General features: G+C 66.9%; 41 protein-coding genes (1 of these 41 running past the window's edge). 27 read left to right on the top strand and 14 right to left on the bottom strand.

Features of this window, described 5'->3' with window-relative positions; translation table 11 throughout:
• A protein-coding gene (locus BZF59_RS08725; protein WP_245806086.1) for a TonB-dependent receptor domain-containing protein crosses the window boundary here: on the bottom strand, positions 1-1,294 show its 5' portion. Its footprint begins 2,276 nt before the window's first position; 1,294 of the gene's 3,570 nt are visible here — the first part of the coding sequence; its start codon is at positions 1,292-1,294; its stop codon lies off the left edge, out of view.
• A gap of 306 nt (positions 1,295-1,600) precedes the next feature.
• Positions 1,601-4,180 (bottom strand): ATP-dependent chaperone ClpB, encoded by a 2,580-nt coding sequence (clpB, locus tag BZF59_RS08720; RefSeq protein WP_086607882.1) that lies wholly within the window; start codon positions 4,178-4,180, stop codon positions 1,601-1,603.
• A gap of 221 nt (positions 4,181-4,401) precedes the next feature.
• Between clpB and BZF59_RS08715 the strand changes: the two genes are divergently transcribed.
• The 6 genes from BZF59_RS08715 to BZF59_RS08690 all read left to right on the top strand — a co-directional run bounded on the left by BZF59_RS08715 (position 4,402) and on the right by BZF59_RS08690 (position 15,916).
• The gene (locus tag BZF59_RS08715) at positions 4,402-6,621 is read left to right on the top strand and encodes an acylase (protein WP_086607881.1); all 2,220 of its coding nucleotides are present in this window, start codon (positions 4,402-4,404) and stop codon (positions 6,619-6,621) included.
• A 47-nt stretch (positions 6,622-6,668) separates the two neighbouring features.
• Positions 6,669-9,524 (top strand): M16 family metallopeptidase, encoded by a 2,856-nt coding sequence (locus tag BZF59_RS08710; RefSeq protein ID WP_086607880.1) that lies wholly within the window; start codon positions 6,669-6,671, stop codon positions 9,522-9,524.
• A gap of 235 nt (positions 9,525-9,759) precedes the next feature.
• Positions 9,760-10,059: a lipocalin/fatty acid-binding family protein gene (locus BZF59_RS08705; protein WP_086607879.1), complete on the top strand. Its 300-nt coding sequence runs from the start codon at positions 9,760-9,762 to the stop codon at positions 10,057-10,059.
• 139 nt (positions 10,060-10,198) lie between these two features.
• The gene (locus BZF59_RS08700) at positions 10,199-10,633 is read left to right on the top strand and encodes an META domain-containing protein (protein WP_158094294.1); all 435 of its coding nucleotides are present in this window, start codon (positions 10,199-10,201) and stop codon (positions 10,631-10,633) included.
• A gap of 125 nt (positions 10,634-10,758) precedes the next feature.
• Positions 10,759-12,429, top strand: a complete 1,671-nt coding sequence (locus tag BZF59_RS08695; protein WP_086607877.1) for an MFS transporter — start codon at positions 10,759-10,761, stop codon at positions 12,427-12,429.
• Positions 12,430-12,538: 109 nt separating this feature from the next.
• Positions 12,539-15,916: a sensor histidine kinase gene (locus tag BZF59_RS08690; RefSeq protein ID WP_086607876.1), complete on the top strand. Its 3,378-nt coding sequence runs from the start codon at positions 12,539-12,541 to the stop codon at positions 15,914-15,916.
• On the opposite strand, the gene BZF59_RS08685 is transcribed toward BZF59_RS08690, so the two are convergent.
• Together BZF59_RS08685 and acs are read right to left on the bottom strand one after the other, a co-directional pair.
• Positions 15,886-16,524 carry a LuxR family transcriptional regulator gene (locus BZF59_RS08685; protein ID WP_086607875.1) on the bottom strand — a complete coding sequence of 213 codons (639 nt, stop codon included), beginning with the start codon at positions 16,522-16,524 and terminating at the stop codon, positions 15,886-15,888. The two genes, BZF59_RS08690 and BZF59_RS08685, sit on opposite strands and share 31 nt — an antisense overlap.
• A gap of 4 nt (positions 16,525-16,528) precedes the next feature.
• On the bottom strand, positions 16,529-18,460 hold the full coding sequence (gene acs, locus BZF59_RS08680) for an acetate--CoA ligase (RefSeq protein WP_086607874.1): 1,932 nt from the start codon (positions 18,458-18,460) through the stop codon (positions 16,529-16,531).
• 145 nt (positions 18,461-18,605) lie between these two features.
• Between acs and BZF59_RS08675 the strand changes: the two genes are divergently transcribed.
• Positions 18,606-20,024, top strand: a complete 1,419-nt coding sequence (locus BZF59_RS08675) for a DcaP family trimeric outer membrane transporter (protein ID WP_245806085.1) — start codon at positions 18,606-18,608, stop codon at positions 20,022-20,024.
• Positions 20,025-20,099: 75 nt separating this feature from the next.
• On the opposite strand, the gene BZF59_RS08670 is transcribed toward BZF59_RS08675, so the two are convergent.
• Entirely contained in the window at positions 20,100-20,777 is a 678-nt protein-coding gene (locus tag BZF59_RS08670) for an OmpW/AlkL family protein (protein ID WP_245806084.1), read from the bottom strand.
• A 148-nt stretch (positions 20,778-20,925) separates the two neighbouring features.
• Between BZF59_RS08670 and BZF59_RS08665 the strand changes: the two genes are divergently transcribed.
• From BZF59_RS08665 to BZF59_RS08605, 13 genes are all read left to right on the top strand, one after another.
• Entirely contained in the window at positions 20,926-21,663 is a 738-nt protein-coding gene (locus BZF59_RS08665; RefSeq protein WP_086607873.1) for a Crp/Fnr family transcriptional regulator, read from the top strand.
• A 75-nt stretch (positions 21,664-21,738) separates the two neighbouring features.
• The gene (gene ccoN, locus BZF59_RS08660; protein ID WP_086607872.1) at positions 21,739-23,406 is read left to right on the top strand and encodes a cytochrome-c oxidase, cbb3-type subunit I; all 1,668 of its coding nucleotides are present in this window, start codon (positions 21,739-21,741) and stop codon (positions 23,404-23,406) included.
• 23 nt (positions 23,407-23,429) lie between these two features.
• Positions 23,430-24,212, top strand: coding sequence for a cytochrome-c oxidase, cbb3-type subunit II (gene ccoO, locus BZF59_RS08655; RefSeq protein WP_245806083.1), 783 nt, complete (start codon positions 23,430-23,432; stop codon positions 24,210-24,212).
• The gene (locus BZF59_RS08650; protein WP_086607870.1) at positions 24,209-24,373 is read left to right on the top strand and encodes a cbb3-type cytochrome c oxidase subunit 3; all 165 of its coding nucleotides are present in this window, start codon (positions 24,209-24,211) and stop codon (positions 24,371-24,373) included. The genes ccoO and BZF59_RS08650 overlap by 4 nt, the downstream gene beginning before the upstream one ends.
• Entirely contained in the window at positions 24,363-25,289 is a 927-nt protein-coding gene (gene ccoP / locus BZF59_RS08645) for a cytochrome-c oxidase, cbb3-type subunit III (RefSeq protein WP_086607869.1), read from the top strand. Before BZF59_RS08650 ends, ccoP begins: the two co-directional genes overlap by 11 nt.
• 121 nt (positions 25,290-25,410) lie before the next feature.
• Positions 25,411-26,838, top strand: coding sequence for a cytochrome c oxidase accessory protein CcoG (gene ccoG, locus BZF59_RS08640; protein WP_086608390.1), 1,428 nt, complete (start codon positions 25,411-25,413; stop codon positions 26,836-26,838).
• Positions 26,835-27,293: a FixH family protein gene (locus BZF59_RS08635; RefSeq protein WP_245806082.1), complete on the top strand. Its 459-nt coding sequence runs from the start codon at positions 26,835-26,837 to the stop codon at positions 27,291-27,293. The genes ccoG and BZF59_RS08635 overlap by 4 nt, the downstream gene beginning before the upstream one ends.
• The gene (locus tag BZF59_RS08630; protein WP_086607868.1) at positions 27,266-29,410 is read left to right on the top strand and encodes a heavy metal translocating P-type ATPase; all 2,145 of its coding nucleotides are present in this window, start codon (positions 27,266-27,268) and stop codon (positions 29,408-29,410) included. Before BZF59_RS08635 ends, BZF59_RS08630 begins: the two co-directional genes overlap by 28 nt.
• Entirely contained in the window at positions 29,407-29,556 is a 150-nt protein-coding gene (gene ccoS, locus BZF59_RS08625) for a cbb3-type cytochrome oxidase assembly protein CcoS (protein WP_086607867.1), read from the top strand. Before BZF59_RS08630 ends, ccoS begins: the two co-directional genes overlap by 4 nt.
• Positions 29,553-29,780, top strand: a complete 228-nt coding sequence (locus BZF59_RS08620; RefSeq protein WP_086607866.1) for a hypothetical protein — start codon at positions 29,553-29,555, stop codon at positions 29,778-29,780. Before ccoS ends, BZF59_RS08620 begins: the two co-directional genes overlap by 4 nt.
• A 44-nt stretch (positions 29,781-29,824) precedes the next feature.
• Complete coding sequence (gene hemN / locus BZF59_RS08615) at positions 29,825-31,135, top strand: oxygen-independent coproporphyrinogen III oxidase (RefSeq protein ID WP_086607865.1); 1,311 nt, start codon at positions 29,825-29,827, stop codon at positions 31,133-31,135.
• 110 nt (positions 31,136-31,245) lie between these two features.
• The gene (gene gdhA / locus BZF59_RS08610; RefSeq protein WP_086607864.1) at positions 31,246-32,601 is read left to right on the top strand and encodes an NADP-specific glutamate dehydrogenase; all 1,356 of its coding nucleotides are present in this window, start codon (positions 31,246-31,248) and stop codon (positions 32,599-32,601) included.
• A 210-nt stretch (positions 32,602-32,811) separates the two neighbouring features.
• Complete coding sequence (locus BZF59_RS08605; protein WP_086607863.1) at positions 32,812-33,864, top strand: BLUF domain-containing protein; 1,053 nt, start codon at positions 32,812-32,814, stop codon at positions 33,862-33,864.
• A gap of 40 nt (positions 33,865-33,904) precedes the next feature.
• Here BZF59_RS08605 and BZF59_RS16485 read toward each other — a convergent pair whose 3' ends face one another.
• A complete protein-coding gene (locus BZF59_RS16485) occupies positions 33,905-34,036 on the bottom strand; it encodes a hypothetical protein (protein WP_281251646.1) in 132 nt (43 codons plus the stop codon).
• 53 nt (positions 34,037-34,089) lie between these two features.
• Here BZF59_RS16485 and BZF59_RS16235 point away from each other — a divergent pair, with 53 nt between their 5' ends.
• The 3 genes from BZF59_RS16235 to BZF59_RS08595 are packed head-to-tail and all read left to right on the top strand — an operon-like array spanning position 34,090 to position 34,900.
• Complete coding sequence (locus BZF59_RS16235) at positions 34,090-34,242, top strand: hypothetical protein (RefSeq protein ID WP_158094293.1); 153 nt, start codon at positions 34,090-34,092, stop codon at positions 34,240-34,242.
• A 53-nt stretch (positions 34,243-34,295) separates the two neighbouring features.
• Positions 34,296-34,496 (top strand): hypothetical protein, encoded by a 201-nt coding sequence (locus BZF59_RS08600; RefSeq protein WP_086607862.1) that lies wholly within the window; start codon positions 34,296-34,298, stop codon positions 34,494-34,496.
• Positions 34,457-34,900: a DUF6481 family protein gene (locus BZF59_RS08595; protein ID WP_245806080.1), complete on the top strand. Its 444-nt coding sequence runs from the start codon at positions 34,457-34,459 to the stop codon at positions 34,898-34,900. The genes BZF59_RS08600 and BZF59_RS08595 overlap by 40 nt, the downstream gene beginning before the upstream one ends.
• Before the next feature lie 20 nt (positions 34,901-34,920).
• Here the strand turns inward: BZF59_RS08595 and BZF59_RS08590 are convergent, their stop codons facing one another.
• Positions 34,921-35,871, bottom strand: a complete 951-nt coding sequence (locus BZF59_RS08590; protein ID WP_086607860.1) for a tetratricopeptide repeat protein — start codon at positions 35,869-35,871, stop codon at positions 34,921-34,923.
• 112 nt (positions 35,872-35,983) lie between these two features.
• Between BZF59_RS08590 and BZF59_RS08585 the strand changes: the two genes are divergently transcribed.
• The 4 genes from BZF59_RS08585 to BZF59_RS08570 are packed head-to-tail and all read left to right on the top strand — an operon-like array spanning position 35,984 to position 42,080.
• Complete coding sequence (locus tag BZF59_RS08585) at positions 35,984-38,521, top strand: cyclic nucleotide-binding domain-containing protein (protein ID WP_086607859.1); 2,538 nt, start codon at positions 35,984-35,986, stop codon at positions 38,519-38,521.
• A complete protein-coding gene (locus tag BZF59_RS08580; RefSeq protein ID WP_086607858.1) occupies positions 38,521-39,390 on the top strand; it encodes a hypothetical protein in 870 nt (289 codons plus the stop codon). Before BZF59_RS08585 ends, BZF59_RS08580 begins: the two co-directional genes overlap by 1 nt.
• 6 nt (positions 39,391-39,396) lie before the next feature.
• Positions 39,397-41,202: a cytochrome c3 family protein gene (locus tag BZF59_RS08575; protein ID WP_086607857.1), complete on the top strand. Its 1,806-nt coding sequence runs from the start codon at positions 39,397-39,399 to the stop codon at positions 41,200-41,202.
• Positions 41,199-42,080, top strand: coding sequence for a phosphodiesterase (locus BZF59_RS08570; protein ID WP_086607856.1), 882 nt, complete (start codon positions 41,199-41,201; stop codon positions 42,078-42,080). The genes BZF59_RS08575 and BZF59_RS08570 overlap by 4 nt, the downstream gene beginning before the upstream one ends.
• A gap of 177 nt (positions 42,081-42,257) precedes the next feature.
• Here the strand turns inward: BZF59_RS08570 and BZF59_RS08565 are convergent, their stop codons facing one another.
• The 7 genes from BZF59_RS08565 to BZF59_RS08535 all read right to left on the bottom strand — a co-directional run bounded on the left by BZF59_RS08565 (position 42,258) and on the right by BZF59_RS08535 (position 57,585).
• On the bottom strand, positions 42,258-46,340 hold the full coding sequence (locus BZF59_RS08565; protein WP_086607855.1) for a hypothetical protein: 4,083 nt from the start codon (positions 46,338-46,340) through the stop codon (positions 42,258-42,260).
• The gene (locus BZF59_RS08560; protein ID WP_086607854.1) at positions 46,340-48,202 is read right to left on the bottom strand and encodes a hypothetical protein; all 1,863 of its coding nucleotides are present in this window, start codon (positions 48,200-48,202) and stop codon (positions 46,340-46,342) included. Before BZF59_RS08560 ends, BZF59_RS08565 begins: the two co-directional genes overlap by 1 nt.
• Positions 48,203-50,161 carry a heme-binding protein gene (locus BZF59_RS08555; protein WP_086607853.1) on the bottom strand — a complete coding sequence of 653 codons (1,959 nt, stop codon included), beginning with the start codon at positions 50,159-50,161 and terminating at the stop codon, positions 48,203-48,205. It lies immediately after the preceding gene.
• A 2-nt stretch (positions 50,162-50,163) separates the two neighbouring features.
• Positions 50,164-51,549, bottom strand: coding sequence for a multiheme c-type cytochrome (locus tag BZF59_RS08550; protein ID WP_086607852.1), 1,386 nt, complete (start codon positions 51,547-51,549; stop codon positions 50,164-50,166).
• 181 nt (positions 51,550-51,730) lie between these two features.
• On the bottom strand, positions 51,731-52,471 hold the full coding sequence (locus tag BZF59_RS08545) for a hypothetical protein (protein WP_143738130.1): 741 nt from the start codon (positions 52,469-52,471) through the stop codon (positions 51,731-51,733).
• Positions 52,464-54,521 (bottom strand): adenylate/guanylate cyclase domain-containing protein, encoded by a 2,058-nt coding sequence (locus BZF59_RS08540; protein WP_086608388.1) that lies wholly within the window; start codon positions 54,519-54,521, stop codon positions 52,464-52,466. Before BZF59_RS08540 ends, BZF59_RS08545 begins: the two co-directional genes overlap by 8 nt.
• A 16-nt stretch (positions 54,522-54,537) precedes the next feature.
• Positions 54,538-57,585, bottom strand: coding sequence for a CHAT domain-containing protein (locus BZF59_RS08535; RefSeq protein ID WP_086607850.1), 3,048 nt, complete (start codon positions 57,583-57,585; stop codon positions 54,538-54,540).
• Positions 57,586-57,671 lie beyond the last annotated feature (86 nt).

Genomic DNA, 57,671 nt, shown 5'->3' with positions numbered 1-57,671 from the left:
CGGTTTCAAAGCGGCTGTAGCCGGCTTCGAAATAGGGCGTGATGTTCGCTGCGCCCGGCATGGTGTACTCACCATAGGCGAAGACGTTGTAGGAATCCTGCTGCGGAATGAAGGTCTGGGTCGTGTCGACCTGACCATAGTCCACGAGGAAGATGTCATTGATGCCGTCGCCATTGGCGTCGATCGGCACGTTGAACGCGTTGAAGTTGTCCGAGAAGCCGGGAACGCCGGTGTTGCCGGTGATCGGCTGACCGTTGCGGGTCCGGCCATAGGAGGCCGGATCGAAGAACACGTCACCGAAGCGGGTGCCGGGAGCGCCCGAAAGCTGGATGCGACCACCGACAGCCTGCGGCTTGCACTCCTGAATCGGCAGGCCAATGGTCCCGTTGCTGCGGTTGCGCACGTTCGCATTCGACAGCACGTCGAGCGTGAGGATGTTACCGTTCTGGTCGATTTCGATGTGGCGGTCACAGCCCGCGAGGAACGGACGGCTGTCGAGCCGGATCTCGTCCACCCGGCGCCATTCGGCCCCGATCCCGAAAACGGCGCGGTCGGTGTTGAAACCCCAGGCAGCGCTGACGGTGAAATCGTTGCCGTCGCCATATTCGTTGAGGTTGCCGTTCATCTGCACTTCGAGACCGTCAAAGTCCTTGCGCAGAATCACGTTGACCACGCCCGCAACCGCGTCCGAACCGTAGACCGACGACGCACCGTCGAGCAGGAAGTCGTAGCGATCGACCAGCGAGGCCGGGATCAGGTTCAGCGACGGGTTCGACGGCGCACCTTCCACGCCCGCGGGCGAGAGGCGGCGGCCGTTGACTAGCAGCAGGTTACGGTCGGCCCCGAGGCCACGCAGGTTCAGCGTCTGCGAACCCGGGCCGTTGTCGAGCACGAAGCCCTGGAAGGTCGCGTCGATCTGCTGACCGGCAGCAGCTTCCGAGCGCTGGAGGATCTGCGAAGGGTCGAAGGCGCCGACAGCCTGCTGGTTCTCGGTGGTGAGCACCTGCAGCGGCGAAATCGACGAATAGGTGTCGCGCACGATGCGCGAACCGGTGACGGTGATGCTGCCCGACCGGGTCGAACCCTGAGCGTCAGTCGAAACGTCGACCTGCTCCTCTTCTTCATCGTCCGGCTGGTCATCCGCATCCTGCGCCATGACCGGCCCGGCGATCACGAAAGCGATGGCCGAAGCCGAGTAGGCCAGAGCCTTCATCGAGGTGTTGTGAAATTTCTTCATGGTCACTCCAGTTGCCCAAACCGGAGAACGCCAGACAACCACCACCGCCCGCCACATAATTGCCCCATGTGGAAGGCCAGCGCTTCAATGGTTGTCCAAGTCAGTCCCCGCAGTGACTGTTTTGTGCAATGGCGAAGGTTTGATGTCAAAGCGCCCTGTCGCAACCCCGCACTTTTCCGGGGGGTGTTGCGTTAATCCCACATTCAGGGGCGTTACGGGGGGTCAGCCGCAACATTGTTAGTTTGTGGCTTTGCGAATGTTAAAAGATAGGGCGGTCTGCACGCAACAAACCGCCCTGCTTATCGGATTGAACGACGCAAGCTTACAATCTTGCGCAGCTGCGGAAGCGCCTCTCGCGCCCGTTTATTCGCGAATCGTCATCGCCAACTGCCCGTCGCCCTCGTCGATCACCAGCGTGCTGCCATCGGGCAATTTGCCCTCGAGCAGCATCTCGGCGAGCGGATCCTGCACATAGCGCTGCACCGCCCGCTTGAGCGGACGCGCACCATAGACCGGATCATAGCCCACCCGCCCGAGCCAGCGCAGCGCCGCATCGGTGAGGTCGAGCGTGATCTTGCGATCCGCCAGCAGCTTCTGCACCCGGCCCACCTGAATCTCAACAATCGGCGCCATGTGTTCCTGCGCGAGGCGGTGGAACAGGATGATCTCGTCCAGCCGGTTGAGGAATTCGGGCCGGAAATGCCCGCGCACCACGTCCATCACGTCCTTCTCGACGCAGGCGACATCGGCCCCGTCGGGCAGATTGGCGAGATACTGGCTGCCGAGGTTGCTGGTGAGGATGATCAACGTGTTGGCAAAGTCCACCACCCGGCCCTGCCCGTCGGTCAGTCGCCCGTCGTCGAGCACTTGCAGCAGCACGTTGAAGACGTCCGAGTGTGCCTTCTCGACCTCGTCGAACAGCACCACCTGATAGGGGCGGCGGCGCACGGCTTCGGTCAGCACCCCGCCTTCTTCATATCCGACATAGCCCGGAGGCGCGCCGATCAGGCGGGCGACGGCGTGCTTCTCCATGAACTCGCTCATGTCGATGCGCACCATCGCAGAGTCATCATCGAACAGGAACCCGGCGAGCGCCTTGGTCAACTCGGTCTTGCCGACGCCGGTGGGGCCGAGGAAGAGGAAGCTGCCGAGCGGACGGCCGGGGTCTTGCAAGCCGGCCCGCGCACGGCGGACCGCCTTGGACACGGCCTCGATCGCTTGGCTCTGGCCGATCACCCGCTTGCCGAGGATATCTTCCATCGCCAGCAGCTTTTCGCGCTCGCCCGCCATCATCTTGTCGACCGGCACACCCGTCCAGCGGCTGACGACGCCGGCGATGTCCTCTTCGGTCACCTCCTCGCGCAGCATGGCGTTGGCGGCCTGACCTTGCGCTTCGGCGAGCTGCTTTTCGAGCTGCGGGATGCGCCCGTATGAGAGCTCCCCCGCTTTCGCCAGATCGCCTTCGCGCTGGGCCTGTTCGAGCTCCAGCCGCGCGGCATCGAGCTGCTCCTTGAGCTTGCCCTCGGCCTCGATCTTGTCGCGCTCGTTCTGCCAGCGGGTGGTGAGTTCGGCCGATTGCTGTTCGAGGTTCGCCAGCTCCTCGCGCAGCGCGACGAGCCGGTCCTTGGAATTGGCGTCGGTTTCTTTCTGAAGCGCCTGTTCCTCGATCTTCAGCTGGATGATACGCCGGTCGAGCGCTTCGATCTCCTCGGGCTTGCTTTCCACCTCCATGCGGATGCGGCTGGCGGCCTCGTCCATCAGGTCGATCGCCTTGTCGGGCAGGAAGCGGTTCTGGATGTAACGGTCGGACAGCTTCGCCGCGGCGACGATCGCACCGTCGGTGATGCGCACGCCGTGGTGCAGTTCATACTTGTCCTTGATGCCGCGCAGGATCGAGATCGTGTCCTCGACCGTCGGCTCGGCGATGAACACCGGCTGGAACCGCCGCTGCAGCGCGGGGTCTTTCTCGACATACTTCTGATATTCATCGAGCGTGGTCGCACCGATGCAGTGGAGTTCGCCGCGCGAGAGGGCGGGCTTCAACAGGTTTGAAGCATCCATCGAACCTTCGGACGCGCCCGCGCCGATCAGCGTGTGCATCTCGTCGATGAACAGGATGATCTGGCCCTCGGCGGCCTTCACCTCGTCAAGCACGGACTTGAGCCGTTCTTCGAACTCGCCGCGATACTTCGCGCCCGCGATCAGCGCGCCCATGTCGAGGCTCATGAGCGTGCGGCCTTTGAGGCTGTCGGGCACGTCGCCATTGGCGATGCGCAGCGCAAGGCCCTCGGCAATCGCGGTCTTGCCGGTGCCGGGCTCGCCGATCAGCGCGGGGTTGTTCTTGGTGCGCCGGGCGAGGATCTGGATCGTGCGGCGGATCTCCTCGTCGCGGCCGATCACCGGATCGAGCTTGCCGTCGTGTGCAGCCTGCGTCAGATCGCGCGCGAACTTCTTCATCGCGTCGTAGGTGCTCTCGGCCCCTGCAGAATCGGCGCGCTTGCCGCCCCGCAGCGCTTCGATTGCAGCATTGAGCGCCTGGGGCGAGACGCCAGCCGCCTTGATCGCCTCACCCGCCGGGGTTGGCGACAGCGCGAGCGCGGTCAGCATCCGTTCGACCGTGACATAGGAGTCGCCCGCCTTCTCGGCCAGCTGTTCCGCGGTATCGAGCAGGCGCACGGCATCATTGTCGAGGCCGGGGGTTGCCTGCGCGCCGCTGCCGGTGACGGCGGGGATCTTCGACAGGCCCGCGTCGACCGCAGTTGCGGCCAGCGCAGGCTGACCGCCCGCGCGCTGGAGCAGCCCGGCGGCCATACCCTCGCTATCCTCCAGCAGCGCCTTGGCGATATGCAGCGGGGTGATGCGCTGGTGATTGAGCCGGATCGCGACGGTCTGCGCGGCTTGCAGAAAGCCCTTTGCGCGGTCGGTGAACTTTTCGAGATTCATGATCGTCTAACCCCTCCAAAGGTTACCCCCCAGCAGATAGTGTTGCACAATGGCAACACAAGTCTCCGCCCCACAAAAAGCCATGCGGCAGGTGTGTTACTGAGCTAGGTGGGTTCGCTCCGCGCACATCGCAAGAGGGCGGGCCGCGCGCCTCGCAAGCCTTGACCTTGTGCGCCCCTGCCGCGAAGAAAGGCTCGCGCGATTTGGGAGATACGTCCGACATGGTCTGGGTGAAGCGCGGCGCTTTTGCGCTGCTGGGTGTGCTTGTGCTGGCCTTCCTCGTGCTCGCCACGTGGGAGCCCTTTGCCGCCAGCGCCGCATCCTCCCCGCCCACCCGCACCTATACCGCCGAGATCATTCGCGATGAATTCGGCGTGCCGCATATCTACGGCAAGACCGATGCCGACACCGCCTATGGCGTCGCCATCGCTCATGCCGAGGATGATTTCTTCACCTTGCAGGATGTCGTCGCGATGGCGCGCGGGCGCTATGGCGCGATTGCGGGAGAGGACGGCGCGAAGGTCGATTATGTCTACCACCTGATCGACGCGCGCGGCACGGCGGAGCGCGAATATCCAAATCTCCCCGCCGATACCCGCGCTCTGTTCGAAGCCTATGCCGCCGGGCTCAACCAATATGCCGAGGAGCATCCGGGCGAGGTCAAGCTTGGCAACCTGTTCCCGGTCTCCGGGATCGACGTTGCGGCGGGCTTTGCGCTGCGCCAGCCGTTCTTCTTCGGGCTCGACGCGGTGATCGGGCCGCTGGCGGCGGGCGAGCCGCTGCGGCGCGAACACGGCCCCGACATCCCCGGCTTCCCGCGCCCGCCTTTGCCCGGGGCCGAGCCCGGCGCGGAACCTGCGCCGAAGCAGGCGCGCACCCTCGTCCTCCCGCTGGGCGAGGATGCGGAAAGCCTCGGCTCCAACGCCTTTGCGGTCGCGCCGCAGAAGGGCGGCGGGGTCACGACGCTGATCTCCAATTCGCACCAGCCTCTGCGCGGCGGCGTGGCGTGGTACGAACTCGTCGTCGAAAGCGGCGAGGGCTGGCACTTTGCGGGCGCGAACTTCCCCGGATCGCCCTTCCCCTTCCTCGGCCATAACGAGCATCTCGGCTGGACCAACACGGTCAACACACCGGACATGATTGATGTCTACCAGCTGGAGCTGGACGAGAGCGGCACCCGCTACAGGCTCGACGGCCAGTGGCGCGACCTCGAAAGCGAATGGGTGACGCTGCCGGTCAGGATGGGCCCTGTGGTGCTGCCGATCCGCAAGGAAGTGCTGCGCAGCGTGCACGGCCCGGTGATCAAGAACGACAAGGGCGCCTTCGCCATCCGCTATGGCGGGATCGGGGAATTGCAGCAGCTCGATGCCTATTACCGCATCAACAAGGCAACCAGCTTTGCCGAGTGGGAAGCGCAATTGTCGCGCCTCGCCATCCCCTCGACCAATTTCGTCTATGCCGACCAGACCGGCACCATCGCCTATGTCTACAACGCCGCGATCCCGGATCGGCCTGAAGACGTGAAGGCGGACTGGCGTTCTGTGCTGCCCGGCAACCGCTCCGACCTGATCTGGCAGGGGGCGGTCGACTACAAGACCCTGCCCCGGATAGTGAACCCGGCGAGCGGGTGGCTCTACAATTCCAACAATACGCCCTTCACCGCCGCAGGGGCCGGGAGCGATCTCGATCCTGCCGCGTTTGCGCCGGTGATGGGTATCGAATTGAAGCAGACCAACCGTTCATGGCGCGCCTACAAGCTGCTGAGCGAGGCCAGAGTGCTCGACCGGGCGACGCTTGAGGCGATCAAGTATGACACCGGCTACGAGCGGCAGGGCTATGTCGACCGGCTGTTCGACGGGCTGGAAGCGCTGCAAGCCGATGGCGAACTCGCCGAGGCGCGCGACTTGCTGATCGGCTGGGATTTCAACGCCGATGGCAAGGGCAAGGCGGACTCGATCGCCTTGTTGATGATCCTCCCCTTCATGGGCGCCGATTACAACAACAAGCCTTTCCCCGACGTGGCGGAGAAGCTGCAAGCCGCCGCCGACCACCTGATGACCCATTTCGGGCGGCTCGACCCGCCGATGGGCGAGTTGCTGCGGCTGCGGCAGGGCGACGTCGACCTGCCATTGGACGGCGGCTCGGACACGCTGCGCGCCTCGACCACCTGGGACGTGGCCGAGGACGGGCGGCTCAGCCTCAAGCATGGCGACAGCTTCATCATGTGGATCGAATGGTCGCCGGGGCAAAAGGTCGTCTCGCGCTCGATCCAGCCCTTCGGCGCGGCCACCACCCGGCCCGCCAGTCCGCATTACACCGACCAGATGCGGCTGTTCGTCGATCACAAGCTGAAGCCGGTGCACTTCTGGCGCGATGATCTGCTGGCGAAAGCCAGCAGCCGCCGGACCGTTACCACCACCACCGCCACAGGGCCGCGCTGACCGGCGCGCCCGTTTTCGCCAGATTTTGACCATCGGAGCCTTCGTCCATGACCCATCGTTTTGCTGCCGCCAGCCTTTCGGCGCTCGCGCTTGCGCTTGCCGTGCCCTTCAGCCCCGCGCTGGCCGACAACCATGCCGGACACAGCGCCGCCGCCCCGGAAGCAACCGCCGATCTCGAAGCGCTCGTCAGCCAGGTGAAGATTCCCTACGAGGAATTCGAGCTCGCCAATGGCCTCACCGTGCTGGTGCACGAGGATCGCAAGGCCCCGGTGGTCAATGTCACCGTGTGGTACAATGTCGGCTCGAAGGACGAGCCCAAGGGCCAGACCGGCTTTGCCCACCTGTTCGAACACCTGATGTTCAACGGATCGGAAAACGCGCCTGCGGACTACTTCCAGTATCTCGCTGAAATGGGCGCGACCGATTACAACGGCACGACCTGGTTCGACCGCACCAACTACTTCCAGACCGTCCCCAAGCCCGCGCTCGAGCGCGCGCTGTGGCTGGAAAGCGACCGGATGGGCTACCTGCTCGGCGCGGTGACGCAGGGCAAGCTCGATAACCAGCGCGGCGTGGTGCAGAACGAAAAGCGGCAGGGCGACAACCAGCCCGGCGGCCTCGTCTATTACGAAGTGCTCAAGACGCTGTTCCCCGAAGGCCACCCCTATCGCCACTCGACGATCGGCTCGATGGCCGATCTCGACGCCGCCTCGATGGAGGACGTGAAGGCGTGGTTCACCGAGAATTACGGCCCCAACAACGCGACGCTGGTTCTGGCCGGCGACATCTCCGCCGCCGAAGCCCGCCCGCTGGTGGAGAAGTATTTCGGTGCCATCGCGCGCGGCCCCGTGAACACGCCCGCGCAGGCTGAAGTCCCCACCCTCAAGGAGCCGGTGCGCAAGACCTTCAAGGATCAGGTCGCCGCGACCAGCGTCACGCATTACTGGCCGGTTCAGGGCCTGACCGGCGAAGATCGCATCGCGCTCGATGTCGGAGCCTCGATCCTCGGCGGGCTGGCCTCAAGCCGGCTCGACAATGTGCTGGTGCGCGACGAGCAACTCGCGGTCGGCGTGTCGGCGGGCAATTCCGCCTACCAGCGCATCGGGATGCTCGAGGTCGAGGCGACCGCCAAGGCGGGTGTCGATATCGCCGTGCTCGAAAAGCGGATGGACGAGGTGATCGCCGATCTGATCGCCAATGGCCCGACCGAGGATGAAGTGCGCCGCGCCGTCACCAGCAATCTCGCCCGCACGATCCGCGGGCTGGAGCAGGTCGGCGGCTTCAACGGCAAGGCGCAGACGCTGGCCGAGGGCGAAGTGCTGACCGGCGACCCCGCCTTCTACGCCCGCGAATTCGAAACCCTCGCCAAGCTTACCCCTGCCGAGGTGCAGGCCGCGCTCGCCAAGTGGATGACCCGTCCGGCGATGACCGTGATCCTCGAACCGGGCGAGCGCGATGCCTCCTACGAGGAAGCCGCCTCGGTCAAGGCCGAGGGCGACAATGCCTCCGAACGCGACCGGGCGGCTGAAGAGATCACCGTCTCCGAAGTCCGCCCCAAGCCGCCGATCGACACCATCGCGGCGCTGGACTTCCCCGATGTGGAACGCGCGACCCTCGCCAACGGGATGAAGGTCACCTACGTGCAGCGCACCGCCGTCCCCGCGACCTGGGTGGCGATGAGCTTCAACGCCGGCGGCGCGGCCGATCCGGCGGGCAAGGCGGGCCTCGAAGGCCTGACCATGGCGCTGTTCGACGAAGGCACCAAGAACCTCAGCGCGCAGGCCATCGCCGAAACCAGCGAGCGTCTGGGGGCCAGCGTCTCGGTCGGGGGCGGCGATGACCGTTCGACCTTCACGCTTGCCGCGCTGTCGGCCAACCTCGCGCCCAGCCTCGATCTGCTGCGCCAGATCATGCGCGAGCCGGCCTTCAACCCGGCCGATCTTGAGCGGGTGCGCAGCCAGACCATCACCGGCATCCGCCGCGCGATGAAGTCGCCGCAGGGCATCGCCCAGCGCACGCTCACGCCCGAACTTTTCGGCGCGGGCACGCCCTATGGCACGATCACCACGGTCGCGAGCGTCAGCAGCATCACCCGCGACGATCTGATCGCCTTCAAGGACAGCTGGATCCGTCCCGACAATGGCGAGGTCTTCGTGATCTCGGACAAGCCGCTGGCCGAGGTCGTCAGCGCGCTCGACACCGCCTTCGGCAACTGGACCGCGCCGGCAACCCCCAAGGGCAGCAAGAGCGTCACCGCCAGTCAGGCGGCCGAGGGCAACCGGATCATCCTCGTCAACCGTCCCAACTCGCCGCAGAGCTTCATCTTCGGCGCGCAGATCACCCCGCTCGATGCGGGCGACCCGGAGTTCATCGCCTTCGGCAGCGCCAACAACTCGCTGGGCGGCAACTTCCTCGCGCGGCTCAACATGAACCTGCGCGAGACCAAGGGCTGGAGCTACGGCGTGCGCGGCGGTGCACAGGCGCGCGAGAATGCCGTGGTCTACGGCATTTCGGGCGGCGTGCAGGCTGACCGCACCGGGGATTCGCTCGCGGAAATGATCCGCGAGACCGAGGAATTCCTCACCGTGAAGGGCGTCACCGCCGAAGAGCTGGAGCGCAACAAGGCGAGCGAAATCGGCGCGCTGCCGGGCCGCTACGAAACCTCGCCCGCGGTGCTCGGCGCGCTTCAGGGCAATGCCCTGTTCGGACGTCCGGACAATTATCAGGAAACCCTCGCCAGCATCTACCGCGACCAGACCGCCGAAGCGCTGGACGCGGTCGCCCGCGCGGCGATCGACACCGACAAGTTCGTGTGGGTCGTAGTCGGCGATGCCAGCAAGGTCCGCAGCCAGCTCGAACCGCTCGGCCTGCCGATCGAGCAGCGCGAGATGGAAGGGGAATAAGGAGCCTTTGCGGGTTCGCTGATGCGAACCTGCTGACCTCCCGCCCCGCCTCCCCACCCGGCCACCATATCATGATGGTATCATTGGTGGCCGGGTGGGGAGGCGGGGCGGGAGGTCAGCGCCACCGACAGGTGGCACGCCTTCAAAAACCATTGAAGCGCGTTGACATCGGTGTAAATAACGCAACCTGAAGTGCCGCCTCGCCCGAGGCCTGCACCCTCTGGAGGAGTGGAATATGTCTGTTGCAGGAACCTACAAAACGACCGTCAAGAGCCCGATGGGCGACCAGACCGGCACCCTGACTGTCGTGCCCGATGGCGACAGCTTCTCGGGCTCGCTGGTTGGCAGCCTCGGTTCGATGGACATCAAGGATGGCACTATCGACGGCAACACCATCAAGTGGCAGATGAACATGGTCGTGCCGATGCCGATGACGCTCGATTGCGAAGCGACCATCGATGGCGACACGCTGACCGGTTCGGTCAATGCCGGGGCCTTCGGCGCGATGCCGCTGTCGGGCACCCGCGAAGCCTGATTGGCACCGCAAGGTTGTAAAAAAGCCGCCGGAGCCCCGCGCTCCGGCGGCTTTTTTTCATGCCCGGTTTGGTGGCCGGATTGCGTCTGTTCATCTGAAGGGGCTATTTCTGGCCCGTGCTGACTTTTGGGGAATGATGATGAAGCGTCTCACCGTGTTTGCCGCCACCGCCGCCACCCTTGCCCTCGGAGCCTGCGTGACCGTGCCCGACACCCACCCGCTGACCGGTACCGAATGGCAGCTTGTCGCGATCGACACCTCGGGCAGCACCACAACGCTCACCCCGGCGCTGCAAAGCCGCCATACCATCGCCTTCATGGACGCAGGCGAGATGCAGCTTCAGCTCGATTGCAACCGCGGCCGCTCGACCTGGACTGCAGGCCAGCCCGCCAATGGCGCGGGCAGCATCGCGATTGGCCCCGTCGCAGGCACGAAAATGCTCTGCCCCGAGCCGAGCTTCGGCGACGAACTCGCACGCCTTTCCGAAGCCCAACGCTACACTACCACGCTCGACGGGCGTCAGCTGGTGATCGAGACCGGGGCGCTGCGCTACACCTTCACGTCTGCGGAATAGCCATACCGTCTGCGACCAAGGTCTAGCTTTCGCCGCTTCCCTTTCCGCGCGAAGTTGCCATCCTCGACACGATCGGCGCAGATGCGACCGGTCCGGGGATCGGGCGCACAAGCGGGAGACGGACAATGGCGACGACATATGATGACGCCCTGCCCAAGCATCACAAGGTCACGGGGACGGAAAAGCGCGTCATCCTGGCCTCGTCGCTGGGCACGGTGTTCGAATGGTATGATTTCTACCTCTACGGGCTGCTGGCGACGATCATTTCGGCGCAGTTCTTCTCGGGGGTGAACGAGACCACCGGCTTCATCTTCGCGCTCGCCGCCTTTGCCGCGGGCTTCGCGGTGCGGCCCTTCGGCGCGCTGGTGTTCGGCCGGCTGGGCGATCTGGTGGGGCGCAAATACACCTTCCTCGTCACCATGGGCCTGATGGGCTTTGCGACCTTCACGGTCGGGCTGCTGCCGAATTACACCAGCATCGGGGTGGCTGCTCCGATCATGCTGGTGGTGCTGCGGCTGCTTCAGGGCCTTGCGCTCGGCGGCGAATATGGCGGAGCGGCGACCTATGTTGCCGAACACGCCCCCAACAACAAGCGCGGGCTCTACACCAGCTTCATCCAGACGACCGCCACGCTCGGGCTGTTCGCCGCGCTGCTGGTGGTGATCGGGACGCGCACCATGATCGGCGAGGACGCCTTCAAGGAATGGGGCTGGCGCGTGCCATTCCTGATCTCGGCAGTGCTGCTCGGCGTTTCGCTGTGGATCCGGATGCAGCTGCAGGAAAGCCCGGTCTTCCAGAAGATGAAGGAGGAAGGCACCAATTCCAAGGCACCGATCTCGGAAGCTTTCGGCAACTGGAAGAACGGCAAGTTCGCGCTGATCGCGCTGCTCGGCGCGGTCGCGGGGCAGGCGGTGGTGTGGTACACCGGCCAGTTCTATGCGCTGTTCTTTCTCGAAAAAGTCCTGATGGTGGACGGCGCGACGACCAATATCCTGATCGCCGTCGCGCTCGCCATCGGCACGCCGTTCTTCATCTTCTTCGGCTGGCTGTCCGACCGGGTGGGGCGCAAGCCGATCATCCTTTCGGGCTGCGCGCTGGCGGCGATGACGTTCTTCCCGGCCTTCCATGCTCTGACCGCAGCGGCCAATCCGGCGCTGGCGCAGGCGCAGGCCACGGCCCCTGTCACCGTCATCGTAAACGACGCCGATTGCTCGGTGCAGTTCGACCCGATCGGCAAGAACAAGTTCGACGCCAAGAGCTGCGATATTGCCAAATCGTTCCTCGCCAAGAGCGGTGTCAGCTACGCCAAGGTCGAAGCGGACGCCGGAACGATCGCGCAGATCACGGTGGGCGCGAAGACCTTTGTCGCTCCTGACCCGGCCAAGCTTTCGGGTGACGAGCGCAAGGCCGCCATCGCTGGCTATCAGGACGAGGTGAAGGCCGCGCTGGCGGCGGCGGGTTACCCGGCCAAGGCCGACCCCGATGCGATCAATACCCCGGTGGTGATCGCCATTCTCACCTACCTGGTGCTGCTGGTGACGATGGTCTACGGGCCCATTGCCGCGCTGCTGGTGGAGTTGTTCCCCACGCGCATCCGCTACACCGCGATGAGCCTGCCCTATCACATCGGCAATGGCTGGTTCGGCGGCTTCCTGCCGACCACGGCCTTCGCGATGGTGGCAGCGACGGGCAATATCTACTTCGGGTTGTGGTATCCGGTGGCGATCTGCGCGGCCACCGTGGTGATCGGGCTGCTGTTCCTGCCCGAAACCTTCCGCCGCAATATCGATGACTGATACCCCCGCCTGACGGGTCGCAGGAGGGGCGGTGTCCGCAAGGTGGCCGCCCCTTTGCTTTGTGCCCCGCTTGCAGTAGCTTGGGCTGCGGGAGAGAGGGATCAGAGCCATGATGCTGGGCGCGGCGCTTATTGCCGCCATGATCTATCTGGGTGCATTGTTCTGGCTCGCCGCCTGGCGCGACGCGCGGCCTGAGAGCGGCTCGGGCTGGCTGAGGCGGCACGCGGGCACGATCTACGGCCTCAGCCTAGCGGTCTATTGCACCAGCTGGACGTTCTTCGGCGGAGTCGGAACGGCGGTCACGGCAGGGATGGATTACCTGCCGATCTATCTCGGGCCGATCCTGGTCTTCACGCTGGGCTTTGGCCTCGTGCGGCGGATTCTGGCGCAGGCCAAGGCGCAGCATTCGACCTCGATCGCGGACTTTCTCTCTGCCCGCTACGGCAAGAGCGCGAGCATAGCCGCGCTGGTGACGGTGATCGCCAGTCTCGGCACGCTGCCCTACATGGCGCTGCAGCTCGATGCGGTCGGCACCACGCTGCTGCTGATGGCGCCCGATCTGCGCGCGCAGCTGGCGACCGACGAGCTGGTGCTGATCGTCGCCGCCTTGATGGGGCTGTTCGCCATCCTGTTCGGATCGCGCCGCGCCGACCGGGCGGGCGAGAACGCGGGCCTTGTGCTGAGCATCGCCGCCGAGGCGCTGGTCAAGCTCGCCGCGCTGCTGGCAGTGGGCGCACTGGCCGTGTGGCTGCTGCTGACGGGCGAAGCCCCGGCCCCCGCCACCCCGCCTGCGCTGTTCGCTCCCGATCCGGTCGACGCGCGCTTCATTGTGCTGACCGCGATCTCGGCCGCCGCGATCCTGTGCCTGCCGCGCCAGTTCCACATGACCTTCATCGAAGCGCCGGGCGAGCGCGCGGACGGAGCGATGCGCTGGGTATTCCCGGCCTATCTCGCAGCCACGGCCGCGGTGATCGTGCCGCTGGTGCTGGCGGCGCGGACGGCGCTTCCGGCGGGCACCGATCCCGACACCATCGTGCTCGCCCTGCCGCTGGCGACGGGCAACACCGCGCTCGCTGTGCTGGTGTTCCTCGGCGGCTTATCGGCGGCGACCGGCATGATCGTGGTGGCGAGCGTGGCGCTGTCGATCATGATCACCAATGACCTCGTCACCCCGCTGCTGCTGCGCCGCGCGCTCGCCGGACGGGGCGACCGCAGCCGCATCGCAAAGCGCCTGCTGCTGATCCGCCGGGTGACGATCGCCGCACTGCTGGCCGCGGCCTATGCGGTCTATCGCGGGTTCGCCGGGATCACTGATCTCGCCGGGCTCGGCACGCTGGCCTTCGCCGCCGCAGCGCAATTCGCTCCGGGGCTGGTGCTGGGCATGGTGAGCCAGCACGGCAACCGCGCAGGCATGCTGGCCGGGCTGGCGAGCGGCTTTGCGCTGTGGCTGGCGCTGCTGATCTGGCCTGCCCTCAGCGGCACCGCCCCGCCCTTTGCCATTCACCCCGATCCGCTGGTTTCGGGCGTGATCCTCAGCCTCGGCGTCAACGCTGCGCTCTACTGGCTTGTTTCGGCGATCATTCGACCCTCGCTGCTCGATGCCGCGCAGGCCGCCGCCTTCGTCGGCACGCCCATGCCCGGCGAGCTGCCCCGCCGCGCCACCGCCAAGCGCGTGGGCGACGTGCGCGCGCTGCTCGGCCAGTTCGTCGGGCGCGAGCGGGCCGACGCGGCGCTCGCCCCGCTGCACCTGCGCAATGGCGATCCCGCCGGCGCGGCGGTGCTGGAGCTGGCGGAGCGGATGATCTCGGGCGTGATCGGCACGTCGTCGGCCCGGATGCTGGTGCACTCATGGGCGGGCGGCGACCCCATCCCGCTGCCCGAAGTCGTCGCCATGTTCGACGAGACGCAGCGCCGCCTCAACTTCTCCGCCGACCTGCTCCAGACCGCGATCGAGAGCATCGATCAGGGCGTTGCGCTGGTCGATGGCGAGATGCGGCTGGTGGCGTGGAACAGCCGCTATCAGCAGATCTTCGACCTGCCCGACCGGCTGGTGCAGGTCGGCACGCCGATTGCCGATCTGATCCGCTTCAACCTCGAACGCAGCCAGCTGCCCGAGACCGACATCGCCGAGCAGGTCGAGCGCCGCCTCGGCTATATGCGCGCCGGGACCGAGCACCGGATCGAGCGGGTGCAGCACGATGGCCGCGTGCTCAGGATCGTCGGCGCGCCCACACCGGGGGGTGGTTACACCACCTCCTACACCGACATCACCGCTGATCGCCGGGCCGAACAGGCGCTGGAAGAGAAGGTCGCCGAGCGCACCCGCCAGCTCAGCGCAGCCAACGCCTTGCTGGCCGAAGCGACCCGCTCCAAGACCCGCTTCCTCGCCGCCGCGAGCCACGATCTGATCCAGCCCCTGAACGCCGCGCGCCTGTTCGCCTCAGCGCTGGGCGAGGAGGTCAGCGGGCAAGCGACGCTGAAGCGGCTGGTGACCGATCTCGACGGCTCGATTGTCGCGGCGGATCGCCTGATCCGGGTGCTGCTGGAGATTTCCAAGCTCGACAGCGGCGGGGTGGTGCCCGTGCCCGAACCGATCGCGCTTGATCAGCTGTTCGAGGATGTGGCGCGCGAATTCGTGCTGCAGGCGCAGGCCAAGGGGCTGCGGCTGCGGCGCGCGCGGACCAATGCCTGGGTGATGGCCGACCGCGCGCTGCTCACCGCCGTCTTGCGCAACCTCCTGAGCAACGCGGTCCGCTACACCGCGCGCGGCGGCATCCTGATCGGGGTGCGGCGGCGCGGCGATGCAGCGGTAATCTGCATCCACGATACCGGACGCGGGATCGCGCCCGAGGATATCGAGCGCATCTTCGGCGAGTTCGAGCGCGGCGCCTCGACCGACCGCGAGGGGCTGGGCCTCGGCCTCGCCATCGTCCGGCGCGCGGCGCGGCTGCTGGGGGTGGAGATTGAGACCACCTCGACGATTGATCGCGGCAGCCGCTTTGCGCTCGCCCTGCCTGTGCTGCGCCGCGCCGCGGCTCCTGTTGCCGCACCTGTCCCGCCGCGCGCGGCCAGCGGGTTGGGCGCAGCTTCCGTGCTGGTGATCGACAACGATCCCGCCGTGCTCGCCGCGACCGCCGCGCTGCTGGGCAAGTGGGGCCTCACGGTCACCTGCGCCGCCAGCCTTGCCGAAGCGCGCGCCGCCATGCCGGACGTGCCCGACATCGCGATCATGGACTACCGCCTCGACGGAGACGCGCGCGGCGACGCGGCTTTTGCGGCGCTGTGCGAGGGTTGGGGCGCGCGCCCGCCGGTGATCCTGCTGACCGCCGAAAGCTCCGAGGAAACCGAAGCCGCCGCCGCGCGGATGAGCGCGCATCGGCTGATCAAGCCCGCTCCGCCCGCCGCCCTGCGCGCGCTGATCGCCACCGCGCTGGCACAGGGCCGCGCAGCCCGGCCTCAGGCTCTAGTAGAATCCGCCACCGGCTGATCGACCTCCAGCTTGGCGGCGACCAGCACCGCCTGCGTCCGGCTGCCCACCCCGAGCTTGCGCAGGATCGCGGTGATATGCGCCTTCACCGTCGCCTCGCTGATCGACAGTTCATAGGCGATCTGCTTGTTGAGCAGGCCTTGCCTTATCCCGCCCAGAATGCGCCGCTGGGCCGGGGTGAGACTGGCGATGCGGGCAAGATCGTCGTCCGCGCCTGCGCCGCTCTCCGGGAACCACGCATCGCCATCGCGCACTGCGGCGAGCCCTTCGCGTATCGCCTCGAGGCTCGCCGATTTGGGGATGAAGCCTGCCGCCCCCAGCTGCGCCGCTGCCGCCGCAACGCGCGGCTCCTCGGAAGCCGAGACGATCACGATCGGCAGCGCCGGGTAATCCTGCCGCAGGTCCATCAGCACGGGGAGGCCGGAGGAATCCGCCATGTGCAGGTCGAGCAGCAGCGTCTCCGCCTCGCCCTCTGCCAGTGCGGCGCGCGCCTCGGCGGCGGAGCTGGCCTCGATAATCGCAGCCTCGGGCCACACCCGCCCCACCGCATGGGCGAGCGCGCTGCGGAACAGCGGGTGGTCGTCGGCAATGACAATGCGCCCTGCCATGGCCCTAACGGTTTTGCCGCCCTTCAATCAGCCGCTCGACCAGCGAGGGGTCAGCCAGCGTCGAGGTGTCGCCGAGCGAGCCGAAGTCGTTCTCGGCGATCTTGCGCAGGATGCGGCGCATGATCTTGCCCGAGCGGGTCTTGGGCAGGCCATCGGTGAAGTGGATCACATCGGGCGTGGCGATGGGGCCGATTTCCTTGCGCACATGGGCCTTTAATTCGGCGAGCAGCGCGTTAGAGCCCTCCTCGCCCGCGTTCAGGGTAACGTAGCAATAGATACCCTGCCCCTTGATGTCGTGCGGATAGCCGACCACGGCGGCCTCGGCGACCTTGGGGTGGAGCACCAGCGCGCTCTCGACCTCGGCCGTGCCCATCCGGTGGCCCGAGACGTTGATGACATCATCCACCCGGCCCGTGATCCAGTAGTAACCGTCCGCGTCGCGCTTGCAGCCGTCACCGGTGAAGTATTTGCCAGCGTAGGTGCTGAAATAGGTCTGCACGAAGCGCTCGTGATCGCCGTAAACGGTGCGCGCCTGCCCGGGCCAGGAGTGCGTGATGCAAAGGTTGCCCTCGGCAGCGCCCTCCAGCACCTGGCCCTCGTTGTCGACCAGCTGCGGGCGGATGCCGAAGAAGGGGAGGCCTGCGCTCCCCGGCTTCATGTCGTGCGCGCCGGGCAGCGTGGTGATCATGCAGCCGCCGGTTTCGGTCTGCCACCAGGTGTCGATGATCGGGCAGCGGCCCTCGCCGACGACATCGAAATACCAGCGCCACGCCTCGGGATTGATCGGCTCGCCGACGCTTCCCAGCAGGCGCAGGGATGCGCGCGAGCGGCTCGTCACATGATGGTCGCCCTCCCGCATCAGTGCGCGGATCGCGGTGGGGGCGGTGTAGATGATGTTGACCTGATGCTTGTCGACCAGGTCCCAGAAGCGCCCGTGATCGGGGTAATTGGGCACGCCTTCGAACACCACGGCGGTGGCCGCGTTGAACAACGGCCCGTAGACGACATAGCTGTGCCCCGTCACCCAGCCGATATCGGCGGTGCACCAGAACACCTCGCCCGGCTGGTAATCGAAGATGTAATGGAAGGTCGTCGCGGTCCACACGCCGTACCCGCCGGTGGTGTGGAGCACGCCCTTGGGCTTTCCGGTCGAGCCGCTGGTGTAGAGGATGAACAGCGGGTCTTCCGCGTCCATCACCGCGCAGGGGCAATCCGCGTCGCTGGCGAGGTCGGCCAGCCAGTGGTCGCGGCCCTCCTGCATGGTAATGTCGCCGCCGGTGTGGGGGATGACCAGCACGCCCGCGACGTCGGTCGCGTGGGCCGCGAGTTTCAGCGCCGCATCGACATTGGCCTTCAAGGGCACCCGCTTGCCCCCGCGCAGGCCTTCGTCGGCGGTGACGACGAAGCGGCTGCCGCAGTCCTCGATCCGGCCCGCCAGCGCCTCGGGCGAGAAGCCGCCGAACACCACCGAATGCACCGCGCCCAGCCTTGCGCAGGCGAGCATCGCGACCACGCCTTCAAGGATCATCGGCAGATAGAGCGTCACCCGGTCGCCCCGCGCCACGCCCAGCGCCTTCAGCGCATTGGCCATCCGCACCACTTCCTTGTGGAGTTCGCCATAGGTGAGCTTGCGCGAGGGGGTGCTGGGATCGTCGGGCTCGAAGATCAGCGCCGTGGTGTCCGCATGGGTCGCCAGATGCCGGTCGACCGCATTGTGGCACAGGTTGAGCTGGCCGTCCTCGAACCACTTGATCGCGACCGGATCATAGGCCCAGTCACCGCCGATGGTGGGCGCGCGGGTCCAGTCGAGCCGCTGCGCCTGCTCCAGCCAGAAGGCATCGGGCGTCTCCACCGAAGCGCGATACATCGCGTCGTACTGCGCAGGCGTGCAATGCGTGGGGGTGTGGGCCTTGGGCCGCTCGACGGCATGGATCATCTCGACTCTCCCTTTTCTGACCCCGTTGTACATCAGGCTACCAGCCCTGCACCCTCAGACAAAGGTCTTACGACCATCCGCTAGCTGTCGCTTGGGCAGGCTCAGGCGCAATCTCGGCAGGGATAAGAGAGGATGGGAGGGTCACATGATTCACACAGGGACGGCCCGCGCGCTGCGCACCGCGCTGCTCGCCGCGAGCATGCTCACCGCCGCGCCGGTGCTGGCGCAGGAACAGAGCGTCGATGCGCGGCTCGACCGGCTGGAGCGGCTGGTAGAAGGGCTGATTGCCCGGCTCGACGCCGATCAGGGCGAAGCGCAGCAGCAGGCCGAGGCGCTGGCCGCGATCCGCGCCGAGCAGCAGGCCCTGCGCGCCGAGGCTGACGCCACGCAGGAAACCACCCGCACCCTCGCGACCCGGCAGGCCGAGATGTCGGAAAAGCTCGTCGATTTCGCGATCCCTACGGGCGAAGGCTTCAGAATGGGCAAAACCCGCGTCACCTATGGCGGCTATGTGAAGCTCGATGCGACCAGCCAGCGCACCAGCGGCGGGCAGTTGCCGGGCAATTCGATCCTGCGCGATTTCCTCTTCCCCTCCGCCATTCCCGTGGGCGGGGCACCGAGCGGGTTCGACACCGATTTCTCGGCCCGCCAGACGCGGTTCCTGTTCAAGACCGAAACCAATGTCGGCACGGATCACAAGCTGAGCGGGCTGATCGAGCTCGATTTCAACGTCACCGAGGGCGGCAACGAGCGAGTGTCGAACAGCTTCGTGCCACGTATCCGGCAGGCGCTGATCAATTACGACAACTGGACCTTCGGCCAAGGCTGGTCGACCTTCCAGAATGTCGGCGCGCTGCCGGATTCGCTCGACTTCATCGGAGTGACACCGGGCACGGTGTTCGATCGCCAGCCGCTGATCCGTTATACCAAGGGCGGGCTCCAGATCGCGGTCGAGCAGCCCGAGACCGTGGTGACGACCCCGAGCGGCGGGATGGTCACGCCCGGCGACGACCAGATCCCGGACATCGTCGGGCGTTACAACTGGAGCGGCGACTGGGGGCAGATTTCGGCGGCGGGGATCGTGCGGCAGTTGCACGTTTCGACCGACGATCTGATGGGCGTGGACGATGCCGCATGGGGCTATGGCATGAGCCTGTCGGGCAAGCTCAAGGTCGGCCCGCGCGATGATCTGCGCTTCATGGCCACCGCCGGCGACGGGCTGGGGCGCTATATCGGGATCAACATCGTCAACGATGCCGCGATCCGGCCCGACGGGACGCTCGATCCGATCTTCACCTATTCGGGGTTCGCCGCCTATCGCCATGTCTGGGCGCCGAATCTGCGTTCGAACCTTGCAGGGGCCTGGTTCAAGGCCGACAACCCCGTGCGGCTCACCACCAATCAGGTCACCGATGAAAGCTGGAACGCCTTCGTCAACCTGATCTGGACTCCGGTCGGGCCGCTCAATGTCGGGCTGGAGCTGATGTATGCGGAGCGGACGCTGGAAGATGGGCGCAGCGGCAATCTCCAGCGGGTGCAGGTGTCGACGCAGTACAATTTCTGACCCGAACCCATTTAACCAAAATGGCAATGTTTCACGTGAAACATTGCCATTTTGTCATTCTTCAGCAGGAAATGGTCAGAACCGATAGCTGACCCCGGCGCTGATCACCCACGGATCAAGCTTGTGCTCGGTTTCGATCGCCAGCGTGTTGCCGACGAACCAGCGTGCGGTGGTGTCGATGAAATAGCGCTTCACATCGACGCTGAGGCCGAAGCCCTTATCGTTCAGTGGGACATCGAACCCGGCTTGCAGTGCAAGGCCGAATTCGTCCGAGAGGTCGGTCTCGGTCACCCCCAGCGGCAGGGTCGCCGCGCCCGGATCGTCCTTGAGCCAGATGAAATAGGCCGCGCCCGCGCCGACATAGGGCTTCACGCCGCCGAGGTCGAAGTGATACTTCGCCGTGACCGTCGCGGGCAGCAGCAGCGCGTCGGACACCAGCTCGGCCCCAGCGGGTAGCCCGGCGGTGGCATCGACATCATGCTGCGTAACCCCGGCAATCGTCTCGATCGAGACATTGTTGGTGACGAAATATTCGACCGCCAGCGTCGGCACGACATTGTCGTTGGCCTTGGTCTGGGTGGTCGCGGGCAGGCCCGGCAGGTTCACATTGATGTCGGTGATCTTGCCATCGGGCGCCACATAGGTGCCGAGCAGCTTCACCTGAACATCGCCCGCGCGGGTCCCTTCCTGCGCCATCGCAGGCGTAGCCAGCAGCGCCAGGGCCGCGCCGCTCAACATCACAAGAGTCTTCATTTTTCCCGTCCTTGATCGGCAGCAGTGGCCGCCGCGTGCGGCCCAGGGTTGTTGCTGCCTGTGACCGCCCGATAGCCCGCAGGCTCCGGCTGCCTCATTGATCAGGATCAAAGACCTTGGCGCTCCCCACGCCCAAAGCGCTTTCATCATGGCAAGCATCAGCACCTCTTTCGGACAGCAATGCATGGAAGCGTTCCGCGCAGCGCTGCCGCCGGGAACGGGCGGGGCGCTGACCGCCGATCGCCTGTGCGAGGTCGGCTATTGCCTGCATCTGGCCAAGGGCGAAGCTCTGCCGCCCGATCCTTACGAGGATCGGCTGGTGTTCCTCGCGAAGGGCTCGGCCAAGCTTGCTGCCCAGCCGGGTGCGGGCGGGCCGCCGCGGCAGGTGCTGGCCTTCCATTTCGGCGGCGATGTGATTTCGGTGCTGCGCCAGTCTGACGGGGATTTCCGGCTGGTGGCGCTCACCGATTGCGATCTGGTGGTGTTCCCGGCGGACCGCTTTCTCGACATCGCGCAGAACGATCCGGCGGTGCTGCGAACTGTGCTGACGCGCTCGCTTCAGGCGCTCCATCGCAGCCGCACGCGGATGATGCAGATGGGGCACAAGTCCGCCGCCGCGCGGATCGCCGATTTCCTCGTCTCGATGGCCGAGCGGCTGGCGGATTGCTCCACCGGACCCTGCGCCTTCTCGCTGCCGATGAGCCGCCGCGACATCGGCGATTCGCTCGGCCTCACGATCGAGACCGTCAGCCGCCAGCTGACCGAGCTGCGCGAGGCCGGGCTGCTGGCCACCGAGGGCCGCTCGCGCGTGTGCCTGTCCGACGTTTCAGCGCTCGCCCGGATCGCCGGACGGCCCGGGGAGCGCAGCATTCCATCCGAAAACTGAACAAATTTGATCTGGATCAACAACTGCAAAGCCGAGGCCCGCTAGCGAGCGGGTGGACGGAAGGGATAATTCAACATGGAAGCAGTCGTAAGACGGCTGGGGGTCTGGGCGCTTGTCCTGCTCGCCAGCATTGCCGCTATCGCGCTGACGCCGGACAGCGGATTTGCCATCCACATGGGGATCGTGGCGCTGGTCGCGGTAATCCTGATCATCGCTACGGCGACCAGCTATGATCCGCTGGCGAAGGCCCAAAGCATCTTCAAAATGCCTCCCGGGCCGAGCCGCTATGACGATGACGTGATCCGCTGGGGCGTGATCGCGACGATGTTCTGGGGCCTCGCCGGGCTGCTCGCGGGCGTGTTCATCGCCGCGCAGCTGGCCTTTCCCGAGTTGAACCTCGAGCCCTATCTGAACTTCGGCCGGGTGCGTCCGCTGCACACCAGCGCGGTGATCTTCGCCTTCGGGGGCAACGCGCTGCTGGCGACGAGCTTCTACGTCGTCCAGCGCACCTGCCGCACCACGCTGGCCTTTCCCGGCATGGCGCGCTTCGTGTTCTGGGGCTACCAGCTGTTCATCGTGCTCGCCGCGACCGGCTACCTGCTCGGCATCAGCCAGGGCAAGGAATATGCCGAGCCCGAATGGTATGTCGACCTGTGGCTGACGGTGGTGTGGCTCGCCTATCTCGCCGTGTTCGTCGGCACGATCCTGCGGCGGCACGAACCGCACATCTATGTCGCCAACTGGTTCTACCTCGCCTTCATCGTCACCATCGCGATGCTGCACGTGGTCAACAATCTCGCCATGCCGGTGAGCCTGCTGGGGGCCAAGAGCTATTCCGCCTTCGCAGGCGTGCAGGATGCGCTGACCCAGTGGTGGTATGGCCACAACGCCGTGGGCTTCTTCCTCACCGCGGGCTTCCTCGCGATGATGTATTACTTCGTGCCCAAGCAGGCCGGGCGGCCGGTCTATTCCTACCGCCTGTCGATCATCCACTTCTGGTCGCTGATCTTCCTCTACATCTGGGCCGGCCCGCACCACCTCCACTACACCGCCCTGCCCGACTGGGCGCAGACGCTGGGCATGGTCTTCTCGGTGATGCTGTGGATGCCCAGCTGGGGCGGGATGATCAACGGGCTGATGACGCTCAACGGCGCGTGGGACAAGGTCCGCACCGATCCGATCATCCGCATGATGGTGCTCAGCCTCGCCTTCTACGGGATGAGCACCTTCGAAGGCCCGCTGATGAGCATCAAGGCGGTGAACTCGCTGTCGCACTACACCGACTGGACGATCGGCCACGTGCACTCGGGCGCGCTGGGGTGGAACGGGATGATCACCTTCGCCTGTGTCTACTACCTCGTGCCGCGCCTGTGGCAGAAGGAGCGGCTCTACAGCCTGCGGATGATCAACTGGCACTTCTGGCTCGCGACGCTGGGGATCGTTTTCTACGCCTCCTCGATGTGGGTCGCCGGGATCACGCAGGGCCTGATGTGGCGTGAGTATGGTGCCGACGGCTACCTGGTGAACAGCTTCGTCGACACGGTCGCGGCGCTCCACCCGATGTACATTCTGCGCGCTGTCGGCGGGCTGATGTATCTCAGCGGGGCGGTGATCATGGCCTACAATATCTGGATGACCATCGCCGGTCACCAGCGCGCCGAAGCCGCGATGGGCGACACCGCGCACGATGCCGCAAATGACCGGCCGCTCGCCCGTCCGCTCGCCCCCGAACCCGCCGAATAAGCGCTCATCAGGGAACCACAGCCATGAGCAAGAATGCACCCCAATCCCCCATGCCTTCTGGCGTCTTCGAGAGCCACAAGAAACTCGAGAAGAACGTCACCCTGCTGGCTGCCGCCACCCTTGCGGTGGTGGCGGTGGGCGGGATCGTCGAGATCGCGCCGCTGTTCTGGATCGACAACACGATCGAGAAGGTCGAGGGCATGAGGCCCTACACCCCGCTCGAGCAGGCCGGGCGCGACATCTACATCCGCGAAGGCTGCTACACCTGCCACAGCCAGATGATCCGGCCCTTCCGGGACGAAGTCGAACGCTATGGCCACTACAGCCTCGCGGCGGAAAGCATGTATGATCACCCCTTCCAATGGGGCAGCAAGCGCACCGGGCCTGACCTCGCGCGCGTCGGCGGGCGCTATTCGGATGCGTGGCACGTACAGCACCTGAAGTCGCCGCGCTCGGTGGTGCCTGAAAGCATCATGCCGAAATACAGCTTTCTGGCCGAAACGCCGCTGAAGGTGGCGGATGTGGCCGGGAACCTGACCGCGCTGCGCCGCGTGGGCGTGCCCTATTCCGACACTGACATCACTCAGGCCGAGGCCGATCTGATGGCGCAGGCCGATCCAGAAGCCGACGCGGGCGATCTGGCGGAGCGCTATCCCAAGGCGCAGATCCGCGACTTCGACGGCGATCCCGCCCGCGTGACCGAGATGGATGCGCTGGTCGCCTATCTCCAGATGCTCGGCACGCTGGTCGATGTGAACAGCGCTGCCGCGCAGGAAGTGCTCACCAAGGGGGGTGAGGGCCGATGACCGCTTACGAAACCCTGCGCCACTTCGCCGACTCCTACGGGCTGGCGGTGATCACTGCGCTCTATCTGACCCTGTGCCTGTGGCACTTCCGCCCCGGCGCGAAGCCCCATGTGGCCGCCGCCAAGCACTCGATCTTCAAGGACCAGACCGATGGCGAATAAGCGAATTGACGAGCCCACCGGCACCGAGACCGTCGGCCATGAATGGGACGGGATCGAGGAGCTCAACACCCCCCTGCCGCGCTGGTGGCTCTACACCTTCTATGCCACGATCCTGTTCGCAGCGGTCTATGTGGTGCTCTACCCCGCCTGGCCGATGGTTGAGAGCGCCACAAGGGGCACGCTCGGCTGGTCGAGCCGGGGCGATCTCGCCAATGAGATGACCGCCGCCGACATGGCCCGCCAGAGCGTTGTCGAACGGATCGCCGCGACCGATATCGAAAAGCTCCCCGCCGATCCCGAACTGATGCAGGCTGCGATTGCCGGGGGCGCGGCGGCGTTCAAGGTCAACTGCGTGCAATGCCACGGCGCGGGCGCGGCGGGATCGCCCGGATATCCCAATCTCAACGACGACGACTGGATCTGGGGCGGCACGCTGACCGACATCGAATACACCATGACCCACGGCATCCGCTGGGAAGGGGCCGAGGCCACACGGGCGAACTACATGCCGGCGTTTCAGGGCATGTTCGAGCCTGCGCAGGTCGACGCGCTGGCGGGCCATGTCCTGTCGCTGAGCGGCAAGGGCCGCTCGAGCGCGGCGGGCGCGCAGCTCTTCGCCGACAATTGCGCTGCCTGCCACGGCACCGGCGGCGAAGGTGCCTCGGCGATGGGCGCGCCTGCGCTGGGCGATGCGATCTGGCTGTTCGGCGACACCGAGGCGGCGGTGAAGGCGCAGATCCTTGCGCCCCGCCACGGGGTCATGCCCGCATGGCAGGGCAGGCTTGATCCGGTGACGATCAAGATGCTCGCCGCTTACGTCCACTCGCGCGGCGGCGGGCAGCAGCCCGCGCCCGCCCCCGCTGCCGATCCGGCGAGCGATGTCGCCGCCGCAGCCAAGGCCAACACCGGTGGCTGACATGGACGAGATCGAGCGCCCCGCCCCGCCCGTCGCACCCGCCGATTCCGGCGCGCGCGACTGGGGCAAGGCGCTCGGGCATGCCGCCCCAGAACCCGCCCCCGAGCCCGAAGCGGGCTTCATGGGCAGCGCGCTCTACGAGAAAGGCAAGACGGTCCACAACAAGCGGATCGACGGGCCCTTCCGCCGCTTCAAGTGGCTGGTGATGCTCGTGACGCTGGGCATCTACTATGTCACCCCATGGATCCGCTGGGATCGCGGGCCCTATGCGCCCGATCAGGCGGTGCTGATCGATCTCGCCAACCGCCGCTTCTACATGTTCGATATCGAGATCTGGCCGCACGAGTTCTACTTTGTCGCCGGGATGCTGATCATGGCGGGGATCGGGTTGTTCCTCGTCACCTCAGCCGTGGGCCGCGCGTGGTGTGGCTATGCCTGCCCGCAGACAGTGTGGACCGACCTGTTCCAGCACGTCGACCGCTTCTTCGACGGTGACCGCAACGCGCGCATCCGCTTGGACAAGGCCCCGTGGACTGCGTCCAAGATCGCGCGGCGCAGCGCCAAATGGGCGGTCTATCTCGCAATCGCCTTCTGGACCGGCGGCGCGTGGATCATGTATTTCGCCGACGCCCCCACGCTCACCCGCGACTTCTGGACCGGCAACGCCGCGCCGGTCGCCTATGCCACGGTCGCGATCCTCACCGGCACCACCTTCTGGCTCGGCGGGTTCATGCGCGAACAGGTGTGCATCTACATGTGCCCCTGGCCGCGCATCCAGACCGCGATGCTCGATGAAAAGAGCCTGATCGTCACCTACAAGGACTGGCGCGGCGAACAGCGCGGCAGCCTCAAGAAGGCGGCGAAGAACCCAGATGCCTATGGCGACTGCATCGACTGCAACATGTGCGTCGCGGTGTGCCCCACCGGGGTCGACATCCGCGAAGGCCAGCAGATCGGCTGCATCACCTGCGGCCTGTGCATCGACGCCTGCGACAAGGTCATGGCAGAGGTCGGCCGCCCGCGCGGGCTGATCGATTATGCCACGCTCGACCAGTGCAAGGCCGAGGCTGCAGGTGCGCCCCCGACCCCGGCATGGAAAGCCCTGCTGCGCCCGCGCACCTTGATCTATTTCACCGTCTGGGCCGGGCTGGGCGCAGGGCTGCTCTTCGCGCTCGGCACCCGCACCCACACCGACCTCACCGTCTCACCCGATCGCAACCCGCCCTTCATGCTGCTGAAGGACGGCTCGGTCAGGAACGCCTACACGCTGCGCCTGCGCAACATGGAAGCCCGCCCCCGCGCAATGGAAATCGCGCTCGAAGGGTTGCCGCAAGGCGCGGTGATGTGGACCGAGAGCGTGAGCATGGAAAACGCCGCGCGCGTGCAGGTCGTTACCGTGCCCGCCAACGCGACCGAGGTGCTGCGCGTCTATGTCCTGCTGCCGGACGGCGTCACCGCCAACGCCTTCGCCTTCCGCCTCACCAGTCTCGACGAACAGCGCGAGCAGGATGTCACCGAAACCACCTTCGCCATGCCGGGGAACCCATGATGTCGAGCCAATCCAGCACCTTCACCGGCAGGCACATGGCCGCCATCTTCGTCGGCGGGTTCGCCGTGGTGATCGCGGTTAACCTGTTCATGGCCTACAACGCGGTGGGCGGATTTCACGGCACGGTGGTCGACAATTCCTATGTCGCCAGCCAGAGCTACAACGGCTGGATCGCCAAGGCCGAGGCCTCGAAGGCGCTGGGCTGGCAGGCCGTGCCGCATCGCCGCGCGGATGGGCGCGTGGTGGTCGAGACCATCGCGGTGCCCGAGGCCGCCGCCATCACCGCCGCAGCCGAGCGCCCGCTCGGCGCGCGCGAGGCCGCTGCGCTCAGTTTCCTGCCGGAAGGTCAAGGCCGTTGGCTCTCGACCCAAGCGATCGCACCGGGCCGCTGGCAGCTGCACATCGCGATCCGCGCAGGCGCGCAGGAATGGGCCGGGGAGGCCGAACTCCGGTGAACGCCCCTGTTGCCGTCGAAGCGGAACGCCCGCTCGCTACCACCCGGCTGACCGTGCCCGGCATGAAATGCGCCGGGTGCATCGGCAAGATCGAGCGTGAATTGCCCAAGCTGCCCGGCATCGCCGCCGCGCGGGCGAACTTTTCGGCCAAGCGCGTCGCGATCCGTCACGATCCCGCGCTGGGCGAGGACGCGCTGACCGCCGCGCTGCTGAACCTCGGCTTCGAGGCGCAGCCGGTCGCGGATAATTCGCTGGGTGACGACAGCAAGGAACGCAAAACCCTCAATCGCGCGCTCGGCGTGGCGGGCTTCGGCATGATGAATGTCATGCTGCTCTCGGTCAGCGTCTGGTCGGGCGCGGACGGGGCAACGCGCGAGCTGTTCCACTGGCTGTCGGCGCTGATCGCGCTGCCGGTGATCGCCTATGCGGGCCGGCCCTTCTTCGCCAGTGCATGGATGGCGCTCAAGCACCGGCGCACCAACATGGATGTGCCGATCAGTATCGGCGTGCTGCTGGCGACGGGCCTCAGCCTCTACGAGACCATCACCGGCGGCGCGCACGCCTTTTTCGATTCTGCCGTGATGCTGCTGTTCTTCCTGCTCGCCGGACGCGCGCTGGATGCCGAGATGCGCACCCGCACACGCGCCGGGATCGGCGCGCTGCTCGGGCGGATGGGCAAGAGCGCCAGCGTGATTGCGCCCGATGGCTCCACGCGCCGGGTGGCAGCAAGAGACCTCGACCCCGGCATGATGGTGCTGGTCGCGGCCGGAGAGGCGCTCGCCGCCGATGGCGAGGTGGTGGAGGGCACGAGCGCGCTCGACAATGCCATGCTCACCGGCGAAAGCGCGCCCGAACCGGTCGGGCCGGGGGCGGTCGTGCACGCTGGGGCGATCAACCTGTCGGCCCCGATCCGGGTGCGCCTCACCCGTGTGGCCGAGGACACGGCCCTCGCCGAAATCGCCCGGCTGATGGACGAGGCGGGGCAATCGCGCAGCCACTATGTCCGCATCGCCGACCGCGCGAGCCGCCTTTATGCCCCGGTGGTGCACACGCTGGCGCTGATCGCCTTTGCCGGATGGATGATCGCGGGCGCGGGGTGGCATACTTCGCTTACCATCGCGATTGCCGTGCTGATCATCACCTGCCCCTGCGCGATGGGCCTCGCGGTGCCCGCCGCGCAGGTGGTGGCGAGCGGCGCGCTGCTGCGCCGGGGCCTGCTGGTGAAGGACGGCAGCGCGCTGGAACGCCTCGCCGAATGCGATGTCGCGCTGTTCGACAAGACGGGCACACTGACCCTCGGCGAACCGCGCGCCGATGTGAGCGGGCTCGACCCGGAGGCACGCGCCGTCGCGCTCGGCCTCGCCCAGACCAGCCGCCATCCGCTGAGCCGGGGCCTTGCCGCCGCGCTGCTGCGTGGGGGGGTGACGCCGGCCGCCATCGATGACCTTCGCGAGGTGAGCGGCGCGGGGCTGACCGGGCGCTGGCAGGGGGTCGAGGTGGCGCTGGAGCGGCCCGCAGAGGCAAGCGCGGCGCTCGCCACCACCCTGCGGATCGGGGACGCCCGCCAGACCATCACCTTCGCTGACCCCCTGCGCGCCGATGCCGCCGCGACGCTTGCCGTGCTCGCACAGGAGGGGATCGCGGCCAGCATCCTCTCCGGCGACCGCGCCGCGCCGGTCGCGGCAGTGGCGCAGGCGCTGGGGCTTACAGCGCAGGCCGAGGCCAGCCCGCAGGCCAAACTCGCGATGCTGGAAGCGCTGAAGGCGCAAGGTCGCCGCCCGCTGATGGTGGGCGATGGCCTGAACGATGGCCCTGCGCTGGCCGCCGCCCACGCCTCGATCGCGCCGGGCACTGCGTCCGACGCCAGCCAGCAGGCCGCCGACGCGGTGTTCATCGGCGAGGGGTTGATGCCGGTCGCGCTCGCAGTGCGCGTCGCCCGCCGCACGATGCGGATCGTGCGCGAGAATTTCGGCTTTTCGATCCTCTACAACCTGCTCGCTGTGCCGCTGGCGCTGTTAGGGCTCGTCACGCCGCTGGTGGCCGCCGTCGCCATGTCGGTGAGTTCGCTGGTGGTGGTCGCCAATTCGCTGCGGCTCGCGCGGAGTGCGAACCCATGACCGGCCTTGCGATCCTCATCCCCATCGCGCTGGGCATGGGCCTGCTCGGGCTGGCGGCGTTCTTCTGGTCGATGAAGGACGGCCAGTATGACGACATGGACGGCGCAGCGCACCGCATTCTGATCGACGAGGAGGACGAGGCATGAACCGCGCCCTACTTCTTGCGCTCGCTGCGCTGGTGCCAGTGCTGGTGGGCCCGCTCCCCGCCGAGGCGCGGACGATCACCGCGCGGCTGTGCAATGGCGGCACGATCACGATTCCGCTCGGCGACGGCAGCCCGCCCGAGGATGCGCCTTGTCATCCCAAGGCCTGCCATGCCGGAACCTGCCGCGAAAAGTCCGATCCTTCGCGTCCGAAACGGACGAATTGATCTGGCGCAAAGACGGGCGGCACCCGAGGCTCTCTAAGCGCCTCATGTGGACCTATCACCCCAACCTCCTCGCCAAGCCGGTGCCGCGTTACACCAGCTACCCCACCGCCGCCGATTTCGGCCCGCTGGCCGAAGGCACCATCGAGCAGGCGATCGCCGGGGCGACGGGCGATATCTCGCTTTATCTCCACATCCCCTTCTGCGAGCAGATCTGCTTCTATTGCGGCTGCAACACCGGCAAATCGGGCAAGCGCGCGCGGGTGGAGAGCTATCTCGCCGCGCTGCATCAGGAGCTGGCGACCGTTGCCAGCCTGCTGCCCGCCGGTGCCCTTGTGCGGCGCATCGCCTTTGGCGGGGGCAGCCCCAATGCCATCGAGACGGGTGACTTCCTCGCCCTGGTCGATGCGCTCCACGCCCACTTCCCGCTCCACGCGCCCGAATGGTCGATCGAGCTCGACCCGCGCAGCCTCACCGCCGAATGGAGCCGGGTGCTCGGCAGCATCGGCGTCACCCGCGCGAGCATGGGGGTGCAGACCTTCGCGCCGCACTGCCAGAAGGCGATCGGGCGCGAACAGCCCACCGCGATGATCTGCCGCAGCGTCGACTGGCTGCGCAGCGCCGGGGTGACCTCGCTCAATTTCGATCTGATGTATGGCCTGCCGCACCAGACCATGGTCGACCTCGCCGACAGTCTCGAGATGACCGCGACGCTCGGTGCGGACCGGGTGGCGGTGTTCGGCTATGCCCATGTCCCGCATCTGGTGCCGCGCCAGACGATGATCCCCGAGGCTGCGCTGCCGGGCGCCGAAGCGCGCTTTTCCATGGCGGCGGAGGCCCATGCCCGGCTGACGGCGAAAGGCTATGACGCGATCGGCTTCGATCACTTCGCCTTGCCGCACGATCCCATGGCGCGCGCCACCCGCGAAGGGCGGTTGCGGCGCAATTTCCAGGGCTTCACCGACGATCCCGCCGAAGTGCTGATCGGCATGGGCGCAAGCGCGATCAGCGGCTTTCCCGGTCTTATCGCGCAAAACGAGAAGCACACCGGCCGCTATCGCCAGCTTTCCGCCGAGGGGCGGCTGAGCGCCAACCACGGCATCGCCCGCTCGCCCGATGATCTGGCGCGCGGCGCGGTGATCGAGGCGCTGCTGTGCCATGGCGAGGCCCGCCTAGCGCCCGACCTGCTGGCCGAGGCCGAGGATCGGATCGCCCCCTTCATCGCCGCCGGCCTCGCCGGACTTAGCGGCGAGCGCCTCGCCATCCTGCCCGGCGGATTGCCCTATGCGCGCGGCATCGCTGCGGTGTTCGACGCCTACCGCGCTGCGGCCCCGCGCCAGTTCAGCTCGGCAATCTGATCCACCCACCCGCTGCTTGCAGGAATTGCGCTTTGTCCCGATAGTCTGCCGCAAAACGCCAAGCATCCGGCCAGCCTTGCGGATAAGGCTGGCGGAGGGGGAGAACAATCATGGCAGTGACCGATCACGTCGACTTGAACGGCTTCATGGAGGGCGTGAAGAAGCGCAATCCGCATCAGCCCGAATTCGTGCAGGCCGTGCAGGAAGTGGCCGAGGACATCTTCGACTTCATCGAGGACAAGGAGGAATACCACTCCGCCCAGATCCTGCGCCGCATCGCAGAGCCTGACCGGGTGGTATCTTTCCGCGTCTGCTGGGAAGACGACAACGGCAATGTCCGCGTTCAGCGCGGCTGGCGGGTGCAGAACAACAACGCGATCGGCCCCTACAAGGGCGGCATCCGGTTCCATTCCTCGGTCAACGAAAGCGTGCTGAAGTTCCTCGCGTTCGAACAGACCTTCAAGAACGCGCTCACCGGCCTGCCGATGGGCGGCGGCAAAGGCGGGTCGAACTTCAACCCCAAGGGCAAGAGCGTGCGCGAGATCATGCGCTTCTGCCAGTCCTTCATGATCGAGCTGTACCGCCACATCGGCCCCGATGTCGATGTGCCCGCAGGCGACATCGGCGTCGGCGGCCGCGAGATCGGCTACATGTTCGGCCAGTACAAGCGCATCACCAACCACTGGAACGGGGTGCTGACCGGCAAGGGGCTTGAATGGGGCGGCAGCCTGATCCGCACCGAGGCAACCGGCTATGGCGCGGTCTATTTCCTCGCCAACATGCTGGCGACCAGGGATCAGGACCTCGAAGGCAAGACCGCGGTGATCTCGGGCAGCGGCAATGTCGCCACCCATGCCGCCGAGAAAATCGTGCAGATGGGCGGCAAGGTGCTGACCCTGTCGGACAGCGGCGGCTTTATCCACGACCCCGACGGCATCGATCAGGAGAAGATCGACTGGGTCAAGAAGCACAAGACCTATCGCCGCGGGCGGATCGAGGAATATGTCGAGGCTTTCCCCAAGGCGACCTTCCACGAAGGCAAGACCCCGTGGGGCGTCGAATGCGATGTCGCCCTGCCCTGCGCGACGCAGAACGAATTGCTGGGCGATGATGCGAAGAAGCTCGTCGACAATGGCTGCATCGCGGTGAGCGAGGGCGCAAACATGCCGACCGACCTTGAAGGTGTGCATATCTTCAAGGAAGCGAAACTCCTCTACGCGCCGGGCAAGGCCTCGAACGCCGGGGGCGTCGCTGTCTCGGGCCTCGAGATGAGCCAGAACTCCGAACGCCGCTCGTGGAAGGAGGAGGAATTGCAGCAGATGCTCAAGGACATCATGGCCGGCATTCACAAGCGCTGCGAGGAATATGGCAAGCAGGATGGCGGCTATATCGACTATGTGAAGGGCGCGAATATCGCGGGCTTCAAGAAGGTCGCCGACGCGATGCTGGCCTTCGGCGTGGTGTGATCAAGCGGCCCGGATTCGGCCAGTCCACGGATTCCCGCTTGACGCTGGCCGCTTAGGGGCAGAAGCTGTGTGCACAGGCTGGCGTCGCCGTTTTGGGGACAGCGCTGGGCGAACAGATTTGGGGCGGATGGGGATCGTCTGCCGGACTGCTTGGCATAGCACCGCTGCGCCTTGATTTCCGCTTGTCCTCATCCCTTGGGAGAGAGAGACATGCTGGTGCAGGACACGCAGGAGTCGCACGACTCGGCAGAATGGGTCACCTGCCTTACCTACAAGAGCATCGCCACCGCCGCCCCGCGTGCGAGCGATCTCGATGTGCTCGCCAGCCAGGCGCGGGCGCGCAACCGCAGCCTTGATGTGACCGGGATGCTGCTGTTCGAAGACGGCTGCTTCCTCCAGACTCTCGAAGGCCCGCCCAAGGCCGTGGCCCAGCTGTGGTCCTCGATCGAACGCGATGGACGCCACCAGCATATCGAAGTGCTGAGCGAGCACATGACCGCCGCCCGGCTGTTTTCGGACTGGGACTTGCTGCTCGATGGCCGCAGCGGCGACATGCCGCGCGAGGCCGCCAGGCCCTCACCTGTCCCGCCCGCCGTGGCCGAACATCTCTCGCGCCTCGTCGAACTGGCGCTCAATACCGATGATCTGGCGATCAACACGATGATCGCAGGCTTTGCCGAACAGGGGTGGACGAGCGCTGCGATCCTGTCGCTGCTGATCGAGCCCGCGGCGCGCGCGCTGGGGGATGCCTGGCTCAATGACGATTGCAGCGAGCTCGACCTCACCATCGGCCTCAGCATGCTGCAACTGGCGGGGCATGCGGTGCGTTACAGCCCCTGCTCGCAATCGATCCGCAACAGCCGTTACCGCATCCTGCTGGCGACCGCGCCGGGCGAGAAGCACATGCTGGGCACTGCGCTGCTGGCCGACCAGTTTCTGGCGGCGGGCTGGCAGGTCGACATGGCCTTCCCCGAAAGCGAGGAGGCGCTGACCAACCAGCTGAATGCGCAGCATCCCGATGCGGTGGATATCGGCCTGTCCGACGCGATGCCACGCCAGCACACCATCGACCAGCTGCGCTCCACCATCGAGCACAGCCGCATGGTGGTCTCGGAACATCCGACGGTCATTTCGGTCGGCGGGCGGCTGTTCGCCGAAGCGACCGCGACTGCGCTTTCAGTGGGCGCGGATCACGCTCGCAAGGGGCTCGCGGGAACCAGCATCCGCCTTGCCGAACTGGTGCGCCAGAACCGCAAGGGATGAAGCGCTGGGGCGAATTAACTTGAAATTTTTGAATAATGCGCTAATTGAACATTGCTTCACGTCGCTTGCGACGGAATTTGATCGGCGCCTCCGGCGTTCCTGAGCGCGGCGTTATCGCCACGCAGCCATGAATTCGCCCCTTGGCGGCCACAATTTCCTTTTCACGCAGCATGGCTCCGCAGCGGGATTGTCCCGCTGCGTTCTATACTTATTTGCAGAGACTACATGAACTTCATTACGACCGGCGCCATTTTTGACCGCGCCCAGACGATCCGCGCAAAACTGCCGCAGCATCGCCAATACACCTTGCCGCAAGAACCCTACGCCTTCCTCTCCGTCCGCGATCTGCGCGGGATGGTGGCGGCGATGGTCGATTGATCGGGCACCAGCACGAAACAGCGGGGCATCGGCCCCCAACAGAAGGTCCTCAGATGGATATCAACCACGAATACGCCGCGCACCAATCGGCGTTGATGCGGGCTGCGGGCGCCGAAAGCCCAGGCCAGCGCAAGCGCCAGTTTGCCGAGGCATCCGACATTGCGAGCCGGATCAGCGCTTTCCAGATCGGATTGGGCGCTGCGGCATCCTGCGCATGGAGCGCGGCGCATCTTGCCGCAGCCCGGCAAAGCTGAGCGCAAATTCACAGACCACCAAGCCCGCGCTGCCTCGAAGCAGCGCGGGGCACGCATTGAATGAAAGGTTACGCATGAAGGGTTACAAGGCACCCAGCTTCGAGGACAGGGCCGCATCGGCGATGCAGGCCAAGGAAAAGGCGCTTGCGAAGCTGAAAGCCAAGCCGCAGCCCGACGCCGCCGAGCTCGCCGAGCGCGCCGCACGGCAGGTGGAGCGCGACGCCATCGCGGCAGCCAAATCCGCCAAGGCGCGCGAAGCCCGCGAAGAAAAGCAACGCCTCGCTGACGAAAAGAGGGCGCAGGCCAAGGCTGACAAGCTCAAGGCAGAACAGCCCAAGCGCACCGAAGCCGAGCAGAAGGCCGCGCGCGATGCGCGCTACGCCGCGCGCAAAAGCCGCAAGTGATCGCTGCCTGACGCGCGCCGTCAGGTGATGCCCAGCGCCTTTGCCTGCGCGCGCAGCTCTTCCGCTGCCGCCGGGTTGGCCTTGACCGCCGCTTCCAGCGCGGCCTTGGCCTTGGCCGGTTCGCCCAGCGTCATGCGGCTGCGCATCAGCATAACCCAGCCATCGAGGTTTTTCGGCTCCTTCTGAAGCCGCGCCTCAAGCTGAGCCACCATGCCTTCGGCCATCTGGCGCTGTTCGCTGGGCTTCATGCTGCCCGCCGCGGCGACCTCGGCCGCGCTCGGCCCGCGCACGTCGGGTGAGGCCGCCTCGCCCGCGACGCTGCCCGATCCCGGCGCTAGCAGGGCGGGCTTGCGGCTGGCCTGTGCCTTGGCGATGCGCTCCGTCACGGCGATGTCGTTCATCTGCCCGACCTGCTCGATGGTGCGCACCAGATCGGCCTCCCACGGCGCGCCTTGCGGGCTGTCGGCGAGCAGATCGAGCCATGCGGCAATCGCGCCTTCGTGATCCTTGTCGAGGTCCTTCTTGGCCGCGAGGAAATAGCGCGCGCGCGGATCTTGCGGATCGAGCGCGATGGCTTTTTCGAAAGCGGCAAGCGCATCGGCGGGCAGCGGATCGCGTTTGCTCGCCAGCACCAGCGTTTCGCCCAGTGCCGACCACAGCACCGCATCCTCGGGCGCGATGGCCAGCGCGCGGCGATAGGCGGCGGCGGCCTCGTCGAATTGCCCTGCGTTGAAGTGGGCAAAGGCGAGATCGGCCCACGGCCCGGCATCATCCGTCGAAGCCTCGGCCGCGGCGCGCAGCGCGTCCATATCGGGCGCGCCGCCAGCAGCCTCTGCCGCCGGCGCGGCCCCGCGCGACCCTTCGTAGACATTGTAACCGATCGAGCCTGCCGCCAGCAGCAGCGCCGCCCCCAGCAGCACCCAGCCCGCCTTCGATGCTCCGCCCGCAGGCGCCTGTTCCCCGTGTCCCATGGCCGAGGGGCTAGCAGGCCCCCGCGCGGGGGGCAATTCGCTCTGGCATCGGCCCCCGATTTGCGTATGGTGGAGACCGGGAAAACGATCTGTCCGAGGGGGGGGAGGATCGGTGGGCGAGACGTTCAAGGTCGCCATTATCGGATCAGGGCCTGCCGGGCTCAGCGCCGCAGCACGCGCCGCCGCGCTGGGGCTGAGCCATGTGCTGCTCGAAAAGACCGATCACCTCTCCGACACGATCTACAAGTACCAGAAGGGCAAGCATGTCATGGCGACGCCCAGCAATCTGGTGCTTCGCAGCGACATCGACTTCGACGCGGGCAAGCGCGAGGCGATCCTCGGGACGTGGGACGAGCAGATCGCGGGCCACAAGGTCAACGTCAAATACATGGCCGAGGCCAAGGCGATCCGCGGCACGGGCGATCCGATCCCCGGCTCGATGCAGCAGATCGTAACCCGCGCGCGCGATGGCACCAAGAGCGTCAAGGAAGTGCAGCGCCACGCCCCGCCCTATGCAATCGAGCTGACCAATGGCGAGGTGGTGATGGCCGAAAACGTCATCCTCGCCATCGGCACGCAGGGCAATCCCAACCGGATGCGCTGCCCCGGCGCCGACCTGCCGCATGTGCAGTATCAGCTCGACGATCCCACCGAATATGTCGACGAGCATATCGTCATCGTCGGCACCGGGGACGCAGGGATCGAGAACGCGCGCGGCCTCGCCGAAGACCCGGCGCAGCGCAACACCGTCTCGATCCTCAATCGCGGCACCGAATTCCCGACCGCCAAAGCGGCGAATGTCAGCGCCCTGATGGCCGATCACGAGGCGGGCAAGCTGATGGTCCGCACCGAAAGCGAGACCAAGGCGATCGAGCCGGGCTTCATCACCCTCACCACCCGCGACGGCGAAATCCGCATCCTCTGCGACCGCATCATCGCCCGCATCGGCTCCGCCCCGCCACGCGCTTTCGTGGAAGAGTGCGGGATCGAATTCACCAGCGAGGATCGCGGCGCCTTCCCCCGCCTCAGCCCGGTGTTCGAGAGCACCGCGCCCGGCATCTTCGTGATCGGCGCGCTGGCGGGCTATCCGCTGATCAAGCACTGCATGAACCAGGGCCACGACGTCATCGAGTTCATCAACGGCAACACCGATCTGAAGCCCGCAGACGAGCCGATCATCGCGGCGAAGTTCGCCGAGCTTCCGGGCCAGCGCAGCACCGAGGAATGGCTCGAGTTCCTGCGGTCGAACGTGTCGATCCTGGGTGGCATGAACCCGCTGCAGATGCGCGAATTCATGCTCGATTCCGAAGCGAAGTTCTTCCGCGCGGGCGAAGTGATTTTCGAGCGCAACGCGCCCGGCTCCTCGCTGTTCGGCATTGCCAGCGGATCGGTGGCGGTGGAGGTCAATCCCGCCGATCCCTCGATCACGATCCCCATCGAAAGCGGCTCGATCTTCGGCGAGGTCGGGCTCATCTCGGGCCGCCGCCGCGGCGCGACGATCCGCGCCGCCGAAGACACCATCGTGGTCGAAATCTCGCGCCTTGCCGCGTTGAAGCTGCAATCACAGGTGCCATCCGCCAAGGCGGCGATCCAGCGCATCTCGATCGAGCGGCAATTGCTGCAGATGTTCGGATCGGGCCTCACCCGCGAAGATGTCGCTCCGCTGGTCGAGGCCGCGCAGGTTCAGGAAAAGCGCGCGGGCGAAGTGGTCGTCACCGAGGGCGCGGACGACAAGGACGTGTTCATCATCCGGCGCGGGTCGATGATCGTCGAAAAGCAGATCGGCGAGCGCCCGGTGTTTCTCTCCTACCTGCCTGCCGGGAGCTATTTCGGCGAAATGGCGGTGATTGACGGGAGCGCACGCACCGCGACGGTCAAGGCTGCGATCAAAGCAGAAGTGATCCGCCTGCCGGGCGAAGGCTTCCTCGATCTGCTGGAAAAGAACCCGGCGCTGCGCGAACGCGCGATGAAGGACATGGCCGGGCGCCGCGCCACCAATGCCTTTATCGAAGGGCAGAAGGACAGCTTTTCCAGCGTCGTCGACATGTATTCGCAGACCGCGCAGTTCCTCGTCGACAACGGCATCGGCGAGGCGACCGACGTGCTCCTGATCGACGAGAAGCTGTGCATCGGCTGCGACAATTGCGAAAAGGCTTGCGCGGACAGCCATGACGGGCTCTCGCGGCTCGACCGCGAGGCGGGCAAGACCTACGCGCACCTCCACGTGCCCACATCCTGCCGCCACTGCGAGCACCCGCATTGCATGGCCGACTGCCCACCCAATGCAATCAAGCGCGGGCCCGACGGCGAGGTCTTCATCGACGAGACCTGCATCGGCTGCGGCAATTGCCAGCGCAACTGCCCCTACGGCGTGATCCGGATGGACGCCAAGCCGCCCAAGAAGCCCAGCCTGCTCCAATGGATGCTGTTCGGCAAGGGGCCGGGGCCTGGCGAGGCGTCCTACTCGTGGCGCAAGAAGGCGGCTGAGAAGGAGGGCGCGGCCAAGGCCAAGCAGGCGATCAAGTGCGACATGTGCTCCGGCATCGACGGCGGCCCGGCCTGCGTGCGCGCCTGCCCGACCGGCGCGGCGATCCGCGTCAGCCCCGACAAGTTCCTGACCTTCACCAAGCTGACCGAGGACGTCGAGTGATGGCGACGAAAGCGGGGGGCACAGGGCGGTTCACGCAGGACGAGAAGCGGCGCGATTCCGATCATGTCAGTTTTCTCAAGCACCGCAGCTTCCGCTGGCTGTGGATCGCGCTGCTGCTCTCGGGCGCGGCGATTGCGGGCTATCTGATGATCGACCAGCAGCCGCGCCCCAATGGCGGGACGTGGTATGGCTATACGCTCGGCACCATCGGTGTGCTGCTGATCCTGTGGCTGTCCTTGCTGGGCGTGAGGAAGCGGCGGATCAATCCGGGTGCGTGGAGCCTCAAGGCGTGGACCAGCGCCCATGTCTATCTCGGCCTGTCGCTGATCGTGATCGGCACGCTGCACACCGGCTTCCAGATCGGCTGGAACGTCCACACGCTCGCCTATGTGCTGATGCTGCTGGTGATCGCGACGGGGATTTATGGCGTGGCGGTCTACGCCACCCTCCCCGCCAGCCTTAGCGCCAACCGCAAGGAGATGACCCGCGCGCAGATGCTGGACGCGCTGACTGCGATCGATCGCCAGCTCGAAAGCGCCGCGCAGCCGCTGGGGCGCGAGGATGCGGATTTGGTGATTGCGGCAATGAATCAGGACCCGTTTTCGCTAGGCGTGATCGGTCGGCTCACAGGCAACTTTTACGGTAGCTGTCGAACCCACTACGCTCTGACAGAGCTTGAAGACGATGAACCGGGCATGGAGCGAGTTTATCCTCTTCTGGAGAAGCGTCTCGCCCAGCTCGACCAAATTCGCGGGCAGCTGCGCATCCGCGCGCTGCTGGAGGTGTGGCTGTTCGTCCACATCCCCCTCACCATCGCCCTGATCGCCGCGCTGACCGCGCATGTCATCTCAGTGTTCTACTACTGGTAGGCGGCGATGGCATTCCTGATCCGCACCATCGATTTCACCGCCACCGGGCGCGAGATCGTGCGCGACCGGGTGGCGGAGCAGGCCAGCCTCACCATCGGCCGTGCGGCGGAGAACGACATTCACCTGCCCGATCTCGCGGTCGAGCAGCGCCATGTGCGGATCGACACCCGCGCCGACGGCACGCTTTCGGTAGAGGCGCTCGGCACGCTCGGCTTCGGGCTCGACGGGCGGGTCGTCACCGAAGGCGTCATCGACCCGCGCACCGGAGGCGAGATCGCGCTGGGCGCAGCGCGTCTGGCGGTGGCGCGTGAGAGTGACGGCTCCACCAGCATCACGATCCGGCAAGTCGTCGCCGAGGAGGGCAAGACCGACGCGTTGCGCGGCTTCGCGCTCGCCAGCGTGCTGCCGTCGAAGCGGGCGATGAGCTGGGTCTTCTCCAGCGCGATCCTGCTGCTGCTGCTCGCCATCCCGGTGACGAGCCACCTGCTGCGCACCCCGGCCAAGCCTGACCCCACCGGCAAGACCCCCGGCACCGTGCTGCTCGACAGCGCGTGGTCGAGCGGGGAGCTTTCTTCGAAGCACCACACCCTCGCCGACAATTGCGAAAGCTGCCATGTCGCCGCCTTCGAAAGCGTGCAGGACGAGACCTGCGTCAGTTGCCACAAGGACATCGGCGAACACGCCGCGCGCCCGCGCCTCGCCAAGGGCAGCCCGCCGCTCTCCCCCGGCGATGCACTGCAATGGCGGATTGGCGAGAGCCTCGGCAAGGAAGGCCCGCTCGGATGCGTCGCCTGCCATTCCGAGCACGAGGGCCCGGTGCGCACGCAGGCGGGCAGCGAGGCCTTTTGCGGCGATTGTCACGAGAAGCTCGATACCCGCCTGACCGACACCGACCTCGCCAATGCGCATGATTTCGGCAAGGCCCACCCGCAACTGCGCCCGATCTATTACGCCAGCTTCGGCGCGGCGGGGCCCGTGCGCGCGGCCCCCGGTACCCGCCCGATCGAGCGCAGCGGCCTCAAGTTCCCGCACGATGTCCACATGAGCCGGACCGGCGGAGCGGCGCGCATGGCGGTCAGCCTCGGGCAATATGGCAAGCCCCTCGATTGCAAGGATTGCCACGTCCTCACCCCGGACCGCATGTCGTTCCGGGAGGTGAAGATGGAGGACGCGTGCGAGGGGTGCCACAGCCTCGTCTCGGGGCGCACAGCGGTGGGCGGCTTCAGCAAGCTGCGCCACGGCGATGTGAAGGATCTGGCCGAGGATCTGGCGCGGATCAGCAGCGGCCCGCGCCCCCGCGTGGCGGCCGGCCCTGCGCGCCAGCGGCCCGGCCAGATCGGCAGCGCCTCGCCCTATCGCGCGGACTTTGGCCGTCCGGTCCGCGCCTATATCGGGCTGTCGAACGCGCTCGGCCCCGGCGGGGTGTGCACCGAATGCCACCTGCCCACCCGCGGGCCGACGGGGCAGGCCGATCTCGTCCCCGTCAACCTGCCCGACCGCTTCCTCACCTCCAGCTTCTTCAACCATGAAGCGCACACAAAGCAGAAATGCAGCGATTGCCACGCCGCCGAGACCTCCAAGGCGGCGAGCGATCTGCTTATGCCCGATCTGAAGTCCTGCCGCACCTGCCACCTCGGCGCGAGCGCGGTGAAGACCGCGAAGATCGTGCCGAGCGACTGCGCGATGTGCCACGCCTATCACCTGCCCGCCGGACAGTGGTCCGCCAAGGGCGCACCGCCCCACTACAAGCCGCCCCCGCCTCCGCCGACGTCGGAGTCAGCCGCGGCCAAGCTCGCAAAGGCCAGACCATGAACGCAGTGTCTTCGGGCGGCGCGGTGCTGATCGCGCAGATGACCGACATTCACGTGGGCTTTGCCCCTGACGAGCAGCCCGAGGAGCTGAACCTCATCCGCTTCCGCGCCACGCTGGCCCGGCTGCTGGAGGGGCCCAATCGCCCGGACATGCTGGTGCTTTCTGGCGACATCACCGATCATGGCGATGCGGAAAGCTTCGCCAAGACCGCCGCGCTGCTGGCCGACTGCCCTTGCCCGATCCTGCCGCTGGTCGGCAATCACGACAGCCGCGCCGGGCTGCTGGGGGCCTTCCCGCAGGTCGTCCCGGCCGAGGGCGGCTTTCTGCACTATGTGGTCGAGGCACCGCTGGGCCTCAGGATCATCTGTCTCGACACGCTCGAGGATGGCCGCCACGGCGGGGCCTTCTGCGCAGCGCGCGCCGCGTGGCTGGCCGACCGACTGGCCGAGGCGCCGGACACGCCGACGCTGATCTTCATGCATCACCCCCCGGTGGTTGCCGGGATCGACTGGATGGATCCCGCCCCGGACGAGCCATGGATCGTCAGGCTGCGCGACGTGCTGGAGGGTCAGCATCAGGTTCAGGCGATCCATTGCGGGCACCTCCACCGTCCGATCACAACGCGCTTTGCCGGCATACCGCTCGGCGTCACCCCCTCGGTCGCGCCGCTGGTGGCGATGGATCTCAATCCGATCAACAAGGACGTGCCCGATAATCGCGCGCTCATCACCACCGAACAGCCGACCTATGCACTGCACCGCTGGGATGGGACGGCGCTGGTCTCGCACTACGAACGCGTCGGCGACTGGCAGGTGCTGGCGCACTTCCACGCCGGGCTGCAACAGATGATCAAGGGCATGTTTGCGGAAAGAGAGTAGGGGTTCCCCCCGCCCCCGTCATGCTGAACTTGTTTCAGCATCCATCGGGCCGAAAGCGCAGTGTTCGATCCGGTGGGTGGCGGTGCCTCCTAGGCTGCAACCCCGGTCCTCCACCGACGGCACCCAGCCCGCCACTGGATGGATGCTGAAACAAGTTCAGCATGACGGATTGGAGTTCTACTTCCGCGCCGCCCTTTGCCTTTGGGCCGGCGGAAGGCCCACCCAGCGCTGCATGTCGATCTCGTCGCTCACCTTCCACGGCACGCCCGAGCGGGTCATGAACAGGCGCTCCATCTCCGCCCGCGTAAAGGGCCGCGAGCCCAATCGCCCGAACACCGCCATCTGCCCCCCGGTCTCGTCCACCGCACGGTCGCGGTCGAGGCCTTTGCTGAGCGCAATGGCGGGCGACGGCGTCTTCGCCCAAGCGATCAGCTCGGGCACCGGCGCGGGGCTGAAGCCGTAGAAATTGCGCTGGCTGTCGGGACTGGTGAGTTGCAGCACCTTCATCCCATTGCGTCCGTCCGCGACATAGGCGAACAGCGAGGCATTGGTGGTGCCGACGATGACGTCCTCGGCATCGTTCAGCGCCCCGTCCAGCGTCACCTTCTGGAAGACGCGCGGGCTGCGCGGGTTCTTCACGTCGAGGATCACCAGACCCTCACCCTTGGCGGCGACATAGGCATAGGTCCGCGCGATATACATGCGCCGCGCGTCCGCGAGTGGCACGGTGCCTTCGGGCAATGCGACCGGATCGCGCAAGGCGGTGACGTCGAACAGCTTCACCCCTTCCGCATCCGTCACCCACAGATAGCGGAACTGCACCGCGCTCGCCCGCGCATCGCGCAGGGGCCGCACCGCCGCCAGCCTCGGCCGGTCGGGATCGGCGAGATCGACCACCACCAGCCCGCGTGCAGCGGTGATGTAGGCGACCTCGCCCGCCAGCACGATATGCCGCGCGCCGGTGAGCACGCCGTCCGGGTTCCACGCGGTCGAACCATCGGCGAAGACCTTGCGGGTCAGCTTGTTGTTGCGGAATTCCCCGTCCGCCAGCGTGTTGACGTTGACGAGGATCAGCCCCTCCTCGCTGTCGGTGACAACAGCGTAGTTGTAGATCGGCAGAAAGGCCTGCTCCTGATTGAGCTCGCGCATTTCGGGCGTCGAGCGGGTCGGCGCGATGGGCTGGTTGGTGGGCAGCGCCATGCAGGTCGCGTTGCTGGTCTTCACATTGGTGTCATGCCCCAGCGGGGAGAACGGGCCCTTGAGGATGCGTTCCGAGGTGCCCTTGTTGGCGATGCTGGCGACATCATAGGCGGTGAACCCACCCTTGCCTTCGGCCACGAACATATATTCGCCGCGCAGTTGCAGGCAGCCGACGCGATCCGAAGTGCCTTCGTGGACGTTGGCGAATTCTTCGAACGCCTTGGTCTCGCCCGAGAGGTTTTCGTCGAAGGTCTGGCCGCGCACCCAGTTCTTCAGCTCGCGGTCGTTCTGTTCGACATGGAGCTTCCAGTAGTCGGGATAGGCATAGCGCTGGAGGTAGGAGCCGATCACCGCCTGCGGCTCGTCATATTCGGTCACGCGAGTGGCCTGAAAGCCGCCTTCGAGGCCGGTCCATGCGTTGAGGCCGACGAAATTGACGTAATTGGTGCCGAGCAGCAGCAGCTGCGCCATGATCGCGTTGTTGTCGTCCTTGGCCGACAGGTGGCAATCGGTGCAGGTCTTGGTCTCGGTCAGCCGCACGGTATGGGGGAAATGCGGCGCGAAGGCCTGCGAGGAAAAGCCGATCGCGCTGATCGGCGGTTGCTGCACATAGATCCGCTCGCGGTTGATGTTGGTCGAGGACAGCACCAGCGCCGAGGACGACCTGACGGGCGCGATCTGGTTGCCCTTGGTGGTCTGGCTCTTGCCCAGCTGGAACATCTCGTCGCGCGCGACCTGCGGGTTGTAGGTGGCGAAATTGCGCGTCTCGTCGCCTTCGTAGCGGTGACTCTTGGTCTTCCAGTTGGCCTCGATCGGCAGGTGGCACCCGCCGCACGAGGTCGTCCATGACAGGTGGCAGGTGTGGCATGCCATTTCGGGATCGCGGTGCGCGCGATCGTCAGCGGCGATGCCGGTGCCGAATTCGAAACTGCCCGTTTCCGCGCCATAACGGCTCATCAGCTTGGCTCGCGCGGCCTTGGCGTTGAAGACGGGCGTGGCGGGGTCGACCGAATCCTTGACGAGGCTCATCTCCCATTCAAGGCTGGGATCGACGATTGAGCGCTGCACCAGCCTGCGCCGGCCGTCCGCGCCTTCCAGCCATTCGAAGCGGCGCTTGCCATCGGGGTTGCGCAGCAGGGCGAGATCATGGCCTTCGGGCGGAGCGGCGGGGCCGCTGGTACGCAGCGTGGGATAGGCATCGGGCGTGCCGTGGCAATCCTTGCAGGTGATCTCGATCGCGTTGGCGACCTCGCCATAGATGAGGCCGTTGCCGTGGCTGTCCTGCTCGAAATGGCAATCGGCGCACTGCATCCCTTTTTCGGCGTGGATGTCCATCAGGTGGACCGCCTTGCCGGGGTTGGTGCCGGGTTCGACGAACTTGCCCTCGCCCTCTTTGCGCCATTTCTCGGGATCGTCGGGGTCGACGACCTTGCCATCGGCATCGAGCAGATTGCCCTCGCGGTCGCGCTTGAAGATCGCGCGGAAGTTCCAGCCGTGGCCGTGATAGTCGGCGAACTGCGTGTCCTTGAGCTTGGGGTTGAGGTCATAGACGTTGCGCAGGAAATCGAGATCGGCCCACTTGCCCTTGGGCGCGGCGCCCTCCGGGTTGCGGTCGGTGACGGCGCGGACTTCCTCGGCGGTGGGGTATTTCTGCTTTTCGGGCCACATGAAGGGCGCGTCGCTTTCGTAGTCCCACATGGTGTAGCCGAGGAAGCTGTTCAGGAAGATGTTGGGCTGGTGCATGTGGCAGTTCATGCACTGCGCCGTAGGGATCGCGCGGGTGAAGACGTGGGTGAGCGGATGGCCCTTTTCCTTCACCTCGCCCGAGGCCGTGCGCAGTGCGCCGTCGTCGGAATGGTCCTCATGACCCGGCTGCTTGACCGCGCCGTGACCATGCGCCTTCTCCTCATGCTCGACCTTGCCCGCAATCGTCGGGTCGAGCGTCATCGTCTGCCCGTCGCGACCGAATTGCGCATAGGTCAGCGAATGGCGCGGCTCGCGATCATTGGCGTAGACCACGTGGCACGACGCGCAGCCCGAATGGCGGTAGTCGCCCGGCTGATCGTTCGTCCCCATGAACCAGGTGAAGGGATCGTTGAGGCGGGTCTTGTGGATGTTGAGCGCGGGGATCGCCACGCGCAGGCCTGTGCCGGGGCCGCGGTTGGACTGCTTCAGGTCGGGCCGCCCCGGCTCCTCCAGCCGCTGGATCGCGCCTGAGGGGTTGGGCAGGCCGATCTCGGGGAATTGCGAATTGATCGTGCGCCCGCCGCGCTCGAACACGCGGAACACGTCGCCCGGCGGGATCACGTGCCAGGTCGGCAGCGGATACATCTCGGCCAGCACCCCGCGCGCGACCTGATGGGGCGAGAGCGTTCCGCCCGGCCCCGCACCCGGCGAGGTCAGCTTGGCGGGCAGACCCTCGCGGGTATAGGCCTCGCCCAAGAGGTAATTCTTGTAGGGCAGGATGCCGTTATTGTAGCTCGCCCCGCCCCACAGCATCGCGCCGGTCGCCATGATCGAGCGTTCCGCCGCCTCGATCGCCTGAATGTGGCACGACCCGCAGGCCTCGCGCGCGACGCGGTAGTCGCTGGGGTTCACGAACTTCACGAACTCCGGCGATTCCTTGTTGAGCAGAGCGTAGGACCGCTTGGGGTTCGCCGAGGACGGGAAGTGCCAGCTGTTCGGATATTTCGGCAGCACATGCGCCGCATCGCGCGCGGCGACATAGTCGGGGTGGTCGTGCGGCAGCTCGGAATCCCCTCGCACCTTCGCGTTGCCGCCGTGGCAATCGGTGCAGCCCAGCCGCACCGCGGGCGTCAGGTGCATGGTCGGCGCGTCGGACTTGGTGTGGCAGGTGAGGCAGCCTTCCGACTTCGCATCCATCTCCGCCACAGACTGCCGCTGCGGCGCGGGCGGGGCGAAGACCGCGGAGTAGTCGCGCTTGACCGGCTTTTCCTTGTCAGCCGCCTGCGGCGTGCCTGCGAAGAGGCCGATCGCCAGCACCAACGCCGCGGCGAGCAGCGCGATGTGACGGGCGAAGGGGTGGGTCAGCGCGCGCATCAGTAGGTCAGCACCACATTGGCGAGGATCGAGACGAATTCCTGCCCGCCGCCGCGGGTCGCAAACAGGTCCTGAAATCCGTCGCCCGCCACCAGCGCTGCGGCGGAAAGGCGGAAGACGAGGTTCTGGTTCGCCTTGGGCCGCCAGATCGCCGCGGCGGAAAGGTCGAAGCCGATCTCGCGCGGGATCGAGCCTTCGTTGCGCAGCACCTGAAGCGTCGCGGTGTTCTCGAACCAAAGGTGGTTGGCATTGGCCGACAGGCGCAGCTGCGGCGTCAGGTCGAAATCCGCGCCCACCCCCACCAGCATCAGCCCCGGATTGTTGAAATTGCTCTGCCCCTGCTCCTTCGAGGAGCGCAGCGAATTGAGGATGCCGTTGCGCCCGTTCACCGCCACCGCGCGGCCGCCGCCCGCAAAGGGGATGGTCTGACGGATCCAGTAGGAGGTGTCCGCGCCCGCAAAGACCGGGTTTTCGAAGATCGCGTCGAACCCGCCTTCAGTGTCGTCATAGGGGTCGCTGTCCCCGCTGGCATAGGCGGCGGAAAGGCGGAAGCGCATCCAGTCGCGGTCGTAGCTCGCTTCCAGCGCGGCGAACTGCGCGTTGATGTTGGCCGGACGGTCGGTGAAGAAGCTGTTTCGGTCCTCGCCCAGCGCCCAATAGAACGAACCTGTCAGATTGACCCGCCCGACCCGCCCGTCGGCGTTGTAGCCCAGATAGACCACGTCATATTCGCGGCCCCTCAGCGTGCCGAGCAAGGCCGGGCGCACCGGGAAACCGTTGTCGTCGATCTCGATATCGTCGGCCTCGCGGTTCATGTTGTAGACCACGGTGAACTGGCTGGTGAGCGCCGGGATCAGGAAGTCCTGCCGATAGGCATTGGCAACAAAAACAAAGTCATCGCGCGGGCTCTTCACCACCGAGTTGAGGCCCGAATTGGTGTCCTTCTCCAGCCGCCAGAAGGCGCCGAGGTTGAACTGGAAGCGGTTGTTGTCGCGCGATCCGAACAGGCGGATGCCCAATTGCTGGTCGTTGAACAGGAAGCCGCGGAAGTCCGACTGGAACGGCTGGATGCCGACACGGATCGAGATGAAGTCGAAGCGGTCTGTGTCGAACTGGCTGAAGTGGTAATCTACGAAAGCTTCCTGCACGCCGAGGAAATGGTCGAGCCGCTCGCTGTCGCGCGAGGGCTCCACGAACAGCACCCGGCGCTCGGGCACGTCGACATAGTTGACGTTGTAGGCCAGCGTGACGCGGTATTCGATCGTGGGCGGCTTGAAGGTGGTCGAACCCTTCAGCAGAGCGAAACCGGCGATGAAGGTCTGGCTGAAAACCTGGCTGAAATCGTTCCCGAACACGTCGTTGCGGTCGGGATCTTCGGTGGTCTGCACGCCGACAGGTATCGGGAAGGTGCGCGGTTCGTAGACTGTGTCGCTGACGAGGTTGGCGACGAAGAACCAGTCGTCCCCCGTGATCGGCAGCCATGGCACCTTGGCGCGGTTGATCGGGCGGTCGCCCTTGTAGGTGTTCTGGTTATAGGGATCGAACAGGTTTTCCTTCACCAGACCGAGGCTCTCGATCAGCCGCCAGCGGTCGGGGATGGGGAGCTGATCGGTCGGGAAGGCTTCGGGCGGCGGCGCGCGCACAGCACCTTCGTTGCGCTGCTCGATCCGCTCGGGCAGCGGCGCGGTGTAGCCGGGGCGCTGGCGGCCTTCGATGATGGCGGGATCGACGGGGGGCGTGTCCTGCTCCCAATCCTGTGCGGGGGGCGGCGTTTCCTCACCCGGCGGCGGCGGGGGGGGCGGGGACACCTCATCGGGCGGAGCGCCCTGAAGCAGCAGCAGCACGGGGAGCAGCGGGCCCATCTACAGCCCCTCGCACACGTTTTGCGCCGCCGTGTCGAGGAACGGCGCGAAGGGGCAATTGACGTAGCGCAGCCGCACCTGCCGGCCCGCGACATCGACCACGATGCGGTCGGCACGGCGGTCTGCGGGCGCATTGCCCAGCCCGCCGCCCAGCCGGACGCCGGCATTGTGGAGGCCGAGGAAGCTGATCATGTCGTCCTGATCGATCCCGTCGCCCGACACGCCGATGCCGCCCACCAGCTGCCCGCCGCGATAGACCGGGACCGATCCCGGAAAGATCTGGATGCCGTTCGCCAGCCGGGGATTGCCGCCCCCCGCGCCCGGCAGGCTGGTGCAGGCGCGCGGGGTGTCCGCCGCGCTCTGCCCGGTGACGAAGGCGAGATGCTGGCCGAGATTGCCCAGCACCAGCGCCGATTGCAGCCCGGTCGAGAAGGGGTTGAACTGCGCGATCGGGCGCGACAGCGGGCCATTGGGGCGGCCCACCTCGCCATCGGGAAAATAGGGCCGCGACAGGTTGCCCCCCGCCCGGTCGGAAAAGGCGAAGGCCCCCGTCAGCGCATTGGGATCGCCGAGAAACGCGCGGGCGCGGGTGACGAATTCGGGCACTTCGCCGCCCGCTGCTGAAAGCTCGGCGGCAGCGAAAGGCGCGGAGAAGAAATTGGCGGTGCGCGCCTTCTGCAGGCTCACGTCGATTCCGAAGATCGGAGCATCGGGGGAGCGGACGAGGCCGAGCACGGCCCCCCGCGTATCGACGAGGCTGATCGTCACCTGCGCGCGGCTGTCCAATGGCTGGCGGATTTGCGCGCGCGCGCGGCTCATCACGGTAAAGGCTTCCTCGAGGATCGCGCGCGCCTCGGCCGCCGTCAGCGGGGCGGCGATGTCGCCCGCATCGGTGCCGCTGCGCACCGGGAAGCGGTTCGCGCCTGCCCCGTTCGACAGCACGAAGGCGTCGCGGTTGGCGAACTCCGCGGCGGTCGAGGCGCGGATGCCCGAGGCCTCGGTGCCATAGGCGCTCCCCGCCTGCGGCCCCGCGCCGCTGTAATAGCCGATCACCGGCACCAGCGCGCCTGCGGTGGCGGCGAAGCTTGCGCCGGGGGCGGCGGTGAGCTGATTATAGTCGATGTCGGTGTAGCGCAGGCTCGTGCCATCAGCGGTGATGCGGTTGGCGCGGATGCTGACCGGCGCTTCGAACCCCAGCGTCCCGGCGAGCGCGATGGCCTCATCCACGTCATTGTCGCGATCGAGCACATTGGTGTCGAGCCCGTAGACCCCGTCGGCGATCACCCCCACCCCGCCGACCACGACGCCGTTCTTGTAGAGCGGGAAACCCCCCGGGTCCGCCGCGAGGCCGAGCGGCGAGCGCTTCGGCCCGATCAGCCCGTCGCTCGCGCGGGCGGCGAGATCGGAACAGGGCAGCTGGCTGAACTGCACCCCGAACAGCGGGCCGCTTTCGAGCCCCGCGGTGGTCGGTGCGGGCGGGAAGTGCTCCTGTACGATCATGCTGGCGGTGCGGCTGGAGAAGGCATTGCCGCCGCTCGACAGATAGGCGCCCGTGATCGCCTTGGCGATGGCGGCCCCGGCGCTCGGCACATCGAGCCCCTGCACATCGCGCGCGGTGCCATCGGGTGCGGCGGGGATGCGGGCCAGCGGGGCAGCGCCGGGCATGGCGAAGACGGCGAGGATATTGCCGACCCGGTCAGTGACCGCGATCGTCGCCGCCGCCCCGCGCGCCCGCGCCTCGGCAGCAGCCTGCGCGACGACTGTGCCGACCTCGGCGGAAGACAGGCTCTCGGCGGCAGGGACGCTGAACACCTGTCCGGCAGGCGGCGGTGTGGGCGTCGGGGTTGGCCCACCGCCTCCGGTGCCGCCACCGGGACTGCCCGAGCCGCTCCCCCCACCCCCGCAGGAGGCGAGAACCAGCGCGCTCGCCGCAATCCAGAATGTTCCCCCCCGGCGCATCCCTATTGCAGCCTGCCGATCGCGCCCGCCGCCGATTTCAGCGCGGCGCGAAAAGCGGAAGGGCGGTAGGCATTGGGCTCCTCCACCGCCTTGTAGGCGCGGGCGATATCGCCCCTGATCCCGGCGGCGGCGCCCTGCGTCACCCGGCCTTCGCGCACCAGCGCATTGAGCAGCGTGTCGATCGCCATCACCGCCTGCACCGATCCGGCGTAGTCGGTGAAACGTGGGGCGGTCGCCTCGCCCGCGATGATCGCGATGACACGGAAGGCGTCGGCATTGCCATAGGCCCGGCCCGAAAGCGCTTCCGACAGCGCGCCCGCGCGGCCCGAAAGCGCCTGCGCGGCGGCGCGCGTCTGCTCCGGCCCGGCCCCCATCGCCTTGTGGAAATCGCGCGCGGCGGTGCGGAAGGCCTCGGCCTCGCCCGGCACCAGCGCGCCCGCCACGGCGGAGAGCATGATGATGTTCTCATCATTGAAGGGCGGGTTGCCGAAGGGGATCGGGCGGCCGGGGTTGGTCTCGAAAGTCAGCTTGCGCTGCGGCCCGTCGGTGATGGTGCGGTGGCACGAATGGCAATCGAGGAAGTAGAACTGCGGAAACGCGCCCTCATAGGCGAAGCGCGGCTGGGCGAAGAGGCTGGTCGAGCGGCGCACCGCCTCGGCCTGCCCCACCGCCCACAGCCGCACGCCATCGGGCACGCCTTTCCTCGCGGTGTAATCGCCATCGATCTGATGGTGCTGCTGCAATGCGCTGAACAGGTCGAGCTCGAAAGACACGCGCGGATGCCCCGCCGCCATCATTGCATGGGTGACGAACTGCCCCGGCTTGCTCGATCCGTAATGGCAATCCAGGCACACATTCGCCCGCGCGCGTGGATTGTCGAGCGGCGTCAGCCCCGCTGCGACGTTGGAGGCGTGAGTGGCAGGCAGCGCGTAATGTTCGGCAAGCCAGGTGCCGCCGCTCGCTCCGTGACAGCTTTCGCAGCCCACGCCGTCGGTCAGCGTAAACTTCGCCCCGCGCTGGCCCTGCGGCGCATTGGTCGCATGGCAGCCGAGGCAGGCGGGCGCGCTCTGCGCATTGCCGAGCCCGAGGCTCGCCGCGATCTGCTGGCCGCGCCGCCCGCCGAGCACGGCATAGGCGCGGGAATGGGCACCGGAGGGCGAGGACGGCTCCTGCCAGGTGGCGATTTCGTCCTGCCGCACCACCGCGCCATTGCCCTCAGCCCGGCCATGGCAGGTCGAACCCGCGCAGCTCGCCACGCCTTCATAGGTTCCGTTTCCGATCGCGGTCGAGACGGGGTAGAGCGCGGCCAGCGCCAGCACGGCGGCGACGCGAAGCGCCACGGGTCGCAGTGCCCGCTGTGCGATGGCCTCCACCCAATGTCCCGTCATCCCATCCCCCCCGAGATGTGCGCTGCCGATACCGGACCGGCAGCCCATGCTAGCACCGCGCCCCCGCGCGATGCTTGTAACGCTGCGTCAGCCTGCCTGCAGCGTGGGGCCGAGTCCTCCCGTTGGCCAGCCCCGCACCTCTTGTCCCAATTGTCGCGGCGGGATGCAACCGCCAATCACGTCAATCGCCGCCCGCCTCGGCCGAGGCTTCGAGGCTGGAGGCGAGCGCTTCGAGCTGGACGGTGCAGCCCTTGGCGATCAGCGCCTCGGCAAGGGCATCGGGCGCGGCGTAATCCTCGCCCAGCGATACGAAGGTGACTTCGGCGGTCACGGTGCCATCGGGGGCGGAGATCATGTAGTGCCCGCCTTCGGTGATCGGCAGGCGCGCCGGGTCGATGGTGGCGACATTGTAGATGTCGTCGAAGGTCACTTCGGACTGGCTCGCGCCCTCATGATCGGCGATCCGGTAGGTGCTGATGCCCAGCGTGCCGGGCCGCCACAGGCGCACCGTGGCGAGGTCATAGAGGCAGATCGTGCCCGAGCGGGTGACGTCGGTGTACCACAGGCTGGGGTTAGTGACGGTCGCATCGTTCTCGCCGCGCACGGCCCCGGTGCGCACGCGGGTGGCGGCGCGCTTGCGGGTGAGGGAGGCGAAGCGGTCGGCGGCGACCTGCGGGCGGTCGCCCACGCGGAAGGTGCCTGCGCCCTTGATGACGCGGGTGCCCTCTGCCGTCAGCACGGTCACCACGTCCCCGCCCTTGAGCGTGATCGTGGCATTGTCATCAAGCTTGGTGCCGACCGGGAATTTGCTCGAGGAAGGCCCGGTGGACTTCACCACCACCCCCGCCATGGCCGCTACCGGCAGCGCCAGCGCCGCCGCCGTGATCGCAAACCGTGCCAGCCGCTTCGTCGTCTTAGCCAAGAACATAGGTTCCTCCGTCGTCCAATTGCTGCATTCGCTGTACCAGATTGCCGAGCGCCGAATCATCGGGATGGCGCCCGGCCACGCCTTTCACTAGCCGCATTGCCGCAGCACGGTCGGTGACGGACAACACACTCGCCTCGCCCAGTGCGGCGCGGTCTTCGGCGGGGAAATCGGGCGCAGGCTCGAACAGCTCGACCGGCCGCGCCCGCCCGCGCAGTCGCACCCGCCCCATCGCCCGCCACCAGTCCAGCCCCGAAGCCTCGGCGAATTCGCGGCTCGCCATCACGCTCGAATCCAAAGCCTTGTTCGCCGCCTCGAGCCGCGCGGCGGTGTTCATCGAGTCGCCCAGCGCGGTGTACTGGATGCGGTTCGCCCCGCCGAAATTGCCGATCACCGCTTCGCCATAATGCAGGCCCACGCGGGTCTTGCCGATCGGCGGGAGGCCCGGGTCCATCGCCGCCACCTCGCGGCGGAAAGCCTCGCCCGCCTGCCACATCGCATAGCCCGCCCGCGCGGCGCGCGCGCCATCGTCGGGCCGGCTGATCGGCGCGCCCCAGAAGGCCACCACCGCATCGCCGACGAACTTGTCGATCACGCCGCCATGGTCGAGCACCACCTGACTGAGCGTATCGAGGTAGCGGTTCAGAATCTTCGCCACCATCTCCGGCGGGATCGCGTGGCTCATCTTGGTGAAGCCCTCAAGATCGCTGAACAGCACGAAGATCGCGCGCTTTTCCCCGCCCAGCGACAGCAGCTCGGGCTTGTCGATGATCGCCTGGGCGATGTCGCGCGGGATGTATTTGCCCAGCGCCCCGGTGGCGAAATTGCGCTGCACCGCGCCCGATGCGCGCGCTGTGGTGGTGACGGCGGCGAAGACGATCACCCACCCGATGAACCAGCCGAACGGGGGCAATCCGTAGGTGTCGACATTGCGAAGCTGCAACAGCAGTGGAAAGCCCTGAAAGATCACCAGCTGCGCGATGCCCAGCAGCGCCAGCCGCCGCGCGGGCCATTCGAGCAGCGCGGTCAGAATCGCGGCGAGGATCGCCAGCACCGCCATCGCCCACAGCACCCAGCCCGGAATCGGCCTGAGCACGCGGTTGTCGAGCATCTGAGCGATGATCTCGGCATGGACCGAGATTCCGGCGGGCACTTCACCGTTGATCGAGGTGAAAGTCGTCTCGACCCGGTCATAGTCGACGATATCGCCGCCGATCAGGATATATTTGCCCGCAAATTGCTCCGTGAGGAAGGGCAGGATTTCCGGATCGGGGTCGACGAAAAGGTCGATCTGGGCGGGCGGGAACAACACCTGATCCTGGAACTTGGGCCGCCGGTAGTCGATCGCGCCCTCGTAGCCGGCAAAGGTGGTGGCGGGCTCCCCCGCCTCGGCGAGCATCACCCGGCCGAGGAGCGGCGGGATGCCGGGGCGGATGTCGGGCCACACCCGGGTCGCGCCGAAGGTGTTGTCGAGCCGGATGCTCGCCGGCTGCGCCTTGCTGCCCTCCAGCCGCGCCAGGAACTGTTCGAGATACTGCTGCTGTTCGTATTCGATGTCGTCGGGATTGGTCGCGGTGGCGGCATAGGCGACCGCGACGGGCGTTTTCATGCCCCGCAGCGCGGCGATCAGTTCGTCATCCTCGTCCTGCGGCTGATCGAACAGGATGTCGATCCCGATCGCCTTGGGCTCCATCGCGTCGAGCGTGCGCAGCGCTTCGGCCAGCAAGCCCCGGTCGAGCGGCGAGCGTTTGCGCGCCTTGATCAGCGTCTGGTCGGTATAGACCACCAGCACCACCCGCTGATCTTCCTCGACCAGATCGGCGGCGTAATAGGCCCTGAGGTCGTAGAAGGCGCGCTCGGCCTCGCTGGTGAGCGGGGTCGCCACCGTTCCGCCGGGCAGTACCCAGCTGTAGCGCGCGATGAACAGCGCCACGCAAACGAGCATGACGGTAAGGCCCAGCTGGACCGTGCCTGCCTCGCGCAGGTTGCGCCAACTACGCGCCGCCCAGCTAAGGCGCGATTTTGTGCGGGCAGGGGGATCAGTCATTGTGCAGGGAAGCGCTTCAGCGCGCCAGCTTGGCCGCACCGTCGCCCACCACCGCAAAGGCCGACCAGTAGAACGGGTGCGAGGTCTGGGCGTCATCCATCAAGGCTGTTTGCGAGGCGCGCAGGGCCTCCGCTGTGCTGCGCCCGTCGGCAGCAAACAGGCCCGAGACCAGTCGCCCGGTCGCGTCGAAATCATCGGGCACCGGCCAGTGGCTCGCCAGCACCGTTCGCCCGCCCGCCCCCACGAAGGCGCGCACCAGCCCGTCGAGCGCGAATTCGCCGCCGCTGGTCACCCCCGCCTCGCGGGTCGCCCCCACGGTGGCGGTGCCGGCGGTATCGCAGGCCGAAAGGATCACGAGATCGGCATCGATCCTGAGGTCGAAGATCTCGGCAAAGCTGAGCAGGCCGTCGGAACCCGCGCTCGCATCGAAGCTGGTCAGCAGCGCCGGGCGCGGCGGGCATTCGGGCTGCGGCGCTGTCACCAGACCATGGGTGGCAAAGTGCAGGATGCGATATTCGGCGAGGTCGGGCAGCGCCTCCACCGCGCTGTCGGTGAAATCCGCGCCGGTCAGCACGCGGGCCGTGCCTGGGAAGCGCGCGGCGGCTTCGCGCAGTTCGTCGGCCTTGACCGGGTTGGCCCAGATATTGGGCGACCAGACGCATTTCTCGCCCGCCTCAAGCGCCGCACGGGTGCGCGCCGCGCCTGGCGAAGCGGTGCCGATCGGGGCGTTCTCGCCAAGGCCGAGATAGGCGCGCTTGCCGTCAGATGGCCGCGCGGCGCGCACGTCGCGGAAAGCGGCGGCGGCGACCGCGGTGCTGACCTCGGTCTCGCGTCCGAGCCAGCGGGTGCCGCGGAAATCATATTCGTCAGCGCCCTTGGCCTTCATCCGTTCGTTGTAAGCGGCAACGCTGGCATCGTCGGTCACCAAGAGGTTGATCGGCAGCTTCAGCAGCGCGCCATCGGGCTCGAACACGATATGGCGCGCCTTGGGCAGGGTCTCCGCGACCGGGGTGAACAGGCGGACATAAAGCTCGCGCGCAGCGGCGATGTCGAAGGGATAGGTCAGCACCTGCCCGCCTTCGACCACCGCGATGCTGTCGCGGATCTGGGTGACCAGCGCATCGAGTTGCTGCGGCGTCGCATCGGCGCGCCACACCTGCGCAGCATCGCGGGTGGCGTGGACGACATAGGCCTCGCGCTCCAGCGTCACCAGCTTCACATAGGCCTCGCCCGGCATCAGGATCGCCTGCAATTCGGGCAGCGCAATCCCCTCGCCGCTGACCGCGCGGTAGCGGGGATAGGCGGCAAGGCGCGTCAACACCTCGGCCTGCTGCTGCTGCAATTGCTCCAGCCGGGTGCGCCGCTCGGCGATCAGGGTGGCCTGACGGCTGTCAGCTTCGGGCAGGCTCTCGAGTTCGAGCAGCGAGAGCCGCAACTGTTCGACCCCGCGCCCGAGATTGGTGGCAGTGCGGAACAGTTGTGCGGCTTCGTCGGTGCCTTCGGAAAGCTCCCGCGCAAGCGCCGCCTGCGTCTGGGCAAGGCCGGGGCGCTGGAGCAGCTGGCTGGCGGCGAAGACATCGGCGGCGGCAGCGGCATCGCCAGTGCCAGTCGGTGTCAGCAGCGCGAAATAGGGCGTCATGACGCCGCGTAGCGAGGGAAGCGCCCGGCCCTTGGCCTCGCTCACCACGCCGCGATAAAGCGCCAGCGCCTCGTCCCGCCGTCCGGCGCGGGCGTAGAAGCCGGCCAGCTGCGCCTGCGCAGAGCCGAACGCCGGGGTGCCGGGATAGGTCGCTGCAAGCAGCGCGATGGCCGACTGATGCAGCCCCTCGGCCTCGCCGAGAGCGCCGGCGCGCTCGGCCACCTCGGCGAGTTCGCCCAGCACCTGCGCGCGCAGCCACGCGACCGAGACCACGCGCCCGCCGCGCACTTCGCCGAAAGCGGCTTCGGCGGCGCGCAGGAAGCCCTCGGCCTCGGCGGCGCGGCCCGCCTGCCGCAGCGCCGTCGCCTTGACATAGGCGTGCTGCCCATCGAGCAGCCGCGCGCGTTCGAGCGGGGTGAGGCTGAGCGAATATTCGCCGGTGATCCGCCCGCTCTCGCTCGCCAGCTGTCCGGCCAGCGCGGGGCCGATCGCGAGATTGCGCAGCGCATCGCCATCGGCAAATTCGCTCGCCAGCGGGGTGTCGAGCAGCGCCAGCGCGCGGCCCGGCTGGCGCTGGTTGAGCGCGTCGAGGCCTTCGTAATTGCGCTGGAGCCGGGCGAGCAGCGGGCTCGATCCGGCCAGCGGGCGGCTCAGCGCAAACAACCGCCGTGCCTCGGCGAAATTGCCGAGATTGGATTGCTGGAGCGCTTCGTTGAGCTGCGCTTCGGCTGCGCCCGTCCCGGCGAGCGCGGCGGCGGAGGCGGCGAAGAATTCCGACGCCTCGGCAAAATTGCCCGCGTTCGAGCGGCGATAGGCCTCGGCCAGCGCCTGATCGGCGGCGATCGCCTCGGCCTGCTGGCGCGCAAAGGCGAGCGCATCTGTGGTGCTGGTAAGCGGGATTTCGACCGTGCCGGGTACGACCTCGTCGCTGGCGAGCGAGGCGATCCCCAGTTCCAGCGCCTTGGCATAGGCAGTGAGGCCCGATGCGGCATAGGTGCGGTTGCCGCGCGAGGCGACCAGCAGATCGGTGCGCAGCACGCTCCCTGCGCGGGCGCAATTGCGCCGGTCGATGGTGGTCAGCCCCGGCAGCGATGCCGGCGGAGCGGTTTGGCGGCATTCGGCCCCGGCACCGACGAAACGTTCGGGCATGGCCTCGCCGCCTGAGTCCCTCGTCACCCACAGCGTGCCGACGGGCGCTGCGGAATCGCGGCAGATCACCGCATAACGCCGGTCGAACAGCCCCGCCCCCGGTTCGGGCGGGAGGATCTGTGCCTCGCACAACCCGTTGGATCCGATCGGGAACGAGTCCCTGAGGCTGAGGCTGACGGTGCTTTCGGCGCTGCCCGCCAGACTCGGTGCGGCAAGGCCGAGCGTGGCGAGGCCAAGCAGCGCGGCGACGGCAGTGAGAGCACGGTGGTGCATCATGTCACTTCCCTCCCCCTGTCGGCGGTGTGGTCAGGCCCAGCACCGACGCATCGCTGCCGCTCGTGACCGGATCGTCGAGCAGCGGG

The sequence above is a fragment of the Erythrobacter donghaensis genome (assembly GCF_002155425.1).
GTDB lineage: Bacteria > Pseudomonadota > Alphaproteobacteria > Sphingomonadales > Sphingomonadaceae > Erythrobacter > Erythrobacter donghaensis.
The sequence above is the reverse complement of the archived record's forward strand: the minus strand, read 5'-3'. Positions and strand labels throughout refer to the sequence as shown.

Excerpts from the sequence above, each read along its gene's own strand:
- clpB (WP_086607882.1), bottom strand. The coding sequence starts at position 4,180 with ATGAATCTCGAAAAGTTCACCGACCGCGCAAAGGGCTTTCTGCAAGCC.
- BZF59_RS08715 (WP_086607881.1), top strand. The coding sequence starts at position 4,402 with ATGGTCTGGGTGAAGCGCGGCGCTTTTGCGCTGCTGGGTGTGCTTGTG.
- BZF59_RS08710 (WP_086607880.1), top strand. The coding sequence starts at position 6,669 with ATGACCCATCGTTTTGCTGCCGCCAGCCTTTCGGCGCTCGCGCTTGCG.
- BZF59_RS08705 (WP_086607879.1), top strand. The coding sequence starts at position 9,760 with ATGTCTGTTGCAGGAACCTACAAAACGACCGTCAAGAGCCCGATGGGC.
- BZF59_RS08700 (WP_158094294.1), top strand. The coding sequence starts at position 10,199 with ATGAAGCGTCTCACCGTGTTTGCCGCCACCGCCGCCACCCTTGCCCTC.
- BZF59_RS08695 (WP_086607877.1), top strand. The coding sequence starts at position 10,759 with ATGGCGACGACATATGATGACGCCCTGCCCAAGCATCACAAGGTCACG.
- BZF59_RS08690 (WP_086607876.1), top strand. The coding sequence starts at position 12,539 with ATGATGCTGGGCGCGGCGCTTATTGCCGCCATGATCTATCTGGGTGCA.
- BZF59_RS08685 (WP_086607875.1), bottom strand. The coding sequence starts at position 16,524 with ATGGCAGGGCGCATTGTCATTGCCGACGACCACCCGCTGTTCCGCAGC.
- acs (WP_086607874.1), bottom strand. The coding sequence starts at position 18,460 with ATGATCCATGCCGTCGAGCGGCCCAAGGCCCACACCCCCACGCATTGC.
- BZF59_RS08675 (WP_245806085.1), top strand. The coding sequence starts at position 18,606 with ATGATTCACACAGGGACGGCCCGCGCGCTGCGCACCGCGCTGCTCGCC.
- BZF59_RS08670 (WP_245806084.1), bottom strand. The coding sequence starts at position 20,777 with ATGAAGACTCTTGTGATGTTGAGCGGCGCGGCCCTGGCGCTGCTGGCT.
- BZF59_RS08665 (WP_086607873.1), top strand. The coding sequence starts at position 20,926 with ATGGCAAGCATCAGCACCTCTTTCGGACAGCAATGCATGGAAGCGTTC.
- ccoN (WP_086607872.1), top strand. The coding sequence starts at position 21,739 with ATGGAAGCAGTCGTAAGACGGCTGGGGGTCTGGGCGCTTGTCCTGCTC.
- ccoO (WP_245806083.1), top strand. The coding sequence starts at position 23,430 with ATGAGCAAGAATGCACCCCAATCCCCCATGCCTTCTGGCGTCTTCGAG.
- BZF59_RS08650 (WP_086607870.1), top strand. The coding sequence starts at position 24,209 with ATGACCGCTTACGAAACCCTGCGCCACTTCGCCGACTCCTACGGGCTG.
- ccoP (WP_086607869.1), top strand. The coding sequence starts at position 24,363 with ATGGCGAATAAGCGAATTGACGAGCCCACCGGCACCGAGACCGTCGGC.
- ccoG (WP_086608390.1), top strand. The coding sequence starts at position 25,411 with ATGGGCAGCGCGCTCTACGAGAAAGGCAAGACGGTCCACAACAAGCGG.
- BZF59_RS08635 (WP_245806082.1), top strand. The coding sequence starts at position 26,835 with ATGATGTCGAGCCAATCCAGCACCTTCACCGGCAGGCACATGGCCGCC.
- BZF59_RS08630 (WP_086607868.1), top strand. The coding sequence starts at position 27,266 with ATGGGCCGGGGAGGCCGAACTCCGGTGAACGCCCCTGTTGCCGTCGAA.
- ccoS (WP_086607867.1), top strand. The coding sequence starts at position 29,407 with ATGACCGGCCTTGCGATCCTCATCCCCATCGCGCTGGGCATGGGCCTG.
- BZF59_RS08620 (WP_086607866.1), top strand. The coding sequence starts at position 29,553 with ATGAACCGCGCCCTACTTCTTGCGCTCGCTGCGCTGGTGCCAGTGCTG.
- hemN (WP_086607865.1), top strand. The coding sequence starts at position 29,825 with ATGTGGACCTATCACCCCAACCTCCTCGCCAAGCCGGTGCCGCGTTAC.
- gdhA (WP_086607864.1), top strand. The coding sequence starts at position 31,246 with ATGGCAGTGACCGATCACGTCGACTTGAACGGCTTCATGGAGGGCGTG.
- BZF59_RS08605 (WP_086607863.1), top strand. The coding sequence starts at position 32,812 with ATGCTGGTGCAGGACACGCAGGAGTCGCACGACTCGGCAGAATGGGTC.
- BZF59_RS16485 (WP_281251646.1), bottom strand. The coding sequence starts at position 34,036 with ATGCTGCGTGAAAAGGAAATTGTGGCCGCCAAGGGGCGAATTCATGGC.
- BZF59_RS16235 (WP_158094293.1), top strand. The coding sequence starts at position 34,090 with ATGAACTTCATTACGACCGGCGCCATTTTTGACCGCGCCCAGACGATC.
- BZF59_RS08600 (WP_086607862.1), top strand. The coding sequence starts at position 34,296 with ATGGATATCAACCACGAATACGCCGCGCACCAATCGGCGTTGATGCGG.
- BZF59_RS08595 (WP_245806080.1), top strand. The coding sequence starts at position 34,457 with ATGGAGCGCGGCGCATCTTGCCGCAGCCCGGCAAAGCTGAGCGCAAAT.
- BZF59_RS08590 (WP_086607860.1), bottom strand. The coding sequence starts at position 35,871 with ATGGGACACGGGGAACAGGCGCCTGCGGGCGGAGCATCGAAGGCGGGC.
- BZF59_RS08580 (WP_086607858.1), top strand. The coding sequence starts at position 38,521 with ATGGCGACGAAAGCGGGGGGCACAGGGCGGTTCACGCAGGACGAGAAG.
- BZF59_RS08575 (WP_086607857.1), top strand. The coding sequence starts at position 39,397 with ATGGCATTCCTGATCCGCACCATCGATTTCACCGCCACCGGGCGCGAG.
- BZF59_RS08570 (WP_086607856.1), top strand. The coding sequence starts at position 41,199 with ATGAACGCAGTGTCTTCGGGCGGCGCGGTGCTGATCGCGCAGATGACC.
- BZF59_RS08565 (WP_086607855.1), bottom strand. The coding sequence starts at position 46,340 with ATGCGCGCGCTGACCCACCCCTTCGCCCGTCACATCGCGCTGCTCGCC.
- BZF59_RS08560 (WP_086607854.1), bottom strand. The coding sequence starts at position 48,202 with ATGGGCCCGCTGCTCCCCGTGCTGCTGCTGCTTCAGGGCGCTCCGCCC.
- BZF59_RS08555 (WP_086607853.1), bottom strand. The coding sequence starts at position 50,161 with ATGCGCCGGGGGGGAACATTCTGGATTGCGGCGAGCGCGCTGGTTCTC.
- BZF59_RS08550 (WP_086607852.1), bottom strand. The coding sequence starts at position 51,549 with ATGACGGGACATTGGGTGGAGGCCATCGCACAGCGGGCACTGCGACCC.
- BZF59_RS08540 (WP_086608388.1), bottom strand. The coding sequence starts at position 54,521 with ATGACTGATCCCCCTGCCCGCACAAAATCGCGCCTTAGCTGGGCGGCG.
- BZF59_RS08535 (WP_086607850.1), bottom strand. The coding sequence starts at position 57,585 with ATGATGCACCACCGTGCTCTCACTGCCGTCGCCGCGCTGCTTGGCCTC.